The organism is Roseovarius spongiae, assembly GCF_003651245.1.
GTDB lineage: Bacteria > Pseudomonadota > Alphaproteobacteria > Rhodobacterales > Rhodobacteraceae > Roseovarius > Roseovarius spongiae.
Map to the genome: position 1 here is coordinate 55485 of NZ_RAPE01000005.1, position 54487 is coordinate 109971.

General features: G+C 66.3%; 61 protein-coding genes and 2 tRNA genes (2 of these 63 only partly in view). 31 read left to right on the plus strand and 32 right to left on the minus strand.

Annotation, left to right across the window (positions count from 1 at the left end; genetic code table 11):
* Positions 1 to 1131: the 3' portion of a bifunctional folylpolyglutamate synthase/dihydrofolate synthase gene (locus D6850_RS15390; protein WP_121168504.1), read on the plus strand. 144 nt of this gene lie to the left of the window's left edge; the window shows 1131 of its 1275 coding nt (coding positions 145-1275); its start codon lies beyond the left edge, outside the window; it ends in the stop codon at positions 1129 to 1131.
* A gap of 489 nt (positions 1132 to 1620) precedes the next feature.
* Here the strand turns inward: D6850_RS15390 and D6850_RS15395 are convergent, their stop codons facing one another.
* The 5 genes from D6850_RS15395 to D6850_RS15415 all read right to left on the minus strand — a co-directional run bounded on the left by D6850_RS15395 (position 1621) and on the right by D6850_RS15415 (position 4317).
* Positions 1621 to 2178 carry a F0F1 ATP synthase subunit B gene (locus tag D6850_RS15395; RefSeq protein WP_121168505.1) on the minus strand — a complete coding sequence of 186 codons (558 nt, stop codon included), beginning with the start codon at positions 2176 to 2178 and terminating at the stop codon, positions 1621 to 1623.
* A 4-nt stretch (positions 2179 to 2182) separates the two neighbouring features.
* On the minus strand, positions 2183 to 2764 hold the full coding sequence (locus D6850_RS15400) for a F0F1 ATP synthase subunit B' (protein WP_425452401.1): 582 nt from the start codon (positions 2762 to 2764) through the stop codon (positions 2183 to 2185).
* An 89-nt stretch (positions 2765 to 2853) separates the two neighbouring features.
* Positions 2854 to 3090 (minus strand): F0F1 ATP synthase subunit C, encoded by a 237-nt coding sequence (locus D6850_RS15405; RefSeq protein ID WP_121168506.1) that lies wholly within the window; start codon positions 3088 to 3090, stop codon positions 2854 to 2856.
* Positions 3091 to 3176: 86 nt separating this feature from the next.
* Complete coding sequence (locus tag D6850_RS15410; RefSeq protein ID WP_121168507.1) at positions 3177 to 3962, minus strand: F0F1 ATP synthase subunit A; 786 nt, start codon at positions 3960 to 3962, stop codon at positions 3177 to 3179.
* Complete coding sequence (locus D6850_RS15415) at positions 3952 to 4317, minus strand: AtpZ/AtpI family protein (RefSeq protein WP_121168508.1); 366 nt, start codon at positions 4315 to 4317, stop codon at positions 3952 to 3954. Before D6850_RS15415 ends, D6850_RS15410 begins: the two co-directional genes overlap by 11 nt.
* 493 nt (positions 4318 to 4810) lie before the next feature.
* On the opposite strand from D6850_RS15415, the gene D6850_RS15420 reads away from it, so the two are divergent.
* Complete coding sequence (locus D6850_RS15420) at positions 4811 to 5146, plus strand: ArsR/SmtB family transcription factor (RefSeq protein WP_121168509.1); 336 nt, start codon at positions 4811 to 4813, stop codon at positions 5144 to 5146.
* A gap of 139 nt (positions 5147 to 5285) precedes the next feature.
* On the opposite strand, the gene D6850_RS15425 is transcribed toward D6850_RS15420, so the two are convergent.
* Together D6850_RS15425 and D6850_RS15430 are read right to left on the minus strand one after the other, a co-directional pair.
* Complete coding sequence (locus D6850_RS15425) at positions 5286 to 6194, minus strand: DMT family transporter (protein WP_121168704.1); 909 nt, start codon at positions 6192 to 6194, stop codon at positions 5286 to 5288.
* Complete coding sequence (locus D6850_RS15430; RefSeq protein WP_121168510.1) at positions 6191 to 7072, minus strand: LysR family transcriptional regulator; 882 nt, start codon at positions 7070 to 7072, stop codon at positions 6191 to 6193. Before D6850_RS15430 ends, D6850_RS15425 begins: the two co-directional genes overlap by 4 nt.
* Before the next feature lie 296 nt (positions 7073 to 7368).
* Here D6850_RS15430 and ffh point away from each other — a divergent pair, with 296 nt between their 5' ends.
* From ffh to rpmE, 11 genes are all read left to right on the plus strand, one after another.
* A complete protein-coding gene (gene ffh / locus D6850_RS15435; protein ID WP_121168511.1) occupies positions 7369 to 8877 on the plus strand; it encodes a signal recognition particle protein in 1509 nt (502 codons plus the stop codon).
* Positions 8878 to 8995: 118 nt separating this feature from the next.
* Positions 8996 to 9529: a GNAT family N-acetyltransferase gene (locus D6850_RS15440; RefSeq protein ID WP_121168512.1), complete on the plus strand. Its 534-nt coding sequence runs from the start codon at positions 8996 to 8998 to the stop codon at positions 9527 to 9529.
* The gene (locus D6850_RS15445; protein WP_121168513.1) at positions 9526 to 10050 is read left to right on the plus strand and encodes a GNAT family N-acetyltransferase; all 525 of its coding nucleotides are present in this window, start codon (positions 9526 to 9528) and stop codon (positions 10048 to 10050) included. Before D6850_RS15440 ends, D6850_RS15445 begins: the two co-directional genes overlap by 4 nt.
* 1 nt (position 10051) lies before the next feature.
* On the plus strand, positions 10052 to 10657 hold the full coding sequence (locus D6850_RS15450) for a GNAT family N-acetyltransferase (RefSeq protein ID WP_121168514.1): 606 nt from the start codon (positions 10052 to 10054) through the stop codon (positions 10655 to 10657).
* Positions 10650 to 10946 (plus strand): chorismate mutase, encoded by a 297-nt coding sequence (locus tag D6850_RS15455; RefSeq protein ID WP_121168515.1) that lies wholly within the window; start codon positions 10650 to 10652, stop codon positions 10944 to 10946. Before D6850_RS15450 ends, D6850_RS15455 begins: the two co-directional genes overlap by 8 nt.
* 48 nt (positions 10947 to 10994) lie before the next feature.
* The gene (rpsP, locus tag D6850_RS15460; protein WP_121168516.1) at positions 10995 to 11393 is read left to right on the plus strand and encodes a 30S ribosomal protein S16; all 399 of its coding nucleotides are present in this window, start codon (positions 10995 to 10997) and stop codon (positions 11391 to 11393) included.
* A gap of 66 nt (positions 11394 to 11459) precedes the next feature.
* A complete protein-coding gene (gene rimM / locus D6850_RS15465; RefSeq protein ID WP_245964210.1) occupies positions 11460 to 11987 on the plus strand; it encodes a ribosome maturation factor RimM in 528 nt (175 codons plus the stop codon).
* An 81-nt stretch (positions 11988 to 12068) separates the two neighbouring features.
* The gene (locus D6850_RS15470; RefSeq protein WP_121168518.1) at positions 12069 to 12227 is read left to right on the plus strand and encodes a DUF1328 family protein; all 159 of its coding nucleotides are present in this window, start codon (positions 12069 to 12071) and stop codon (positions 12225 to 12227) included.
* Between the two features lie 45 nt (positions 12228 to 12272).
* Entirely contained in the window at positions 12273 to 13028 is a 756-nt protein-coding gene (trmD, locus tag D6850_RS15475) for a tRNA (guanosine(37)-N1)-methyltransferase TrmD (protein WP_121168519.1), read from the plus strand.
* Between the two features lie 286 nt (positions 13029 to 13314).
* Positions 13315 to 13698 carry a 50S ribosomal protein L19 gene (gene rplS, locus D6850_RS15480; RefSeq protein WP_121168520.1) on the plus strand — a complete coding sequence of 128 codons (384 nt, stop codon included), beginning with the start codon at positions 13315 to 13317 and terminating at the stop codon, positions 13696 to 13698.
* Positions 13699 to 13709: 11 nt separating this feature from the next.
* A complete protein-coding gene (rpmE, locus tag D6850_RS15485) occupies positions 13710 to 13931 on the plus strand; it encodes a 50S ribosomal protein L31 (protein WP_121168521.1) in 222 nt (73 codons plus the stop codon).
* A 160-nt stretch (positions 13932 to 14091) separates the two neighbouring features.
* Here rpmE and D6850_RS15490 read toward each other — a convergent pair whose 3' ends face one another.
* Positions 14092 to 14298, minus strand: a complete 207-nt coding sequence (locus D6850_RS15490; RefSeq protein ID WP_121168522.1) for a cold-shock protein — start codon at positions 14296 to 14298, stop codon at positions 14092 to 14094.
* A gap of 226 nt (positions 14299 to 14524) precedes the next feature.
* On the opposite strand from D6850_RS15490, the gene D6850_RS15495 reads away from it, so the two are divergent.
* The gene (locus tag D6850_RS15495) at positions 14525 to 15070 is read left to right on the plus strand and encodes an REP-associated tyrosine transposase (RefSeq protein ID WP_121168523.1); all 546 of its coding nucleotides are present in this window, start codon (positions 14525 to 14527) and stop codon (positions 15068 to 15070) included.
* 75 nt (positions 15071 to 15145) lie between these two features.
* On the opposite strand, the gene ettA is transcribed toward D6850_RS15495, so the two are convergent.
* On the minus strand, positions 15146 to 16801 hold the full coding sequence (gene ettA / locus D6850_RS15500; RefSeq protein WP_121168524.1) for an energy-dependent translational throttle protein EttA: 1656 nt from the start codon (positions 16799 to 16801) through the stop codon (positions 15146 to 15148).
* 91 nt (positions 16802 to 16892) lie between these two features.
* Positions 16893 to 18755, minus strand: coding sequence for a putative bifunctional diguanylate cyclase/phosphodiesterase (locus D6850_RS15505; RefSeq protein WP_121168525.1), 1863 nt, complete (start codon positions 18753 to 18755; stop codon positions 16893 to 16895).
* A gap of 91 nt (positions 18756 to 18846) precedes the next feature.
* Here D6850_RS15505 and D6850_RS15510 point away from each other — a divergent pair, with 91 nt between their 5' ends.
* The 3 genes from D6850_RS15510 (at position 18847) to D6850_RS15520 (ending at position 21248) form a co-directional block, all read left to right on the plus strand.
* A complete protein-coding gene (locus D6850_RS15510) occupies positions 18847 to 19476 on the plus strand; it encodes a nicotinate-nucleotide adenylyltransferase (protein WP_121168526.1) in 630 nt (209 codons plus the stop codon).
* A 56-nt stretch (positions 19477 to 19532) separates the two neighbouring features.
* Entirely contained in the window at positions 19533 to 21038 is a 1506-nt protein-coding gene (gene dacB, locus D6850_RS15515; protein ID WP_121168527.1) for a D-alanyl-D-alanine carboxypeptidase/D-alanyl-D-alanine endopeptidase, read from the plus strand.
* 136 nt (positions 21039 to 21174) lie between these two features.
* Positions 21175 to 21248 (plus strand) — tRNA-Cys (locus tag D6850_RS15520).
* 464 nt (positions 21249 to 21712) lie between these two features.
* On the opposite strand, the gene D6850_RS15525 is transcribed toward D6850_RS15520, so the two are convergent.
* Both D6850_RS15525 and D6850_RS15530 read right to left on the minus strand, forming a co-directional pair.
* Positions 21713 to 21788 (minus strand) — tRNA-Ala (locus tag D6850_RS15525).
* A gap of 85 nt (positions 21789 to 21873) precedes the next feature.
* Positions 21874 to 22197: a TIGR02300 family protein gene (locus D6850_RS15530; RefSeq protein ID WP_121168528.1), complete on the minus strand. Its 324-nt coding sequence runs from the start codon at positions 22195 to 22197 to the stop codon at positions 21874 to 21876.
* 117 nt (positions 22198 to 22314) lie between these two features.
* Here D6850_RS15530 and D6850_RS15535 point away from each other — a divergent pair, with 117 nt between their 5' ends.
* Positions 22315 to 23004: a M48 family metallopeptidase gene (locus D6850_RS15535; RefSeq protein WP_121168529.1), complete on the plus strand. Its 690-nt coding sequence runs from the start codon at positions 22315 to 22317 to the stop codon at positions 23002 to 23004.
* A gap of 51 nt (positions 23005 to 23055) precedes the next feature.
* Positions 23056 to 23703: a GntR family transcriptional regulator gene (locus D6850_RS15540; RefSeq protein WP_121168530.1), complete on the plus strand. Its 648-nt coding sequence runs from the start codon at positions 23056 to 23058 to the stop codon at positions 23701 to 23703.
* 21 nt (positions 23704 to 23724) lie between these two features.
* Here the strand turns inward: D6850_RS15540 and D6850_RS15545 are convergent, their stop codons facing one another.
* From D6850_RS15545 to D6850_RS15555, 3 genes are read right to left on the minus strand one after another with little or no spacing between them, the layout of a single operon-like run.
* Positions 23725 to 24687: an acetyl-CoA carboxylase carboxyltransferase subunit alpha gene (locus D6850_RS15545; protein ID WP_121168531.1), complete on the minus strand. Its 963-nt coding sequence runs from the start codon at positions 24685 to 24687 to the stop codon at positions 23725 to 23727.
* A 60-nt stretch (positions 24688 to 24747) separates the two neighbouring features.
* Entirely contained in the window at positions 24748 to 25362 is a 615-nt protein-coding gene (locus D6850_RS15550; RefSeq protein WP_121168532.1) for a hypothetical protein, read from the minus strand.
* A complete protein-coding gene (locus D6850_RS15555; protein ID WP_121168533.1) occupies positions 25359 to 25976 on the minus strand; it encodes a LysE family translocator in 618 nt (205 codons plus the stop codon). Before D6850_RS15555 ends, D6850_RS15550 begins: the two co-directional genes overlap by 4 nt.
* 144 nt (positions 25977 to 26120) lie before the next feature.
* On the opposite strand from D6850_RS15555, the gene zapE reads away from it, so the two are divergent.
* From zapE to hemF, 5 genes are all read left to right on the plus strand, one after another.
* Positions 26121 to 27179: a cell division protein ZapE gene (zapE, locus tag D6850_RS15560; protein ID WP_121168534.1), complete on the plus strand. Its 1059-nt coding sequence runs from the start codon at positions 26121 to 26123 to the stop codon at positions 27177 to 27179.
* 81 nt (positions 27180 to 27260) lie between these two features.
* Positions 27261 to 27596: an ATP-dependent Clp protease adapter ClpS gene (clpS, locus tag D6850_RS15565; protein WP_121168535.1), complete on the plus strand. Its 336-nt coding sequence runs from the start codon at positions 27261 to 27263 to the stop codon at positions 27594 to 27596.
* A 7-nt stretch (positions 27597 to 27603) separates the two neighbouring features.
* Complete coding sequence (locus D6850_RS15570; protein ID WP_121168536.1) at positions 27604 to 28590, plus strand: class I SAM-dependent methyltransferase; 987 nt, start codon at positions 27604 to 27606, stop codon at positions 28588 to 28590.
* 46 nt (positions 28591 to 28636) lie between these two features.
* Positions 28637 to 29437, plus strand: coding sequence for an SDR family NAD(P)-dependent oxidoreductase (locus tag D6850_RS15575; protein WP_121168537.1), 801 nt, complete (start codon positions 28637 to 28639; stop codon positions 29435 to 29437).
* A 50-nt stretch (positions 29438 to 29487) separates the two neighbouring features.
* Positions 29488 to 30372 carry an oxygen-dependent coproporphyrinogen oxidase gene (gene hemF / locus D6850_RS15580; protein ID WP_121168538.1) on the plus strand — a complete coding sequence of 295 codons (885 nt, stop codon included), beginning with the start codon at positions 29488 to 29490 and terminating at the stop codon, positions 30370 to 30372.
* A gap of 9 nt (positions 30373 to 30381) precedes the next feature.
* Here the strand turns inward: hemF and D6850_RS15585 are convergent, their stop codons facing one another.
* The 7 genes from D6850_RS15585 to D6850_RS15615 form a co-directional block, all read right to left on the minus strand.
* The gene (locus D6850_RS15585; protein ID WP_245964222.1) at positions 30382 to 31470 is read right to left on the minus strand and encodes an endonuclease/exonuclease/phosphatase family protein; all 1089 of its coding nucleotides are present in this window, start codon (positions 31468 to 31470) and stop codon (positions 30382 to 30384) included.
* Complete coding sequence (locus D6850_RS15590; protein ID WP_245964211.1) at positions 31455 to 32306, minus strand: hypothetical protein; 852 nt, start codon at positions 32304 to 32306, stop codon at positions 31455 to 31457. The genes D6850_RS15585 and D6850_RS15590 overlap by 16 nt, the downstream gene beginning before the upstream one ends.
* A 304-nt stretch (positions 32307 to 32610) precedes the next feature.
* Positions 32611 to 33216 (minus strand): 3-isopropylmalate dehydratase small subunit, encoded by a 606-nt coding sequence (gene leuD, locus D6850_RS15595; protein ID WP_121168539.1) that lies wholly within the window; start codon positions 33214 to 33216, stop codon positions 32611 to 32613.
* 46 nt (positions 33217 to 33262) lie between these two features.
* Positions 33263 to 33784 (minus strand): HdeD family acid-resistance protein, encoded by a 522-nt coding sequence (locus D6850_RS15600; RefSeq protein ID WP_121168540.1) that lies wholly within the window; start codon positions 33782 to 33784, stop codon positions 33263 to 33265.
* 41 nt (positions 33785 to 33825) lie between these two features.
* Entirely contained in the window at positions 33826 to 35241 is a 1416-nt protein-coding gene (gene leuC, locus D6850_RS15605; protein WP_121168541.1) for a 3-isopropylmalate dehydratase large subunit, read from the minus strand.
* 231 nt (positions 35242 to 35472) lie between these two features.
* Positions 35473 to 36174, minus strand: a complete 702-nt coding sequence (locus D6850_RS15610; protein ID WP_121168542.1) for a response regulator — start codon at positions 36172 to 36174, stop codon at positions 35473 to 35475.
* Positions 36171 to 36668 (minus strand): MarR family winged helix-turn-helix transcriptional regulator, encoded by a 498-nt coding sequence (locus D6850_RS15615; protein ID WP_121168543.1) that lies wholly within the window; start codon positions 36666 to 36668, stop codon positions 36171 to 36173. Before D6850_RS15615 ends, D6850_RS15610 begins: the two co-directional genes overlap by 4 nt.
* Positions 36669 to 36827: 159 nt before the next feature.
* On the opposite strand from D6850_RS15615, the gene D6850_RS15620 reads away from it, so the two are divergent.
* Positions 36828 to 37694: a branched-chain amino acid aminotransferase gene (locus tag D6850_RS15620; RefSeq protein ID WP_121168544.1), complete on the plus strand. Its 867-nt coding sequence runs from the start codon at positions 36828 to 36830 to the stop codon at positions 37692 to 37694.
* Positions 37695 to 37748: 54 nt separating this feature from the next.
* Here D6850_RS15620 and D6850_RS15625 read toward each other — a convergent pair whose 3' ends face one another.
* The 7 genes from D6850_RS15625 to D6850_RS15655 form a co-directional block, all read right to left on the minus strand.
* Positions 37749 to 38945, minus strand: coding sequence for an ABC transporter permease (locus D6850_RS15625; protein WP_121168545.1), 1197 nt, complete (start codon positions 38943 to 38945; stop codon positions 37749 to 37751).
* Positions 38946 to 38950: 5 nt separating this feature from the next.
* Complete coding sequence (locus D6850_RS15630) at positions 38951 to 40693, minus strand: ABC transporter permease (RefSeq protein WP_121168546.1); 1743 nt, start codon at positions 40691 to 40693, stop codon at positions 38951 to 38953.
* A gap of 2 nt (positions 40694 to 40695) precedes the next feature.
* A complete protein-coding gene (locus D6850_RS15635) occupies positions 40696 to 40983 on the minus strand; it encodes a DUF1330 domain-containing protein (protein ID WP_121168547.1) in 288 nt (95 codons plus the stop codon).
* Positions 40984 to 41079: 96 nt separating this feature from the next.
* A complete protein-coding gene (locus tag D6850_RS15640; protein WP_121168548.1) occupies positions 41080 to 42189 on the minus strand; it encodes an extracellular solute-binding protein in 1110 nt (369 codons plus the stop codon).
* Between the two features lie 111 nt (positions 42190 to 42300).
* On the minus strand, positions 42301 to 43401 hold the full coding sequence (locus D6850_RS15645; RefSeq protein ID WP_121168549.1) for an ABC transporter ATP-binding protein: 1101 nt from the start codon (positions 43399 to 43401) through the stop codon (positions 42301 to 42303).
* A 158-nt stretch (positions 43402 to 43559) separates the two neighbouring features.
* Entirely contained in the window at positions 43560 to 44930 is a 1371-nt protein-coding gene (locus D6850_RS15650) for an aspartate aminotransferase family protein (protein ID WP_121168550.1), read from the minus strand.
* 103 nt (positions 44931 to 45033) lie between these two features.
* Positions 45034 to 45513, minus strand: a complete 480-nt coding sequence (locus tag D6850_RS15655; protein ID WP_121168551.1) for an Lrp/AsnC family transcriptional regulator — start codon at positions 45511 to 45513, stop codon at positions 45034 to 45036.
* A 124-nt stretch (positions 45514 to 45637) separates the two neighbouring features.
* Between D6850_RS15655 and D6850_RS15660 the strand changes: the two genes are divergently transcribed.
* On the plus strand, positions 45638 to 46816 hold the full coding sequence (locus D6850_RS15660; protein WP_121168552.1) for a M24 family metallopeptidase: 1179 nt from the start codon (positions 45638 to 45640) through the stop codon (positions 46814 to 46816).
* Between the two features lie 63 nt (positions 46817 to 46879).
* Here D6850_RS15660 and D6850_RS15665 read toward each other — a convergent pair whose 3' ends face one another.
* The 3 genes from D6850_RS15665 to D6850_RS15675 all read right to left on the minus strand — a co-directional run bounded on the left by D6850_RS15665 (position 46880) and on the right by D6850_RS15675 (position 49755).
* Positions 46880 to 47479 (minus strand): hypothetical protein, encoded by a 600-nt coding sequence (locus tag D6850_RS15665; protein WP_121168553.1) that lies wholly within the window; start codon positions 47477 to 47479, stop codon positions 46880 to 46882.
* A 114-nt stretch (positions 47480 to 47593) separates the two neighbouring features.
* Positions 47594 to 48988, minus strand: coding sequence for an aspartate aminotransferase family protein (locus D6850_RS15670; protein WP_121168554.1), 1395 nt, complete (start codon positions 48986 to 48988; stop codon positions 47594 to 47596).
* Positions 48989 to 49080: 92 nt separating this feature from the next.
* On the minus strand, positions 49081 to 49755 hold the full coding sequence (locus D6850_RS15675) for a GntR family transcriptional regulator (RefSeq protein ID WP_245964212.1): 675 nt from the start codon (positions 49753 to 49755) through the stop codon (positions 49081 to 49083).
* A gap of 162 nt (positions 49756 to 49917) precedes the next feature.
* Between D6850_RS15675 and D6850_RS15680 the strand changes: the two genes are divergently transcribed.
* The 5 genes from D6850_RS15680 to D6850_RS15700 form a co-directional block, all read left to right on the plus strand.
* Positions 49918 to 51003 carry a polyamine ABC transporter substrate-binding protein gene (locus D6850_RS15680; RefSeq protein ID WP_121168556.1) on the plus strand — a complete coding sequence of 362 codons (1086 nt, stop codon included), beginning with the start codon at positions 49918 to 49920 and terminating at the stop codon, positions 51001 to 51003.
* Between the two features lie 69 nt (positions 51004 to 51072).
* On the plus strand, positions 51073 to 52203 hold the full coding sequence (locus D6850_RS15685; protein WP_121168557.1) for an ABC transporter ATP-binding protein: 1131 nt from the start codon (positions 51073 to 51075) through the stop codon (positions 52201 to 52203).
* 3 nt (positions 52204 to 52206) lie between these two features.
* Positions 52207 to 53097, plus strand: a complete 891-nt coding sequence (locus tag D6850_RS15690; protein ID WP_121168558.1) for an ABC transporter permease subunit — start codon at positions 52207 to 52209, stop codon at positions 53095 to 53097.
* Positions 53098 to 53172: 75 nt separating this feature from the next.
* Positions 53173 to 53988, plus strand: a complete 816-nt coding sequence (locus tag D6850_RS15695) for an ABC transporter permease (RefSeq protein WP_121168559.1) — start codon at positions 53173 to 53175, stop codon at positions 53986 to 53988.
* Positions 53985 to 54487, plus strand: partial view of an NAD(P)/FAD-dependent oxidoreductase gene (locus D6850_RS15700; protein WP_121168560.1) — the start only. 823 nt of this gene lie beyond the right edge of the window; only the first 503 of its 1326 coding nucleotides appear in the window; it begins with the start codon at positions 53985 to 53987; the stop codon falls past the right edge of the window. Before D6850_RS15695 ends, D6850_RS15700 begins: the two co-directional genes overlap by 4 nt.

Here is a 54487-nt window from a genome sequence, read left to right on the forward strand (position 1 = left end):
GCGGGAACCAACGGCAAGGGCAGCACGCTCGCGATGCTGCGCGCGGGGCTGGAGGGCGCGGGAAAGACCGTGCACGCCTATACCTCGCCGCATCTGGCGCGATTCCACGAGCGTATCCGCCTCGCCGGCGCGCTGATCTCCGAGGACGCGCTGGCGGAGGTGCTCGACGAATGCTACCGCGCCAACGGGCCAGAGCCGATCACCTATTTCGAGATCACCACCTGCGCCGCGCTGCTGGCCATGGCGCGCACGCCGGCGGATTACACGCTGCTCGAGGTCGGGCTTGGCGGGCGGCTCGACGCGACCAACGTGATCGCGCGGCCCGCGCTCACCGTCATCACGCCGGTTTCCGTCGACCATCAGCAATACCTGGGCGACACGCTGGCGCAGATCGCCGCCGAGAAGGCCGGAATCCTCAAGCGTGGCGTTCCCTGCGTCGTCGGGCCACAGCCCGAAGAGGCGCTCGAGGTGATCGAGGCCGCCGCCGCCCGGCTCGGCGCGCCGCTCATCGCGCAGGGACAGCACTGGCACGCCAGCGAGGAACACGGCCGCCTCGCCTTTCAGGACGAGACCGGGCTGTGCGACCTGCCGCTGCCCAACCTGCCCGGCGCGCACCAGATCGAGAACGCGGGCGCGGCGCTGGCGGCATTGCGTCACCTCGGCATGGGCGAGGCCGCGACGCTCGCCGCCGTGACCGAGGCGGTCTGGCCAGCGCGCATGCAGCGCCTTGCGCATGGCCCGCTGGCCGAGGCGGCGCCGCAGGCGGAGATCTGGCTCGACGGGGGGCACAACGCCGCCGCCGGGCAGGCGCTGGGGCGGCACCTCGCCAGTCTGCCGAACCGTCCGACGCATCTCATCTGCGGGATGCTCAACACCAAGGACATCGCGGGCTACCTGCGCCCGCTGGCCGCGCAGGCCGCGAGCCTCACGGCGGTCGCCATCCCGGGTGAGGCCAACACCCTGCCCGCCGAAGAGACCGCCGCGGCGGCGCAACAGCTCGGCCTGAACGCGTATTGCGCGCCCTCGGTATCCGAGGCGCTGGCGCGAATCATCGCGGAGGCGCCGCGCGCGCGGGTGCTGATCTGCGGCTCGCTCTATCTTGCGGGGCATGTCCTGCGCGAGAACCGCTGAGCGGGCGAAAGGCCCGGTCGCGGCGCCCTCGGACACGACCCGGGTTTCCGGCCGCAGATGCCCACCACAACTGGTGGGAGCACACTTCATGTTGACGTATCCGCGCGCGCCATCCAATATATGCGTAACATTCGCCGCTGACCCGCGCATGATTTCGCGATGAGCCGGAGCAAGCTCTTGCAGATCTGCCACGCAGGCGCCGGCAACGGGGAGAATCGAAGCGGAGCGGCCGCCGATCGCGCCGACGCTCCGGGAGGGGCCGCAGCGCCGCAGACGGAACACGATGGCAGGAGTGACTGAGGGGCCGGTTCAACGGCCCCCTTTCATTGGCGCCGCTTCGATGGGCGCTGACCGGGGCTCCGCTAATTCCAACGCCTTCGCCATGGCTGCGCACACGCGGGGCTCACGGCGCTGACCTGCCGGGGCGGGAGGACGCAAAAACCCGCGCCGTTTCGGGCGCGGGCCTTTGGCTGTGCGAATGGTCGGGCGTCAGTGCAGCTTGGCGTCCACCGTTTCGATCGCTTCGTCGATCAGCTTGTTGCCTTCGGCGGCGGTCATCTGCTTGGCGATCACCTCGCGCGCGGCGGCGACGGCGATGGTCACCGCGCGGTCGCGCACTTCCTTGATCGCGCCCGCCTCGGCCGAAGCGATCTGCTCGTCCGCAGCTTGCAGCCGGCGCTCGATCGATTTCTTCAGGTCTTCCTTGGCCTGCTCGGCCGCGTTTGCCGCCTCGGAGCGGGCCTGCGTGACGATACGATCGGCCTGCTCCTGCACTTCCTTCTGCTTGCGCTCGTAACTGGCCAGCAGGGTCTGGGCCTCTTCGCGCAGCGCGCGGGCTTCGTCGAGTTCGGACTTGATCCCGTCCGCGCGCTTGTCGAGCATCCGGCCCAACAGCCCCGGCACCTTGAGATAGACGAGGAAGCCGATGAAGATCAGGAACGCGATCGTCACGACGAAGTTCGTGTTGCCCAGCGAGAAGAACGGCCCGGTCGCGGCGAAGGCCGGGCTGGCGGAGGTCAGGGCCAGGAGAATGGCGAATTTGCGCATCGTGCTACCCTTTCATCCGTGACGCGACCGCGGCGTCGATGGTCTTGCCGTCGGCCTTGCCGCCCATTGCGGCGACGATGGCCTCGGCGGTGTCCTTGGCGACGTCCTTGACGCTTTCGAGCGCGTTGGCGCGGATCTCGGCGATCTTCTTTTCGCCCTCCGCGCTGCGCGCGGCGATCTCGGCGTCGGCCTTGGCCATCGCCTCGTCAAGCTCCGCCTTTATCTCGGCCTTGGTCTGGGCGACGATGTTCTGTGCGTCAGAACGCGCATCCGCCAGCGCCTTGTTATAGGCTTCCTCGGCCTCGACGGCCCTGGCCCTGAGATCCTCGGCGGCGGCGATGTCGTTGGTGATCGTCCCCTGGCGTTCGGCGAGGATCGCCGCGATGCGGGGCAATGCGACGCGCTTGAGCACGAAGAAGATCACGACGAGCGCGACCAGCAGCCAGAAGATCTGGTTGCCCATCCAGTCGACGCAAAGCTGCGGCATGCCGATCGCGCCGCCATGGGCGTCGATGCACTTGCCGGCCTCTTCGAGCTCCAGCGGGCTCATGCCCGATTCGGCGGCGGCTATGGTTTCGGTTGCCATCTCGACATCCTCCTAGGGAAACTTTCCAGTTGCGCCGGCGGGGGCGGCTGCGCCCCCGCGCGGCCCGTAAGGATCGGGTTTCCGCTGGATCAGACGGCGAACATCAGCAGGAGCGCGACGAGGAACGAGAAGATCCCCAGCGCTTCCGAGAACGCGATACCGATGAACATGGTCGCGGTCTGGCCGCTGGCCGCCGACGGGTTGCGCAGCGCGCCCGACAGGTAGTTGCCCACGACGTGACCGATGCCGACGGCCGCGCCGCCCATGCCCGTGCAGGCCAGACCAGCGCCGATATAGGCGCCCATTTGTACGACGTCACCTTCCATTTGATTTCTCCTTACGATGGAATTGGTTGTTCATTCATGCGGGATGTCCCGCGGTTGTCCGTATGGCGGGTCTTCGACCCGCCGCCCTAGTGATGCGGATGCAGCGCGTCCTTGAGATAGACGCAGGTGAGGATCGTGAAGACATAGGCCTGGATGAAGGCCACCAGAACCTCGAGCGCGTAGATCGCGGCGATCGTCAGGATGCTGAGCGGCGTCACCACGATGCCCACCCCGACCGAGATCAGGATCATCGGCGCGAAGGCCGCGAAGACCTTGATCACCGCGTGGCCGGCCATCATGTTCCCCGCAAGCCGGATCGAGTGGCTGACGGGGCGCACGAAGTAGGAAATCACCTCGATCAGCGCCAGCACCGGGCGCAGCGCGAGCGGCGCGGAACTGATCCAGAACACACCGAGAAAGCCCAGCCCGTGCTTGAAGAAGCCCATCAGCGTCACGGTCAGGAACACCAGCATCGCCAGCACCGCGGTCACCGCGATATGGCTGGTGGTGGTGAACGCGCCGGGAATGAGCCCGAAGAAGTTCGAGAAGACGATGAACACGAAGAGCGTCATGATGTAGGGGAAATACGGCAGCGCGTCCTTGCCCGCCACGTCCTCGGTCATCTTGTGCACGAAGCCGTAGCAGAGTTCGGCCACCGACTGGGTCCGCGTCGGCACGGTCGCGCGCTTGGAGGTGCCGAGCACCAGCAGCGCGATGGTCGCGAGAATCGTGATCGCCATCCACAGCGTCACGTTGGTCACGGTGAAGAGCCCCACCGGCCCATCCCCGAACAGCGGCTTCACGATGAACTGATCCATCGGATGAAAGACGAGCTCGTGTCCGGTTTCAGCGGCCCCAGCTTCAGTCGCCATGTCTTGCCCTCTCGTCCGGGCCCGCATCCGCGGCCCCATTGTCCCTGGCCGTGCCGGCCTGTTGATCCCGCTGGATTTCCCTCGCGCTGCGCATCATCGTCTTGATGCCCGCCGCGAGGCCCAGCAAAGTAAAGATCACGAGGAAGATCGGGATCGTCCCGAACAGGCGGTCAAGCCCATACCCCATGCCAAAGCCGATCAGCAGACCGGCCACCATTTCCGTCACCATCCGCCAGGCGAGATGCGCCTGGGAATAGCTTTCGTCCGTGTGCTTGCGAACCTCCTTCGGCCCTTTCAACGCGTTAATCTTCGCCTCGAGCCGTCGCAGCCGCTCTGCCTGGTCAGGGTCACTCACGCGCCTATCCCCCACGGAACGTCCGGCACAGTGCTATGCGGGCGCGAGCCCTGAGTCAAGCGCGCAGCGGCGGGCCGTCCGATCGGGACAAGATGTTGAATCCGTACATATTTACCGAGAGAACCCAAAGCGACGGAAAGCGCTCTCGGCGCGGCGTTCCGCCCGCAATGGCCGAAGGATGATATTCAACCATCAGGTTGAGCATAGGGCGCCGAGGGGCGGTTCAGCCCGTCGCCGGACGGGGATCGCGGAGCACCATGACCGAAACCGGCGCATGCGCGGCCCGCTTGCCCCCGTGCGTGAAAACGGAATAGTCCTCCCGGTCACGGCGCGGCCCGGTTTCTCATTTTCGGTTAAGCTGTCCAGAACCACGATGTGCCTTAACGCTGATGCGTCCCGCCGCGAGCCTTTCGGCGCGGCAGCGACGTCTTGCGGTGGGTGAAAGGCCTCCGGCCGTCTTGACCGGGAGCGGAACAAGGCGCTACCCCGGGCCATGGCTCAACCGCTCGACCTTGTGTTCTCCGCGCTGTCGGATCCCACGCGCCGCGCGATCCTCGCGATGTTGCTCGAGGATGACATGGCGGTCACGGACGTGGCCGACCCGTTCGAGATGAGCCTCGCGGCGATTTCCAAGCATCTCGGCATACTCGAGCGCGCCGGCCTGATTTCGCAGGAACGGCGCGGTCGCGTAAAATGGTGCAAGCTGGAGCCGGGCGCGCTGAAGCCCGCATCCGTCTGGATGCAGGGTTTCGGCCAGTTCGAGCCGGTCAACCTCGACGCGTTTGAGCGTTTCCTGCAGGCGGAACTGCCCGGCGACGACGCGGACTGAGCGTCAGAGAACGAACTGCACGATGACCAGAACGATTACGACCAGTCCGACAAGGTAGATAATGCTGCGCATGAGGCGTCCCTTCGTTTCATGTATGGCGGGACAACTCGTCACGGCGGTTCCGGTTCCGTGGCGCGTATTATCTCCGCTCAGCGGCGCGCCAGCCGGGGTGCTCGTCCTTCAGCAGCAGGAGCAGCGCGATCACGGTGAGCGCGACCCCCGCAAGGATCAGCGCCGGCGGCAGCGCATGGCCGAGCGCGGCCTGCCAGAGCAGCACCCAGCTTGGCGTGAGGTAGGTATACGCCATGACCTTGGCGCTTGGCAGGCGCAGGGAGGCGAACTGCACCAGCACGAAGGTGACCGCGCTGGCGAAGACGGCGATATAGACCAGCGTGATCCAGACGATCGCGGGCAGCGCGGCCCAGTCCGTCGCGATGATGTCGCCGGCGCCCGCCGCCGCCACGATCAGCCCCGCCGCCACCAATGTGCCGAAGGAGAAGACGATCGCCGGTTCGCCCCGGTTCAGCCGGCCCACCAGCGGGATATAGAGCGCATGCGCGACGCAGCCCCAGAAATAGATCACCTCGCCGCGCCCCACCTCGAGCGCGAGCAGCGCGGTAAGGTCGGCGCGGAAGATCACCCACAGCGCGCCCAGCGCGCCGATCCCGATGGCCAGCGCCATGCGTCGCGTCGGCGCCTGTCCCAGCAGGATGTAACCGAAGCCGCCCGCGAGGATCGGGGTAAGCGTGAACACCGCCGACGCCGAGACCGGCTGCGCGGTCTTCAGCCCCTCGAACATCAGCACGAAATAGAGACCCATCGCGCCGCCCAGCACGAGATAGCGCCAGGGCGCCGCGAAGGCCCGGCGCGGCAGGCCGGTGGTCACAAGCGCCGCCGCCCCGACCAGCGCGGCGGCGATCAGGAAACGCGCGGCGGTCAGCGCCGCCGGGGCGATGTGATTGGCCGCCATCGAGCCAAGCGCGAAGGACCCGGCGATCAACCCCGAAAAGCAGAGCATCGCCAGATGGCCGGCCAGGGCGCGGGTCATGCGCCGCTCCATACCGCCGCGCGCTCCTTTAGGAACGCGACGAAGGCCTGCACCTTGGCGGTGCGGTGCAGATCCACGTGGGTCACGATCCAGAGCGGCGCTGTCCATTCCTCCATCGGCGGATGGACCTCGGTCAGCGCGCCCATCTCGCGCGCCCGGCTTCGCGGCAGGAAGCCGATGCCCGCCCCCTCGGCGATGGCGCGGGCCTGCGCGTGGACGTCGCCGCTGCGAAAGACGATCGCCTCCGGCGGCACGTTGTCCCGCAGCCAGCGGGCGAAGGGGGCGCGCGCTTCGGGGTCGTCCGCGCTCACGAAGCGGTGGGCGGCGTAGTCCGCCACGCCCCCGGGGCGCCCGTGCCGCGCGATGTAGTCCGCGCTCGCGAACAGCGCGACGCGCTGGGTATGGAGCGGCTGGACCACGTTGTCGGGCTGATCGGGCGCGCTGCCGGCGCGGATCGCGACATGCGCCTCGCCGTATTCCAGCCGGAAGAGCCGCTCGTCCGTCAGGTAGCGCACGACGATGCCGGGATGCGCCCGGCGGAACGCGGTCAGCACGGGAACCAGCAGATAGCTCAGCGCGCCGAGCGAGGTGACAACCAGTTCGCCGCTCACCGCTTCGCCCCGCCCCCGGATGCGTCCGGCGAGCTGGGCGAATTGTTCGTCCGTGGCGGTCGCCACGCGTAACAGGTCCGCGCCCGCCTCGGTCGGGGTGTAGCCGCGCGCGTGCCGCTGGAAAAGCCGCACGCCCAGCCGCGCCTCAAGCGCGTCGACATGGCGGATGACGGTCGCGTGATGCACGCCCAGCGCCTCGGCCGCGCCGGAAACGGTGCCGACGCGCGCCACGTGGTAGGCTGTCCTGACTTCGTCCCAGCTGTCCATCGCTGACCTTGTGCAAATATCGACGACCCCGCCCCTTAAACCGCCAACCGGTGCGTGGATGCAAGGACGGAACGCGCCCGCGCGCTCGCGCGCGCAGGTGCTTGACTCGGCCGCGCGCGCCCCTTAGAAGCCGCCCAATTCCGGGAGTCCGTCATGCTTCCGGTCCCTTGGCCAATGGGCCGGGATCGCCCTCCGTCAGCGCGTTGCGCCCACGGGGGAGATTGGCATTTGAACCGGCCCTTCCTACGTTCGGATGGGTCAGACCCTGAACGCGGCGACAAGAGGAGCCCTTCGAGATGTTTGAAAACCTGTCCGAACGTCTCTCAGGCGTCTTCGACCGACTGACCAAGCAGGGCGCGCTGTCCGAGGACGACGTCAAGACCGCCCTGCGCGAGGTGCGCGTCGCGCTGCTCGAGGCGGACGTGTCGCTGCCCGTGGCGCGCGACTTCGTGAAGGCCGTGCAGGAGAAGGCGACCGGGCAGGCGGTGACCAAATCCATCACGCCGGGCCAGCAGGTCGTCAAGATCGTTCATGATGAACTGGTGCACGTGCTCACCGGCGAGGACGATCCCGGCAAGCTCAAGATCGACAACGCCCCCGCGCCGATCCTTATGGTCGGGCTGCAGGGGTCGGGCAAGACGACGACCACCGGCAAGCTCGCCAAGCGCCTGAAGGAGCGCGAGGGCAAGCGCGTGCTGATGGCCTCGCTCGACGTGAACCGCCCGGCGGCGATGGAGCAGCTCGCGATCCTCGGCACGCAGATCGGGGTGGATACGCTGCCCATCGTCAAGGGCGAGGATCCGGTGCAGATCGCCAAGCGCGCCCGGACGCAGGCGGGGCTGGGCGGCTATGACGTCTACATGCTCGACACCGCCGGACGGCTGCATATCGACGCGGAGCTGATCGCCCAGGCGGCGGCGGTGCGCGACGCCGTGAACCCGCGCGAGACGCTGCTGGTGGTCGATGGCCTGACCGGGCAGGTCGCCGTCGAGGTGGCCGAGGAATTCGACGACAAGATCGGCGTGACCGGCGTGGTGCTCACCCGGATGGATGGCGACGGGCGCGGCGGCGCGGCGCTTTCGATGCGCGCGGTGACCGGCAAGCCGATCCGCTTCGTCGGCCTGGGCGAGAAAATGGACGCCATCGAGACCTTCGAGCCCGAGCGCATCGCGGGCCGCATCCTCGGCATGGGCGACATCGTTTCCCTCGTGGAAAAGGCGCAGGAAACCATCGAGGCCGAACAGGCCGAACGCATGATGCGCCGTTTCCAGAAGGGTCAGTTCAACATGAACGACCTGCGCATGCAGCTTGAACAGATGCAGAAGATGGGCGGCATGGAGGGCATGATGGGAATGATGCCCGGCATGGGCAAGATGGCCAAGCAGGTGCAGGAGGCGGGGTTCGACGACCGAATCATCGTCCAGCAGATCGCGCTCATCCAGTCGATGACCAAGAAGGAACGCGCCAACCCCAAGCTGTTGCAGGCGTCCCGCAAGAAACGCATCGCGCGCGGCGCCGGGCAGGAAGTCAGCGAGCTCAACAAGCTTCTGAAGATGCACCGCCAGATGGGCGATATGATGAAGAAGATGGGCAAGATGGGGAAAGGCGGCATGTTGAAACAGGCCATGAAAGGCATGTTCGGCAAGGGCGGCCCCTCGCCCGAGGAAATGGCCGCCGGAATGGACCCCAAGGCGCTGGAACAGGCCGCCAAGCAGATGGGACAGGGGATGCCCGGCGGCGGCCTGCCGGGCCTCGACGGCGGCGGGCTGCCCCCCGGCCTCTCGGGCTTTGGCAAGAAGAAATGAGCGTGATGCGACGGGCCTCTTCCCTTCTCACCCAATGCGCCCTTGTCGGGCGCTTGCGGCCTGCGCGCGCATCCGGGGTGACGCGCCGCGTCTGTCGCGACCTGGGCAGGGTCACGCCATGAGCCTCTCGCTTCCCTCCCCGCGGCTGACGACCGAGCGGCTGATCCTGCGCGTGCCTGAGGCGCGCGACATCGACGCCTATGTCGCCTTCCTCACCGATCCGGTGCGCGCCGAGGGCTTCGGCGCAGAGCCCGACCGCCCGAAGGCGTGGCGCTGGTTTGCGATGAATCTCGGCCATTGGGCGCTGCACGGCTACGGCTATTTCACGATGGAGTGGAAGGAGACCGGGGACGCCTGCGGCATGACCGGCATCTGGAACCCCGAGGGCTGGCCCGAGCCGGAACTCGGTTGGGTGGTCTTCGAGGGCTACGAGGGGCGCGGCATCGCGCGCGAGGGCGCAGAGCGGGCGCGACGCTGGGCCTACGAGGATCTGGGTCTCGCCACGCTCACCTCGAACATCGTGCCGGATAACGCCCGTTCCATCGCGCTCGCCGAACGGCTGGGCGCGCGGTACGAGCGCACCTACCGGAACGTTCATATGGGCGAGGACATGCTCTATCGCCACCCGGGGCCGGAGGAGTGCGGCGCATGACCATGCCCCTCGTCGCCATCCCGGTCGTGGAGACACCCGATCTGCTGCTGCGCGGCTACCGCGAAAGCGATTTCGACGCCATCGCCGATTTCGGCTGCTCCGAGCGCGCGCGCTTTGTCGGCGGGCCGCATGACCGCTGGGCCTGCTGGCGCGCGTTCCTTGCCGGCATGGGCCATTGGGTGCTGCGCGGCTACGGCATGTGGGTGGTCGAACACCGCGAAACGGGCCGCGTCGCGGGCCGGGTGGGGATGATCCTCAACGACGGCTGGCACGAGCCCGAGCTTGGCTGGCACATCTTCGATGGGTTCGAGGGGCAGGGCTACGCCTACCAGGCCGCCTACGCCGCGCGCGCCTACGCCGCGCGTCACCAGGGGCTCGACGGGGTGATTTCCTATATCGACGCCGGGAACACGCGCTCGCTCAGGCTCGCCGAACGTCTGGGCGCCAGTTTCGAGCGCGAGGCGACGCTGCTGGGCGCGCCCTGCCGGATCTACCGGCATCCGACCGTGGGAGGGGCCTGACATGACGACGCCCGCCATCCCCGTCATCGAGACCCGCCGCCTGGTGCTGCGCGGGCCCGAACCGGACGACTACCCCGATTTCAAGGCGACCTTCAGCTCATACCGTTCGCGCTTCATGGGCGGGCCGCTCAACCGATACGAGGCGTGGATGCTCTACGCCGCCGAAATCGGGCATTGGGCGATCCGCGGCTACGGCATGTGGATGATCCACGCCCGCGCAGACGGGCGCACGCTCGGCATGGCCGGCGGCTGGTCGCCCGCCGGCTGGCCCGAGCGCGAGATCGCCTGGATCATCTGGCCGGGCGAGGCCGGGCGCGGTTACGCCCTCGAGGCGACGCATGCGGCGCGTGACTACCTTTACGAGCAAATGGGCTGGGACGGCGCGGTGAGCTATATCGACCCCCGCCACCTCGACAGCATCCGGCTGGCCGAACGGCTTGGCGCGATCAAGGATCACGACGCCGACACGATCGACGGCCACGACGCGGTCTATCGCCACCCGCCGCCGGAGCGGCTGCGCTCCGGGCAGTTGCGCGACGGGATTGAGCTCGAGATCGGTCATTATTGCGACCCGCTTTTCCAGGCCGGAGGGATGCCCGTTGACTGACAGTTTCAACATCGCCGCGGGCCTTCTCAGGGAGCACCGCGAGAGCATCGACCGCCTCGACGCGATCCTTGTCTACACGCTGGGCGAGCGGTTCAAGCACACCCAGGCCGTTGGCAAGCTCAAGGCCGAGCACGACCTTCCCCCGTCCGATCCCGCCCGCGAAGCGGCGCAGATCGCACGGCTCGAAGACCTGGCGGAGCGGGCCGATCTCGACCCGGAATTCGCCAAGAAGTTCCTGAACTTCATCATCGCCGAAGTCATCCGGCACCACCAGAAACACCAATCGTAGGGTGGGGTTTCACCCCGCCACACCCACGCCATAGACAGGAGAAATCACATGGCCATGAAAATTCGTCTCGCCCGCGGCGGCTCCAAGAAGCGCCCGTTCTACCGCATCGTCGCCGCTGATTCGCGCATGCCGCGCGACGGCCGCTTCATCGAGAAGCTGGGCACCTACAACCCGCTTCTGCCCAAGGACAGCGAAGAGCGCGTCAAGATGAACCTCGAGCGCATCCAGCACTGGCTTGACCACGGCGCGCAGCCGACCGACCGGATCGCGCGCATGCTGGAAAACGCCGGCGTCCGCGAAAAGACCGAGCGCAACAACCCCAAGAAGGGTGCGCCCGGCAAGAAGGCCACCGAACGCGCCGAGGAACGCGCCGCCAAGGCCGCCGCGGCCGAAGAGGCGAAGAACGCCCCGGCCGAGGCCCCCGAAGAGGCCGGCGCCGAGGAATAAGGCTGTGCCCCCGCCCCCGGCATGCTTCGGGGGCGAGTCATGCGGCCCAGGCGGAGGGCAAGGACCGTGAGCGACGAGTCGACGATCTGCATCGGGGCCATCGCCGGCGCCTTCGGCGTGCATGGCGAAGTGCGGCTCAAGAGCTTTGCCGCCACGCCCGAGGATATCGCCGCCTACGGCCCGCTCACCACCGAGGACGGCAGCCGGTCCTTCACCGTCACCCTCACCGGGCAGGCCAGCAACGGGTTTACTGCGCGCCTGAGCGGGGTCGCCACGAAAGAGGAGGCCGACGCGCTGCGCGGTCTGCGCCTTTATGCCGAGCGCGCCCGCCTGCCCACGCTGCCGGACGACGAATTCTACCACGCCGACCTGGTCGGGCTCGCGGTCTTCGACACCGGCGGCAGGCCGCTCGGGACCGTGCGCGCGGTGCTGAACCACGGCGCGTCCGACCTGCTCGAGATCGAGACGCCGGGCGCGGCGGAAACCGCGCTGCTGCCCTTTACCCGCGCCGCCGTGCCAACCGTCGACCTTCGCGCAGGGCGCATCGTGGCCGACCCGCCCGAGGGCGTCTTTCCCGAGGACGACACGCGCTGAGCCGGGAACCCTGGGCCCCTGAACCGCGTTCGCACTGCAATCCGCGCGCCGGCGCCGGCGCGCCCATTGAAAGGAATTGCTATGCTCGGCTGGATTATCACCCTTCTCGCGATCGCCGCGATCGCGGCGCTGCTCGGCCTCGGGCGGATTTCGGGGGTCGCGCTCTCGCTGGCGCAGTTGCTGATCGTCGTGGCGCTGGTGGTGCTGCTCCTGATGGCGCTGGGAGTATTCGCGCTGTAGCAAACCGCTTGGCAGGGGCGGCGGTGGGGGGTATTGCCCCCTCGCATGAGCAACGCGCCGCAATCCCACGCAGACCCGCCCGCCCCCGTCTGGCGGGCGCAGGTCGTGACACTCTTCCCCGAGGCGTTCCCCGGGGTACTGGGTGAGAGCCTGATGGGCCGCGCGCTGAAGGCCGGGCTCTGGAGCCTCGGCACGACCGATCTGCGCCGGTTCGGCATCGGCAAACACCGCAACGTCGACGACACGCCCGCGGGCGGCGGCGCGGGCATGGTGCTGCGCGCCGACGTGATGGGCGCGGCGATCGAGGCGGCGCAGGCGGAGATGCCCGAAGGCGCGCCGCTTATCTGTCTCAGCCCGCGGGGTCGCCGCTTCGATCAGCCCATGGCGCAGGACCTCGCCGACAAGCCGGGCGTCACACTGATTTGCGGGCGGTTCGAGGGGCTGGACCAGCGGGCCATCGACCATTTCGGCGCAACCGAAGTAAGCCTCGGCGATTTCGTCATGACCGGCGGCGAGATCGCGGCGCAGGCCATCATCGACGCCGTCGTGCGCCTGCGCCCCGGTGTGCTCGGCAATGAAGCGAGCGCGCAGGAGGAGAGCCACGCCGACGGGTTGCTCGAACATCCGCACTATACCCGGCCCGCCGAATGGCGGGGCCGCGCCATTCCTCCGGTGCTGCTCTCGGGCAATCACGCCGAAATCGCCCGTTGGCGGCAGACCGAGGCCGAGGCGCTTACCCGCGCGCGGCGCCCCGACCTGTGGCGGGCGTGGCGCCGGGCGACGGGGGGCGCCGAGGACTGAGCGCGACGGCGACGATGCCCCTTGATTTGCGCGTCCGGTTCTGGTTTACCGCGCGCAGTCCGGGCCGCGCCGGAGCCTGCCGATTCCCGCCATCTTCGAGCGGAGCGATCAAGGAGCCAGGGCGCGCGGCGGACGGACGCGCCGGAAGGCAGCGAAAAAGGCAACGACGATCCAACCTCTGGCGGGTCTGTCGCGGAAGCGGCGGGAACCCGGACGAAGGCCGAGAGCTCTGGGAACGCGACAACACTTTGCGGATCGAAACCGCAAGCATTCAAGGAGACTGGCGATGGACATTATCGCTGAGATCGAAGCGGAACAGATTGCCGAACTCGGCAAGACCGTTCCCGACTTCAAGGCCGGCGACACCCTGCGCGTCGGCTACAAGGTGACGGAAGGAACCCGCACCCGCGTTCAGAACTTCGAGGGCGTCTGCATCAGCCGCAAGAACGGCAGCGGAATCGCCGGAACGTTCACCGTGCGCAAGATTTCCTTCGGCGAGGGCGTCGAGCGCGTCTTCCCGCTCTATGCCACCAATATCGACAGCATCACCGTGGTCCGTCGCGGCCGCGTGCGCCGTGCGAAGCTCTACTATCTGCGCACGCGCCGGGGCAAATCTGCCCGGATCGCGGAAGTGGCCAACTACAAGCCCAAGGCGGGCGCGGAAGCATAAGGAGCGGCGAGATGAAAAAAGACATCCATCCCGATTACCACATGATCGACGTCAAGATGACCGACGGCACCGTGGTGCAGATGCGCTCGACCTATGGCAGCGAGGGCGACACGCTCTCGCTCGACGTCGACCCGAGCGTGCACCCGGCCTGGACCGGCGGCAGCAGCCGCCTGATGGACACCGGCGGTCGCGTGTCGAAGTTCAAGAAGAAATACGAAGGCCTCGGGTTCTGAACCCCGGCCACAGGACAGTGAAGCGACGCCGCCCCAATCGGGGCGGCGTTTTTCGTTCAGGGACGGCGTGATCCGGGGACGCGGCCCGTGGCGCATGAAAAAGGGGCCCCGGAAGGCCCCTGATCCGTGTCATGACTGGGCCGTGCGGCCCGGTGTTGGCTTATGCCAGCGCGAGGTTCGTCGCCGATTCGCGGCCGTCGCGGCCGGCTTCGACGTCGAACGTCACTTTCTGGTCGTCGGCAAGACCGGTGAGGCCTGCACGCTCGACAGCGGAGATGTGGACGAAAACGTCCTTGCCGCCCGTGTCGGGTGCGATAAAGCCGAAGCCTTTAGTTGCGTTGAACCATTTGACGGTGCCTTGGGCCATCCGTTTCTTCCTTCTTCAAATGCTGCCCGCGGTAGTGCGGCAGCCTGGCTCGTCATAGCAAGATCGATGGACTGAGCCGTAAGGAGCAGATGGTCGATAGCGGTAACGTCGCAACGCCCTATATGCGTGGAACGGCACGGTATTGCAAGGGGTTGCGCAAGGCATGGGCGGATGAACGCCGAGCGCGGGTAATCCTACGTTAACCATATTCGCGTCTGGTTGCGGCATGTCGGCCTATTTCCGCCCCCGCATGCCCGGCGCGTGCATCTTCTTTACCGTCTGCCTCGCGGCGCGGGGCGACCGGCTTCTGGTCGATGAGATCGACCGCCTCCGCAGCGCCGTCGGATTGACGCGCCGAGCGCGGCCGTTTCACGTCGATGCGTGGGTCGTGCTGCCGGATCATATGCACGCGGTATGGACGCTGCCGGAGGGGGATGCGGATTATTCCGTGCGCTGGGGCGCGATCAAGGCGCGGTTCACCCGCAGTCTGCGGGATGATTGCAGGGCCGGGTTTCATCCTGAAAACGCGAAACGGACGGGGCATGCGGTGGGGTGGAACCCCACCCTACGCAAGTCGGCCAGCAAGGCGCGGAAGGGAGACGCAGGTATCTGGCAGCGCAGGTTCTGGGAGCACCACGTGCGTTCCGCGGCGGAATACGAGGCGCTGGTGACGTATTGCTGGCAGAACCCGGTGAAGCACGGCTTCGTCGCGCAGCCCGAGGATTGGCCGTATTCTTCAATGCACCGCGAAATGCGCCTGCGCCGTGCGTAGGGTGGGGTTTCACCCCACCCTGCCGGACGCGGCGGATCGTCGTCGGATGGTGGGTTGAAAACCCACCCTACATTCTCACCGCGCGAACTTCTTGTGCTTCAACCGCTTCGGCTCGAGCGCGTCGGCCCCCAGCCGCCGTTTCTTGTCTTCCTCGTAATCCTCGAAATTGCCCTCGAACCACTCGACATGCGCGTCGCCCTCGAAGGCGAGGATATGCGTGCAGATCCGGTCGAGGAAGAACCGGTCGTGGGAGATGACCACGGCGCAGCCGGCGAAATCCACCAGCGCATCCTCGAGCGCGCGCAGCGTCTCGACGTCGAGGTCGTTGGTCGGTTCGTCAAGCAGCAGCACGTTGCCACCGGACCGCAGAAGCCGCGCCATGTGGACGCGGTTGCGTTCACCGCCCGAAAGCAGCGACACCTTCTTCTGCTGGTCGCCGCCCTTGAAGTTGAAGGCGCCGCAATAGGCGCGCGCGTTCACCTCGGCGTCGCCGAGCTTGATGACGTCCTGGCCGTCGGCGATCGCCTCCCACACCGTCTCGTCCGGTTTGAGGTCGTCGCGGGACTGGTCGACATAGGAAAGATCGACCGTGTCGCCATACTCGATCGTTCCGGCGTCGGGTTTTTCCTGCCCGGTCAGCATCCGGAAGAGCGTCGACTTGCCCGCGCCGTTGGGGCCGATCACGCCGACGATGCCGCCGGGCGGCAGAGAGAACGACAGATCCTCGATAAGGAGCTTGTCGCCCATCGCCTTCTTCAGCCCCTCGACCTCGATCACCTTGGAGCCGAGCCGCGGCCCTGAGGGGATGACGATCTGCGCGCGCGCCAGCTTTTCGCGCTCGGACTGGCTGGCCATCTCGTTATAGGCCTTGATGCGGGCCTTGGATTTCGCCTGCCGCGCCTTCTGGCCCTGGCGCATCCATTCAAGCTCGCGTTCGAGCGTCTTCTGCTTGGACTTGTCTTCGCGCGCCTCCTGCGCGAGCCGCTTGGCCTTCTGCTCGAGCCACGAAGAATAGTTGCCCTCGTAGGGGATGCCGCGGCCGCGGTCGAGCTCGAGGATCCAGCCGGTGATATCGTCGAGGAAATAGCGGTCGTGCGTCACGATCAGGATCGTGCCCTTGTAGTCGATCAGGTGCTGTTGCAGCCAGGCGATGGTTTCCGCGTCGAGGTGGTTCGTGGGTTCGTCCAGCAGCAGCATGTCGGGCGCCTCGAGCAAAAGCTTGCAGAGCGCGACGCGGCGTTTTTCACCGCCCGAGAGGGTGCTCACGTCCGCGTCGTCGGGCGGGCAGCGCAGCGCCTCCATGGAAACGTCGACCTGGCTGTCGAGATCCCAGAGGTTCTCGGAATCGATCTCATCCTGGAGCTGCGCCATCTCGTCGGCGGTTTCGTCCGAATAGTTCATCGCCAGTTCGTTGAACCGGTCGAGCTTGGCCTTCTTGGCGGCGACGCCCAGCATGACGTTGTCGCGCACGCTGAGCGCGGGGTCGAGCGTGGGCTCCTGCGGCAGATACCCCACCTCGGCCCCCTCGGCGGCCCAGGCCTCGCCGGTGAAATCGGTGTCGAGGCCGGCCATGATCTTCATCAGCGTGGACTTCCCCGCGCCATTGACGCCGACGACGCCGATCTTGACGCCGGGCAGGAAGCTCAGGTGAATGTTCTCAAAGCATTTCTTGCCGCCGGGATAGGTCTTGGAGACGCCCTGCATGTGATAGACGTACTGATTGGCTGCCATGACGGGATTCCTGACTGAAGCGAAGGGTTCCAGCCATGTAACCCCCGGCGCGGGCGAATTCAAACCCGGAGTTGGGGCGCGGCGCAGGGCGTCAGCGTTCGGCGCGCTCGCGAGCCGCGCCCGGCTGCGCGGGCGGCGGGAGGGACGAAAGCGGCGTGTTGGCGCGCAGCCAGCCGATCAGGTCCGAAACGGGCATCGGGCGGGCCAGGACATAGCCCTGGATGAGCGGACATTTGGCGCGCCGCAGGATATCGGCCTGCGCGCTTGTTTCGACGCCCTCCGCGATCACGTCCATGCCCAGCAGCGCGCAAAGCCGGATGACCGCGCGCGTGATGACGCGACAGCGGGGATCGTCTGCGAGCCGGTGGATCATCGACTGGTCGAGCTTGATCGCGTCGACCTCGATCGCGGACATGTGTGCAAGGCCCGCGTAGCCGGTTCCAAAATCGTCGAGCGCGACGCGCACGCCGAGCTGGCGCAGCCGCGCGACGGCCCGTTGTGCGTCCGCGTCGCGCCCGTCCACCATGATCGTTTCGAGGATTTCGACGCAGACCGCGTCATGCGGCAGCCCGCGCGATTGCAGCGCCCAGTCGAGCAGGGCGGGATAATTGACATCCGCGAGGATCGAGCTGGACACGTTGAGCGACAGCGTCATCTCCGCGAAACCCGCCGCGCGCAGCCGCGCCAGCGCGTCAAGCGCGCGGTTCATCGACAGGTAGTCGATCTCCGGAAGCAAATGCGCGGCGTCGGCGGCGGTCAGGAATTCGGATGGCGGTAGAAGACCGCGCTCGGGGTGGTCCCAGCGCAGCAGCGCCTCACAGCCCGTGACGCGGTGGTTGGCAAGATCGAGGATCGGTTGCAGATGCACGGTGAACTGGTCCGTCGCGACGGCTTTGCGCAGATCGCGGTTGAGTTGCAGGCGCGCCCTGTAGCGACGGCCAAGGCGTTCGCAGTAGAACACCACGCGCCCACGCCCTTCCTCCTTGGCGCTGTAGAGCGCTTGGTCAGCCTGCTGGATCAGGGTTTCGCCCGCGCCGTTCCGCGCGGCGGCGCCGCGGGGCGGCATGCTGGCGCCGATGGAAATGCCGACATCGATCGCCTGCCCCTTCCAGTTGAGCGGGCGGGCGATCGCGCGGATCAGCATCTCCGCCCGCGTCCCGAGCGCCTTGGCCGACCCAAGCCCGAGGGCGATCAGCAGGAATTCGTCGCCCCCCGTGCGGCAGACGAGGTCGCGGGCGCGCGCGACCTTTCGCAACCCCGCCGCGACATGGCGCAGCACCGCGTCGCCGGCTGCGTGGCCAAGCGTGTCGTTCACCTCCTTGAACTTGTCGAGGTCGAGTTGCAGCACGCCGATATCGCCCGCGCGGATATGCCGCGCGACCTCCGCGCTGGCGAGGAAGCGCGACAGCCTCTTGCGGTTGGCGAGCCCGGTCAGGGCGTCGTGATGGGCGGCATGGTCAAGGTCGTCCGTGACCCGTTGCAGCGCCGCCTGCGTCGTGACCTGGTCCGATATGTCGCGGCAGGTCACGACCACCAGCTTCTGCTCGGGCTCCGGCCCGAGGTCGATCAGCGCATGGTTCTGCTGGTTCCAGAACAGGCTGCCATCCTTGCGCATATGCTGCGTGACGCGATACCGGCCAAAGAGCGAGGCGCAGGGATCGTAGCGGAACGCGGCGATCTCCTCGGGCGAGGGGCGCTGGCCGGGCGGCAGGATCAACTCCTGCGGGTTGCGACCCCGCGCCTCTTTCAGCGACCAGCCGACATGCCGCTCGCAAGCGGGGTTCATCCACTGCACGCGCCCCCTGAAATCGAGCAGCGCCACGCCGTCGCGCATATGGTCGAGCACCAGCCGCGGCAGGCCGACACGCTCCATCCCGGCGCTGACCGCCGCGGCGTCCTGTCCGGGGGGATCGTGAACCTTGCCCAATGTCGCGTCCGCCATTGCATCCGTCATCACCGCAAGGCTGGACGGAACGCCTTAATATCGGGTGGCTTTCGACAGGGTATCCGGATAAAAATCCGTAGAATTTAAGGAGTTTCATCGCGTGCCGCACGCCCTCGACCTGCCGCCGGCGCGCCCCGGCCAGACTGTCGGCCTCCTGGGCGGGTCGTTCGATCCGCCGCATGCGGGGCACGTCCATATCACGCGCGAGGCGCTGCGTCGCTTCGGGCTCGGCGCGGTCTGGTGGCTGGCCAGCCCGGGCAACCCGCTCAAGGACCGCGGCCCCGCCCCGATGGCGCGCCGGTTGGCGGCGGCGCGCGCGATCACGCGCCGTCCGGACGTGCATGTAAGCGATGTCGAGGCGCAGATCGGGTCGCGCCACACCGCGCAGACGCTGCGCGCGCTGCGCGCCGCCTGCCCGCGGGTGCGCTTTGTCTGGCTCATGGGCGCGGACAACATGGCGCAGTTCGACCAATGGCAGGATTGGCGGCAGATCATGGAGATGGTCCCGATCGGCGTGCTGGCGCGACCGGGCGCGCGGGCGGCGGCGCGGTCCTCGCGCATGGCGCGGCTTTACGCGGCGCACCGGCTCCCGGCGGCGCAGAGCCGCCGCCTTGCGATGATGGAGCCCCCGGCCTGGTGTTTCATCAACGTGCCGATGCTGGCCATTTCGTCGACACAGCTGCGCGCCGGCGGAACTTGGCCGGGGCAGGACGACCGCCACAAATCGTGATCCTGAACGTTGGTTCGGCAGTTGTCTGTCGCGCCAAGCTGGGCTTTACTCCGGCCATGTCCAGGGAATTCTCACGCCGCGCCTTTCTGACCACCGCGCTTGCGGGATTCGCCGTCGCCGCAGAGGCCGGCGCGCCCGCGGTTTCGCTACGCCCGCAATTGCGCCCCGCCGGCCTGCGCAACGCCGCCGCGCGCCCCCCGAGCGCGCCCGATCCGCAGGACCTGATCGATGCGGCCCGGCTCGGCGGCCGGGTCGGCTATGCCGTCATCGACGAGAAGACCGGCGCGCTGCTCGAGACGCGCAACGCCACCGTGGGATTTCCGCCGGCGAGCGTCACCAAGATGGTGACCACGCTCTATGCGCTTGACGCACTGGGGCCGGACTACCGGTTCCGCACGCGGCTGATCGCCACCGGCCCGGTCAGGGACGGCGCCATCGACGGCGACCTGGTGCTCGCCGGGGGGGGCGATCCCGTGCTCGATACCGATGCGCTGGCGGACATGGCCGCGGACCTCAAGAAGGCCGGCGTTCACGGCGTCACCGGCGATTTTCGCGTCTACAGCGGCGCGCTGCCCTATGTGCGCGTCATCGACGAGGGCCAGCCCGACCATGTCGGTTACAACCCGTCGCTGTCCGGCATCAACCTGAACTTCAACCGCGTGCATTTCCAATGGGTGCGCGAGGACAACGGTTATACCGTCGACATGGACGCCCGCTCGGCCAAGTATCGCCCCGAGGTGCGGGTGGCGCGGATGAGCATCGCGAACCGCGCCGCGCCGGTCTATACCTATCGCAACGCGGGCGACCACGACGAATGGACCGTCGCCAGGTCGGCATTGGGCAAGAGCGGTTCCCGCTGGCTTCCGGTGCGGCATCCGGCCAGCTACGCCGGCGAGGTGTTCGCAACCTTCGCGCGCGCGCACGGGATCAGGCTCGACCCGCCCAAGGTGCAAAGCACACCGCCCGAAGGCAAGGCGCTGGTCACCCACGAAAGCATCGCCCTGCACGACATCCTGCGCGGCATGCTGAAATACTCCAACAACCTGACCGCCGAACTGGTCGGCATGACCGCAACGGTCGCGCGGCGCGGCAAGGTCGGCTCTCTCGCGGCGTCGGGGCGCGAGATGTCGGCCTGGGCGCAGAGCGAACTGGGCATGAGGGGCGCGAAGCTGGTCGATCACTCGGGCCTTGGCGCGGGCTCGCGGCTGAGCGCCGAGGCGCTGGCGCGGGCAATGGCGCGGGTGGACCGCGCGCGGGGGCTCGCTCCGCTGCTCAAACCGTTCAAGATGCGCGACGCGAACGGGCGCATCGACCGAAACCACCCGATCGAGGTGCTGGCCAAGACCGGAACGCTCTACTTCGTCAGCACGCTTTCGGGCTACGCGACCGGCCCCGGCGGGCGGCGGCTGGCTTTCGCGATCCTGACCGGCAACGAGGCGCAACGCGAGGCGCTGAATGGCGAGGTGTCGGACCGCCCGCCCGGCGCGGCGGCGTGGAACAGGCGATCAAAGCGGCTGCAACAACAGCTGATCGAACGCTGGGACGCGGTCTACGGAGGATAACACGCTTTCGTACTCGGCCCCGGGGACATCGACGAGCCCGCGGATCTCGCGCGGAGCGCACCAGCGCGCGCCGAGCGCCCGATCCCGCTTGCGCCGGCCAAGGCGATCCGCTAATCCAGCGTGACCACCACCCGGCGGCGAGTTGGCGGAGTGGTTACGCAGCGGATTGCAAATCCGTGTACACCGGTTCGATTCCGGTACTCGCCTCCAATCTTTTTAGTAGCTTAGTGGGCTGGTGGCTTGCCGCATCGGGCGCTGCTGCGCAGCCCGCCACTCTTTCACGACCCGTTTTGTTTTTTCCTCGTCGCAACCAGATCAGATCTTCGGAAGCAGGGTTTTGGAGCGCCATGCCGGACGACCCGGTCTGACCGGATCGGATTCGAATGCGTTATCGAGGCAAGATCGCCAGGTCCGAGCGCGCGAAGTTGCTCATGGCCGAAAAATCTACTCGAATCGTGTCACTGAAATGCAGGCTAGAGAAGTTTATCGGGACGACGCTTAGGTTTGGAAAGCCCCGGAGACCTCTCTATATAGAACAGTTCGGCTTTCGAGAGACAGCAATCAGGCTGTCCGTTGCAGAACCTCTGCGGCGCTCGTCGGATCCGGGCTATCGAACCGATGAACCCGCCTTTCTTTCAAGGCGTTTGCGAAAGCTTCAACGTCAAAAGGTGGGATGGTGGAGCCTAGGGGGATCGAACCCCTGACCTCTTGCATGCCATGCAAGCGCTCTCCCAGCTGAGCTAAGGCCCCTTTTGTCCGGGCGGCGTCGCCCGGTCGCCGCTAGTTAGGCAAAGGCGCCGGCGGGTTCAAGCGAAAAATCCCGCCGCGCGCCCGCTCAGCTGTCGTCGTCCTCCGACGCAACGTCGGCCAGTTCGTCGAGCGAGACATCCGCATCGTCGTCATCATCCTCGAGCACGTCGTCGCCGAGGTCGACATTGACGTCTTCATCGTCGTCGTCGATGACCTTGTCGGCGTCCTTTTCCTTCATCTTCTTGGTCTCGGCGTCCTCGGCGTCTGCCTTGATCGAGCGCGACTTGCCTTTCTCCAGCTCCACCACCTCGCCGGTGTAGGGGCTGACGATCGGGTCCTGGTTCAGGTCGTAAAAGCGTTTGCCGGTCGTTGGGCACAGGCGCTTGACGCCCCATTCTTCCTTGGGCATGGGTGATCCCCTCTGAGTCTGACATACCTTGCGGGCGATCCGCGTCCCCTGCCATAACGGGCAGGAGGTGTCAAAGGCTTTGCGTCCCTTGCGCGCGGTTCCGTTTCAGGAGGTCATATGGGCCAGCATATCCTTCCCGGCAACCCCCCGATCCCGCTTGTCCTGCGTCGCTCCGCACGGGCGCGGCGGATTTCGCTGCGCGTCTCGGCGCTGGACGGGCGGGTGACGCTGACGCTGCCGCGGGGTTTGCCCGAGCGCGAGGCGCTCGATTTCGCGCGCTCCAAGCAGGGCTGGCTCGAATCGCAGCTCGAGCGGCAGGAGCCCGAGGTTGTCGTATCCTTAGGCGCGCAGCTTCCGGTCGAGGGCCGGATGCTGACGCTGGCGCCGGGCAATGGGCGGCGCGTGCTGGCGGAGGGCAGCCGCCTGCTGGTGCCGGGCAACGCGGAGGCGGCGGGCGCGCGGGTGCGGGCGTGGCTCAGGACGCTGGCGCGCGAACGGCTGGCGGAGGCGTCGGACCGCCACGCCGACGCGCTGGGGCGCGACTATGACCGGATTACGCTGCGCGACACGCGTTCGCGCTGGGGGTCGTGCACGGCGGATGGCGGGCTGATGTATTCCTGGCGGCTGATCCTCGCCCCGCCCGAAGTGCTTGACTACGTCGCCGCGCACGAGGTTGCGCATCTGCGGCACATGGATCATTCGCCCGCCTTCTGGGGAGCGGTGGAACGCCTGATGCCCGGATATGCCGAGCCGAGGAAATGGCTGCGCGTCAATGGCGCAGGACTGCACAGGTATCGCTTTGACTGACGCCGGGCGGTTTCAGTTGACCGCCGCGCGATTTGTGATCACACACCCGTCATGCTGCTGAACCCGCGCCCCGACCCCAGTCCCGCCGCCCATGACCGCGTCTATCGCGGGCTGCGCACCCGCGTCATGCATGGCGAGATCGCGCCGGGACAGGCGCTGACCCTGCGCGGGATCGGGCGCGAATTCGGCGTCTCCATGACGCCCGCGCGCGAGGCGCTGCGCCGCCTGGTGGCCGAAGGGGCGCTCACGCTCAGCAGTTCCGGCCGGGTCTCCACGCCCGAGCTCAGTGACGACCGGATCGAGGAACTGGCCGCCCTGCGCGCGCTGCTCGAGGTCGAACTGGCGAGCCGCGCGCTGCCCCGCGCGCATATCGCGCTGATCGACCGGCTGACCGCCATCAACGCCGGCATCGCCGATGAAATCGCGCGGCAGGACGCCGTGGGGTATATCCGGCGCAACCTCGAATTTCACCGCACGCTCTACCTGCGCGCGCAGGCGCCGGCGATACTGGCGATGGCCGAAACCGTATGGCTGCAGCTGGGGCCGACGATGCGCGCGCTCTACGGCCGCCTGCGCCGGCAGGATCCGCCGCATTTCCATCGCCTGATCATCGCCGCACTGAAAGCGGGGGACGAACCGGGGCTGCGGCTCGCCGTGCGTTCGGATGTGACGCAGGGCTTGCGGATGCTGACGGGCTGATACGCCGCGCTCCGGCGCCGTTCAGGCCGCGAGTCCGGTCGTGCCGAGGTCGAGATATTTCTGCCGTCGCTCCTGGATCAGCGTCTTGCCGTCCTTGCCGGTCAGATCGTCGAGCATCGTCAGGATCGCTTTCCCGACAGAATCGATCGTCACGTCCGGGTCGCGGTGCGCGCCGCCCAGCGGCTCTTCGATGATGCGGTCGGCGACGCCGAGCTTGCGCAGGTCCTGCGCGGTCAGGCGCAGCGCCTCGGCGGCCTCGCGCATCTTCTCGGAATCTTTCCACAGGATCGACGCGCAGCCTTCGGGAGAGATGACGGAATAGACCGAATGTTCCAGCATCGCGACCCGGTTCGCGGTGGCGAAGGCCACCGCCCCGCCCGATCCGCCCTCGCCGATGATGACCGAAACCAGCGGCACGCCGATCGACAGGCAGGCCTCGGTCGAACGCGCGATCGCCTCGGACTGGCCGCGCTCCTCGGCGCCCTTGCCGGGATAGGCGCCGGGGGTGTCCACCAGCGTGATCACCGGCAGGCCGAACTTGCCGGCCATCTCCATCAGGCGGATCGCCTTGCGGTAGCCTTCGGGGCGGGCCATGCCGAAATTGCGCTCGATCCGGGACTTGGTGTCGTTGCCCTTCTCGTGGCCGATCACCATGACGGGGCGGTCGTCGATGCGCGCCAGCCCGCCCATCACCGCGTGATCGTCGGCAAAGTTCCGGTCCCCCGCCAGCGGCGTGTATTCGGTGAACAGCCCCTTGATGTAATCCTTGCAATGGGGCCGCTCGGGGTGGCGCGCGACCTGGCATTTGCGCCACGGCGTGAGATCCTTGTAGAGATCGCGCAGCATGTTGGCGGCCTTCTTGTCGAGCGCGCCGGCCTCGTCCTCGACATCCACGCCCTCGCCCGCGCGGGCCATCGCGCGCAACTCTTCGGCCTTGCCCTCGATCTCGGCGAGCGGCTTTTCGAAGTCGAGGTAGTTGGTCATCGCGAACTCCGTGGCAAACGTCCGCGATATATGCCTATCGCGCAGAGCAAATGCAATCGCTCAGCCACCGAGCGCCGCGCGCAATGCAAGTTCCGGCGAAGTCAGCACCGGCACGCCGATCCCGTCCAGAAACTTCGCCGCATCGGACATCGACGCCTGCGCCAGCACGATGCTGCCGAGATCACGAATGTTCGCGGCCTCCTGCGCGACCGCTTCGGCTATGCGGATATGGAACCCGCTGGTGTTTCCCGCCTCGAACAGCGGCCATGCTCCTTCGATCATCAGGGGGCGTGCGACTGCGCCGCTCCCGGCCGAGGATATCGCGGATCCTAGCAGCGCCAGGCTGGGCTCTCGTGTCGCGTGCAGGCAATAGGCCATGAGTATGGTTCCGCCGCCCTGCGCCGCCGCCTGCATCATCGGCGCGTCGACGCGCAGCGCGCCGGTCTTCGCCGCCGCCGGGCCGAGGGTGGTGCAACTGCACAAGACCCGCCCGGGCGCATCCGCGACAGCGCGCGCGATCTCGTCCTCCAGCGCGACGTCGACGCCGTTTCGCGCGCGGGCCAGCCAGTCGGGGCGAACCAGATGCGACATCTTCGCCCCCGGCGCGATCCTGTCACGCAGCGCGTTGAACGTGGCGCGGTGCGTTTCGGCAGTGTGCAAGAGCGTAAGCGTCATACCGGCCCGGGAGAGGACCACAGCACCGGGATCAGCGACGCCACCAACAGCGCGGCCATCGTCCAGTTGAACGCCCGCAGCCGGGCGCGGGTGGCCAGCCACCGGCGTATCTGCTGGCCCAGCGCGGTCCAGCTCGTGGTGCTGATCGTCGCCACCGCGCAATAGGCGGCCGCGATCCAGAGCAGCCCGGCAAAGTCCCGCCCGCCCGCGTAGAGCGTGATCGCCGAAAGCGCCATGAACCACGCCTTGGGGTTGACCCACTGGAACGCGACAGCCTGAAGGAAGGTCAGCGGCGTGCCCGCCTGCGCCTGCGCGCCCGCCTCGGGCGGCGGGGCGGCGTTGGCGATCTTCCAGGCGAGCCAAAAGAGGTAAAGCACGCTCACCACCGTGAGGATGTCCTGCACGACGGGCCACAGATCGAAAATGCGCATCACGCCAAGGCCCACCAGGATCACCAGCACCGGCATCCCGAGCCCCACGCCCAGCATGTGCGGTACGGTGCGGCGGAACCCGAAATTCGCCCCCGACGCCAGCAGCATCAGGTTGTTGGGGCCGGGCGTGATGACGCCCACGAAACAGAAGGCGACCAGCGCCGGGAGGATTTCCAGTGACATGCGGGCACATTCCTACAACCCGGAGCGCGATGGAAACACCTTTTGCGATCTCTCCGCGAATTTTCACGCCGGTCTCGCGCGGCGCCCAAGGCGCTTGCGCCTTGCCGCTTTCCCATCGGCGCGGTGCAGGATATGCGGGGGCGCATGGAAACGATGCCGCAACTCTATGACCGCCTCGTCGACGAGGGCAGGCTGACCCGCGATCCGGCGCAGGAGGCCGTGATGCCCGAATTCGAGCGCATCCGCGCCGCGCTCGCCGCCCCCGCGCGCAAGGGATGGTTTCGCAAGCCGCCCGAGCCGCCCAAGGGGCTTTACCTCTGGGGCGGCGTCGGGCGTGGCAAGTCCATGCTGATGGACCTTTTCGTCGACTCCATCGACGCGCCCCGCCGCCGGGTGCATTTCCACGCCTTCATGCAGGAAATCCACGCCGGCATGCACGCCGCGCGCCAGGCCGGACGAGAGGACGCGCTGGCCCCGGTGGCCGAAAAGGTCACGCAGGAGGTGCGCCTGCTCGCCTTCGACGAGATGCAGATCACCGACATCACCGACGCGATGATCGTGGGCCGTCTCTTCGAGGCGCTCTTCGCGGCAGGTGTCGTGGTGGTGTGCACGTCGAACCGCGTGCCGGAAGACCTCTACAAGGACGGCCTGAACCGGCAACTCTTCCTGCCCTTCATCGATCTCATCCGCGACCGCATGGTCGTGCATGAGCTGGCCTCGCCTACCGATTACCGGCAGGACCTGATCGCGGGCAGCCAGACCTATTTCACCCCCGTCAACGCCGAGAGCCGCGCGGCGATCAACGCGATCTGGCAGGACCTGACCGGCGGCGAGGCCGCGCCGCACACGCTCATCGTGCAAAAACGCGCGGTCGAGATCCCGGCCTTTCACAACGGGGTGGCGCGCGCCTCGTTCTACGATCTCTGCGGCAGGCCGCTCGGCCCTGCCGACTACCTCGCGCTCGCCGACGCCGCGCGGGTGCTGGTGCTCGACGACATCCCGCAGCTCGGGCGGTCCAACTTCAACGAGGCCAAACGCTTCGTGACCCTGATCGACGCGCTCTACGAGGCGCGCGTGCAACTGATCTGCTCGGCCGCGGCGCCGCCCGAGTATCTCTATGTCGAGGGCGAGGGCAGTTTCGAATTCGACCGCACCGCCAGTCGCCTGCGCGAGATGCAGTCCGAGGACTGGGCGACGGGGTGACGCGCGGCAGGACGCCGCCCCCCTTTTCACCCCGTCCCCCGAGGTTATATAGAGTCGTCAAACCATCGACCCCGAGACTTCATGCACCGACACCCGCATATCCAGTCCAGACCATCGGATGACGACGACACGTCCGTCGTCGTCGCGACGCGCCCGAAAACCAAGCGGCCGCCGCTTTACAAGGTGCTGTTGCTCAATGACGATTACACGCCGATGGAATTCGTGGTCGCCGTGCTCGAACGGTTCTTCGGGATGACCCATTCACAGGCCTTCGACATCATGCTCACCGTGCACAAGAAGGGCGTGGCGGTCGTCGGCGTCTTCAGCCACGAGATCGCCGAGACCAAGGTGGCGCAGGTGATGGATTTCGCCCGTCGGCACCAGCATCCGCTGCAATGCACGATGGAACGGGAATAGGTCCGGCGTGACGCATCCCCGGCTGTCCCTGGCGCTTTCGGGCGGGTTGGACCTGCCCGAAACGGGCCGAATCGCCGTGCTCGCGCCGCGCGCCGGCGCCGGGCTCGACCCGCTGCCGCGCGCGCGCTGCCATGTCATCACCGGATTCGCCCCGGACTACGCGCATTTCATCGCATTGGGTTACGACTGCGCGACCGCCCCCGAGGGCGATTACGCCGCGGCGATGGTCTTCCTCCCCCGCGCGCGAGCCGAAGCGCGCGCGTTGATCGCCGAGGCCGCCGCGCTGACGGACGGGCCGGTGATCGTCGACGGGGCCAAGACGGACGGCATCGAATCGGCCCTGAAGGAGTTGCGCCGGCACGTTGCGGTCAACGGCCCGATCAGCAAGGCGCATGGCAAGCTGTTCTGGTTCGCGGGCGGCGCCGACCTTGGGGGGTGGCTGCCCGACGCGCCCGTGCGGATCGAAGGGCGGTTCACCACCGCGCCGGGCGTCTTTTCCGCCGACGGGATCGACCTCGCCTCGCGCTACCTGGTCGAACATTTGCCATCGGAAATGGGCGGGCATGTCATCGATCTCGGGGCCGGCTGGGGGTATCTCTCGGCGCGCGCGCTCGAACGCGACCGGATCGCGCGGATCGACCTGGTCGAGGCGAGCCACGCCGCGCTCGAATGCGCGCGGATCAACGTGCGCGACGACCGCGCGCATTTCCACTGGGCCGACGCGCGCGAGTGGGAACCGGACGCCGCCGCCGACGCCGTCATCATGAACCCGCCCTTTCACACCGGGCGCAGCGCCGATCCCGATCTCGGGCGCGCCTTCATCAAGGCCGCCGCCGGAATGCTGAAACCCGCCGGGCAGCTCTGGATGGTGGCCAACCGGCACCTTCCATACGAGCGCACGCTGGCCGGGCTGTTCGGCGAGGTGGTCGAGGTCGCGGGCGACACGCGGTTCAAGGTTCTCAACGCCCGCCGGCCCGCTCGCCAACGGCGTTGAAACGCATTAGCCTGCTCCACGCGGAATCAGCCAGAGGATCTGTCCGATGTCATTCTCCATTTCCGGCAAGACGGCCATCGTCACCGGCGGCGCCAACGGAATCGGCCTCGCCATCGGGCGGCATTTTGCCGACAAGGGCGCGAACGTCATGTTCGCCGACATGGACGAGGAACGGCTGGTCGCCGAACTGGGCGAACGCAGCGACGACGATGCCGTGCGCTATTTCGCGGGGGATTTGCGGGAAAAGCTGACGCTCGCAAACCTGCTGTCGGCCACGATCGACGCCTTCGACCGGATCGACATCCTGGTCAACGCTTCGCGCCAGGTGCTTGTCTCTGACCCGCTCAACCCCGACGACGACGGGGTCGCGACCCTGATCGAGCAGAACCTGATGACGTCGCTGCGCCTCAGCAAGCTGGTGGCGCGGCGGATGATCAAGCAGGCCGAGGGCCAGGAAGAGGGCAGCGCTGGATCGATCGTCAACCTGTCGTCCATCGCCGGGCAGCGCACGCATCCCGACCTGCTGGCCTACTCGGTCTCGACCGCGGCGGTGGACCAGCTGACACGCTCCTTCGCCGTGACGCTGGCGCCGCACCGCATCCGCGTGAACGCGCTCGCCTTCGGGTCGGTGATGAGCGCGTCGCTCAAGAAGACGCTCAAGGAAAACAGCGAGTTCCGCGCCGATATCGAGGCGCACACGCCGCTGGGCCGCGTCGCCTCTCCGTGGGAGTTGGCCGAGGCGGCGCAATACCTCGCCAGCGATAGCGCGGCCTTCATGACCGGTCAAATCCTGACCGTGGACGGCGGACGCTCGTTGTTCGACCCGGTCGCGGCGCCCGCGCATTAGCGCCCGCTCATCCGCCCGGCCGGGTGTCTTCGCATCGAAAGGGAAACCCCGTGGATTTCACCGAGGAAAAGCAGCGCGCAGCCAACTGGTTCCGCGCGCTGCGTGACGAGATCGTTAGCGCCTTCGAGGGGCTGGAGGACAGCCATTCCGAGGGCCCCCTGTCGGACGCCGCGCCGGGGCGTTTCGAGGTGACCGAGACGCGCCGCGCCTCCGAGGACGGCAGCGACGCGGGCGGCGGGCTGATGAGCGTGATGCGCGGCGGGCGCGTCTTCGAGAAGGTCGGCGTCAACGTCTCCGAGGTTCACGGCGAGTTGGGCGAGTCCGCGCAGCGCGCGATGGCCGCGCGCGGCGTGCCGGGGATGGAGAGCGACCCGCGCTTCTGGGCCAGCGGCATCAGCCTTGTCGCGCACATGCAGAACCCGCATTGCCCCGCCGTTCACATGAACACGCGCATGTTCTGGACGCCGCACGCCTGGTGGTTCGGGGGTGGTTCCGACCTCAACCCCTGCATCGAGTACGCCGGGGACACGGCGCATTTCCACGCCGTCCAGCAACAGTATCTCGACCCGCACGGGACGGACATCTACCCCGCGCTCAAGACCTGGGCGGACGAATATTTCTACATCCCCCACCGCGGGCGGGCGCGCGGGGTGGGGGGCATCTTCATGGATGATCGCAACAGCGGCGATTGGGCGGCGGATTTCGCGCTGACACAGGATATCGGGCGCGCCTTCCTGCCCGCGTTTCGACCACTGGTCGAGAAACGGCGCGTGCAAGCCTGGTCCGACGCCGACAAGGACGCACAGTTGATCCATCGCGGGCTCTATGCGGAATATAACCTCGTCTACGACCGCGGGACGAAGTTCGGCCTCGCGACCGGGCATGACGCGAACGCGGTGCTGATGTCGCTGCCGCCGATGGCCAAGTGGGTCTGAGCCCCGCCGTCATTCCCCCATCTCGAGATCGACCCAGACCATGCGGTGCCGGCTGGCGGCGGCGGCAATCGCGCCTTCCGGCGTATCCCGAGGCGGCCAGTGGACGCCCGACGCGACGACGCGCCAGCCCCGCGAGGGCAGCACGTAACTGACCCGAAGCGCGCCCGGCCCCGGCGCGGGCCAGTCCACGGTATCGAGCCGGGCATCGGTCCGGTGATCGGGCTGCACGGGCGCGGCCCCCGCACGAATCGGACGCGGATCGCTCACGCGCGGATCGGCCAGCAGCGCGCGGATGCCGTCCTTCAGCCCCTCGCCATCCTGCGGGTCCTGGTTGGCGCTGCCCAGCAGCACGAACCGCCCCTCGGGCGGCGGGCCGAACGCCCCGTCGAGGTAGAGCCGCCAGAACCGCAGCTGGTCGCGGTTGCGCAGCCCGTTGCGGTCCTCGGGTCCGTCGAAGACCGGCGCAGTCGCGTGAAAGGCGAGCAGGTCGAACCGCCCCGCCGGATGCGCCACCGGCACCACCCATTGCGCGACGTTCGCCAGGCGCAGCGCCGCCTGCGCGCCCTCGGACGGGAACGGCGCGTCATCCTTTTGGGGCAGGGTCGCGCCGGGCAGGTCGCGCCAGAGCAGATCGCTGAAATCCCGCGCCGCGCCCGGGTCGAGCGGAACGCGCGACAGGATCGCCATTCCGCCCTGCCCGGCGAAGCGCCCGAAACCCTGCGCATCCTCGGGCTCGCCCAGCCGGCCGTCCCCGTCCATGTCGTGCCCGGTCTGCCAGCCGGTATTGGGCCGGCGCGCAAAGCGATGGGGATAGGCCCGCCCCGCCGCCGCCAGCACCCCGGCCAGCGCGTCGAGCGTACGCGACTCCATGTCGTAATCGACGCCTTGTAGCAGAAGGATGTCCGGGGCGACGGCGCCCACCACCTTGGCGAGCGCCGCGACCTGTTCATCCTTGCCGCGCAGGATGTCGCGCAGCAGGAGTCCCGGCCCGTCGCGTTCCAGGTCGGCATTGAACGTGGCGATCCGCAGGCTGTCCGCGCGCGCCAGGCCCGCCAGCAGCAGCGCCGCGAAAACGGTCGCGATCAGACGGTCTGCAATCCGTCCCTGGCGTCCGCGTCGGCGGCGCGCGCATAGGCGCGGCGCCGCTTCGCCGTGATCAGCTCGGCGATCCGGTTCACCGCGATGCCGCGCATGATCATGCTTGCGGGAACGAAGGCCCATGCGCAGGTCACCCAAATCAACGTCTGCGGCCCGATCATGCCGAACTGGTCGAACACCTTCGACGCGAACAGCACGACCGCCGGCAACAGGAATGGCATGAGGAAGCCTAACGAAATGTTAACGCTGGCCTCGCGGTTCAGCTTTTCCACCACGTCGCCCCCGCCGGTCGGGTCGAACAGCGGCAGGTTGAGCCAGACGTTGAACGCCCCGCGCCGCACCGGCCAGCCCCAGAGGCGCACCAGCGCCGCGAAACACACGATCATGAGCAGCGACATGCCATAGCACACACCGGCATAGATCCGCAGCAGCTCGGTCGTCTGCGGGTCGGCCTGCGCGGGCAGGAGATAGAGCACCAGCCGAACCGGCGAATACGGGAAATCGAGCGTCTGCCCGATGCTCTGCCCCACCCGCATGAGCAGCATGCTCCAGTTTCCCGGATCGTCGAGGTGGCGGGTGACGACCGACATCATCACGATCGTGACCGCCACAAAGCCGAACTTGAGCCGGTTGTAGGGCGGCGCGAAGCGGAATTCGATGATGCTCGGGCAGCGGCCCTGGTATTCGAAGAACACGAGAAGCGCGGCGAGAAGGGCGAAGATCACGACCATCTGGGAAGTGTCGGACGCAACCGATGGCAGCACCAGCGACGGAAACGCCAGCAGCATGGCCGCCATGAAAGCGCGCAGAATCGCGCCCGAGAACTGTGTAATCACTGCCCGATCCCTTCAACTTGGCCTGTCGCGATACGATGCCGCGACCTTGTCCCAACTTGATCCCGCGTTTGCCGCGGTTTGCCTCAATTCGGTCTCATTCTTGCCTTGATTGGTTTCAAGGCTCAAGGAGTTGATGGTGTGGCGGGCGTGTCAAAGCGGTTTTGCCTGCGCAACTGATGCGCGAATACATCAATGCGCGTGTGCGTCCGATGCAGGAAAATGGGCGAACACAACATGTTGGTAATCACATTTAAACCATCACAAGAGCCGCAAGCCCCCGTTCCGGGGAACTCGCGACGCAGGATCAGACCCAGGGCCGCGCGGCGCTGGCCGCCGCTTCGAACTTGTCGATCGCGGCGACCTTTTCGAAGGTCAGCGCGATGTCGTCCAGCCCTTCCAGCAGGCAGTGCTTCTTGAACGGGTCGATATCGAAACGGATCACCTCGCCCTCGGACGTGGTCACGGTCTGCGCCTCGAGGTCGATCTCGATACGCGCGTTCGCGCCCTTCTCGGCCTCGGCCATCAGGATATCGACCTGCTCCTGCGGCAGCGCGATGGGAAGGATGCCGTTCTTGAAACAGTTGTTGTAGAAGATGTCGGCATAGCTCGGCGCGATCACGCAGCGGATGCCGAAATCCTTGATCGCCCAGGGCGCATGTTCGCGCGAGGAGCCGCAGCCGAAATTCTCACCGGCGACGAGGATCTCGGCGTTGCGATAAGCCGGCTTGTTCAGCACGAAATCGGGAATCTCGTTCCCGTCGTCGTCATAGCGCATCTCGTCGAACAGGTTCACGCCAAGCCCCGAACGCTTGATCGTCTTGAGGAACTGCTTGGGGATGATCATGTCGGTATCGACGTTGATGAGCGGCAGGGGCGCGGCGACGCCGCTGAGTTTCTCGAATTTTTCCATTGTTTTCTCCATCGGGGCAGCCCGCCCCGTTATCCGCAACTCGCGCTCAGCCGCCCCGGCCGGTGCGCACGAAGAACGCCAGGGCCACCAGCCCGGCGCCGTTGAACAGCATCTCGATGCCCATCATGATCCCCAGCAGCGTGACCGAAGCCGCCGCGAAGTTGGCGCCGATATAAGCCGCCAGCAGGATCGACAGCGCGCCCGAGATCAGCATCGGCCAGAACAGCCGCGTGTCGCGCATCCGGCGGGCGACAACCAGGCGCACGACCCCGCTCGCGGCGAAAAGGACCAGCACCAGCAGCGTGAGTGAGATCATCCCCTCGAGCGGGTTGTAGAGGAACGACCCCCCGAGCAGCACCAGCAGCACGCCGAGTATCACCGAGAACGCCCGGCTCATCGCGCCGCCGCCGCTTAGCCCCGCGACGATCTGGAACCCGCCGCTGACCAGCATGAGGAAGCCCACGATCGTCGTCACGGCCAGCGTCGCCAGCGCGGCGTTGCCCAGCACGAACAGGCCGAAGACTATCGACAGCAGGCCAAGCAGCAGCCATTTCAACCAGTCCTTCACGTCAGTCTCCTTTCGAGGGAAATGCCTGGGCGCGCCCCGGCCTAGGCGTCCACCTTCATCAGGTCGCGCACATCCGTGAGCCGACCGGTCACCGCGGCGGCGGCCGCCATCGCGGGGCTCATCAGGTGGGTGCGCCCGCCCCGGCCCTGCCGGCCCTCGAAGTTGCGGTTGGACGTGGCCGCGCAACGCTCACCGGGCGAGAGCTGATCGGGGTTCATCGCGAGACACATGGAACAGCCCGCGAGCCGCCAGTCGAACCCGGCCTCCTGGAATATGTCAGCCAGCCCCTCTTCCTCGGCCTGGGCGCGCACGAGGCCCGAGCCGGGCACGATCATCGCGCGCAACCCCTCCTTGATCTTGCGTCCCTTGAGGATCGCAGCGGCGGCGCGCAGGTCCTCGATCCGCCCGTTGGTGCAGGATCCGATGAACACCGTGTCGATCTCGACCTCGTTGAGGGGCGTGCCGGGCGTGAGTCCCATGTATTCGAGCGACCGTTTCGCCGCGCCGACCTTGCCGCCCTCGAAATCCTCGGGGGCGGGCACCTTCGCGGTGATCGGCAGCACGTCCTCGGGCGAGGTGCCCCAGGTCACGACCGGCGCGATGTCCTCGCCCCGGATGGTGACGACCTTGTCCCAATGCGCGTCGGCGTCGGATTTCAGCGTCTCCCACCAGGCGAGCGCGGCCTCCCACGCCGCGCCCTTGGGCGCGTGCGGGCGGCCCTTGACGTAGTCAAAGGTCTTCTCGTCCGGCGCGATAAGGCCGGCGCGCGCGCCGCCCTCGATCGCCATGTTGCAGACGGTCATCCGGCCTTCCATCGAAAGGTCGCGGATCGCCTCGCCGCAATACTCGATCACGTAGCCGGTGCCGCCCGCCGTTCCGGTTTCGCCGATCACCGACAGCGTGATGTCCTTGGCCGTCACCCCCGGCGCCAGCTTGCCGGTGATCTCGACCTTCATGTTTTTCGACTTGGACTGGATCAGCGTCTGCGTCGCCAGCACATGCTCGACCTCGGAGGTGCCGATGCCGTGCGCCAGCGCGCCGAAGGCGCCGTGCGTGGCGGTGTGGCTGTCGCCGCACACGACCGTCATGCCCGGCAGCGTCCAGCCCTGTTCGGGGCCGACGATATGCACGATGCCCTGACGGATGTCCGAAACGGGGTAGTAATGGATGCCGAACTCGGCCGCGTTCCTGTCAAGCGCTTCAACCTGGATGCGGCTTTCCTCGTTCTCGATGCCCTTGGCCCGGTCGAGCGTGGTGGGCACGTTGTGATCGGGCACGCCGATCGTCTTGTCAGGCGCGCGCACCGTGCGCCCGGCCATGCGCAGCCCCTCGAAGGCCTGCGGGCTGGTCACCTCATGGACGAGGTGCCGGTCGATATAGAGCAGGGACGTGCCATCCTCGGCCTCATGCACGAGATGCGCATCCCAAATCTTGTCATAGAGCGTCTTGGGGGACATCGGTCCACTCCCGTTATGCAGATGGAATTCAGGTCGGACGAAACGGCGCGGCTCAGCCGCGCGCCCGGACGTCCCGGGTCGCACCGAAGAACCGCCACGGCAGGCGCGCGCGATCGTCCATGTCGATAATCCGTCTCATGCAGGATCAGATACTACGCCGGACCGTTCCCCGCAAGAGCGTGGACGCCGCGCGCCCCTTCGGCGTTCCGGGCTCGCCCGCAAGGACCGGCTTCAGTCCGGGGCGAGCATGTAGCCCTCGCCGCGCACCGTCTGGAGATAGCGCGGCTGTTTCGGGTCCGCCTCGATCTTGCGCCGCAGCCGGGTGATCTGCACGTCGACGGCGCGTTCCTGCGCCTGCCCCCGGTCTCGGCCCAATTCCTCGACCAGCCGCGCGCGGCTTACCGGCTCGCCCAGATGCTCGGTGAAGATCCGCATCAGTTGCGTCTCGGTCGCGGTCAAGCGGATGATCTCCTGCCCGTGAAGCAGTTCGGCGCGCTCCATGTCATAGCGCACCGGCCCCAGTTGCAGCATCTTGGGCAGCGCGCTGTCGGGGTCGGCCTCGGGCATGCGGCGCAGGATGGCGTTGATCCGCAGCAGCAGCTCCTTGGGCTCGAACGGCTTGGGCAGGTAATCGTCGGCGCCCGCCTCCAGCCCCTTGATGCGGTCCTCGGTCTCGCCCTTCGCGGTCAGCAGCAGGATCGGCGTCGCGAGGTCCGCGCGGATCGCGCGGGTCAGGCTCACGCCATCCTCGCCCGGCATCATCACGTCAAGCACCACGAGGTCGAACTGGAGCCCGGCCAGCAGGCGGCGCGCATGGCCCGCGTCGCGCGCGACCGACACCAGAAACCCGTGCCGCAGCAGGAACTTGCGCAACAGGCCGCGGATGCGTTCGTCATCGTCGACGATCAGGAGGTGGGGGACGGGTTCGCTCATGGCCGCGTCTCGCGCAGCGCGTGGTAGCGGCGGCGCATGTCCGGGTCCATCATCGCCTCGAGCACCTGGCGGAAGCCCGCGACCGCCTGGGGGCCGGCGGCGCGAAAGGCGGCGCGCATGCGCGCGCGCTGCGCATCGCTCAGCTCCCGCTCGAGCGCGGCGCCGCTTTCGGTCAGGTAGAGATGCCGCTCGCGCTTGTCCGAAGTTCCGATGCGGCTCTCGACCAGTCCGTCCGCCACCAGCGTGCGCAGGACGCGGTTCAGCGATTGCTTGGTCACGCCGAGGATGCTCAGCAGGTTGTTGACCGTGGTGCCGGGGCTGCGCGCGATGAAATGGACGGCGCGGTGATGCGCCCGCCCGTAGGCCATCGTCGCGAGGATGCGGTCTGGATCGGCGGTAAAGCCGCGATAGGCGAAGAACATCGCCTCGATCCCCTGCCGAAGCTGTTCGTCAGTCAGGAACAGGAGCGTTTCGCCGCCTTGGGTTTCGGACATCTTGGCTTTCCGTTCTGGTCTCGGAGTTGATTTTAAGTCAGCTTTATTGACATTCCAAGTCTTAACTGGTAGCGAATCCCAGTTTCCACGCAATTTAATGTCCGTTTCGGGCATAAATTCAGCAACAAACCGCAAATCGCGCCCCGAAGGAGATGGAACATGGCAGGCTATGACGACCGCGACGGCAAGATCTGGATGGATGGCAAGCTGATCGACTGGCGCGCGGCGAACGTGCATATCCTCTCGCATGCGCTGCATTACGCCAGTTCCGTCTTCGAGGGCGAACGCGCCTATAACGGCCGCATCTTCAAGAGCCGCGAACATTCCGAGCGGCTGCATTTCTCCGCCGGCGAGCTCGATTTCCAGATCCCCTGGACCGTGGACGAGATCGAGGCCGCCAAGCAGGAGGTTCTGACGGCGAACGGCCTGACGGACGGTTATGTCCGCGCGGTGGCGTGGCGGGGCGCAGGCGAGGACATGGGCGTCGCCTCCGCGCGCAACCCGGTTCACCTGGTGATCGCCGCGTGGGAATGGGGCGCCTATTACGGCGACGCCAAGACGCGCGGCGCCCGGCTCGACATCAGCAAGTGGAAACGCCCCAGCCCCGAGACGATCCCGGTGCACGCCAAGGCGGCGGGACTTTACATGATCTGCACCACTTCGAAACACGTGGCCGAGGCCAAGGGGTGCTCGGACGCGCTCTTCATGGATTACCGCGGCTACGTGGCCGAGGCGACCGGCGCCAACATATTCTTCGTCAAGGACGGAGAGGTGCACACCCCCCTGCCCGACTGTTTCCTGAACGGGCTGACGCGGCAGACGGTGATCGGCATGCTGAAGGATCGCCAGATCAAGGTGCACGAGCGCCACATCATGCCCGAGGAGATGGAAGGCTTTGAACAGTGCTGGCTGACCGGCACCGCCGCGGAAGTGACGCCAGTGGGCCAGATCGGCGACTACAATTTCGAGGTCGGCGCGCTCACCCGAGAGATCGCGGAAGGTTACGAGAAGCTGGTGCGAAGCTGAGCGCGCACCTTTGCCGATACGGGCGCGGACGTTCGCGCCGCGCCCGTTTCCCCATCACCCCGGCGACATCCCCCTGAGCCGCTCGGAGCGGCGGCGCAGCAGTTCCACCGTGGTCAGGAGCGCGATCGAGATGCCCACGAGGATCGTCGCCACCGCGAGGATCGTCGGGCTGATCTGTTCGCGCAAGCCCGTGAACATCTGCCACGGCAGCGTCTTCTGCCCGGCGGAGCCGACGAAGAGCACGACCACCACCTCATCGAAACTGGTGATGAAGGCGAACAGCCCGCCCGAGATCACGCCCGGCAGGATCAGCGGCATCTGCACGCGGAAGAAGGTCGTGACCGGGTTCGCCCCCATGTTCGCCGCCGCGCGCGTCAGCGAGCGGTCGAAACCGACCAGCGTGGCGGTGACCGTGATGATGACAAACGGAATCCCCAGCACCGCGTGGGCGAGGACCACGCCCCAGTAGGTGCCCTGCAGACCCAGCCGCGAGTAGAAGAAATACATCCCCGCCGCCGAGATGATGAGCGGCACGATCATCGGCGAGATCAGGATCGCCATGATCGCCCGGCGGAACGGGACGTGCGGTTGGCTGAGGCCGATTGCGGCGAGCGTGCCGAAGCTCACCGACAAGATCGTCGCCACCGGCGCGATGCGCACCGAGTTCCACAGCGCCTGCTGCCAGTCCGGGTTGTTGAAGAAATCGCGGTAATGCTTGAACGAATACCCTTCGGGATCGAAGCGCAGCATTTCCGGCGTGAAGGTAAAGAAATTCTCGGCGTTGAACGACAGCGGCATGACCACCACGATGGGTGCGATCAGAAAGAAGAAGATCACCCCGCAGATCACGCGGAACGTGTAATACCAGAGCACCTGCCCCGAGGTGAGATAGGGCACCAGTTTCGCCCGGTAGCGATTGAACCCGACCCAGTAGGCGAACCAGCCGAAGAACCATCCCGCCAGCCCCCCGACGACGAGGCCCGGCACGCCGCCCAGCAGCATACCCGCGACGGCGAATAACGCGATCGAGCCCCAGCGCCCCGCCTTCTCCTGCCCGGTTCCCAGGACATCGACCAGCACGAAGGCCAGGACCGCGAGGATGACCGCCCCGCCCAGAAGCCCCATGAGGGTCGATCCGTTGGCGGCGCCGACGAAGACCCCGAAGAACGCGCCGGCGGCGGCCACCACGGGCACATAGAACCCTGCCGGCTTCCTGCCCGTTTCGGTGATGACGATATCGCTTGCAACCATGAGTCCTATCCCAGCTTCACGTTGTCGATGCCCACGATCTTGTCATAGGCCCAGTAGAGGATCAGCACGACCGCCAGCAGGATCGTGCCCAGCGCCGCCGCGAGACCCCAGTTGAGCGAGGACGAGATGTGATAGGCGATCCGGTTCGAGATGAACGTGCCGGTGGTGCCGCCGACGATCTCGGGGGTGATATAGTAGCCGATCGACAGGATGAAGACGAGGATCGACCCCGCCCCGATGCCCGGCACCGATTGCGGGAAATAGACCCGCCAGAACGCCGTCCAGTTGGTCGCGCCAAGGCTTTTCGCCGCGCGCAGGTAGGAGGGCGGGATGGTCTGCATCACCGAATACATCGGCAGGATCATGAACGGCAGCAGGATATGCGTCATCGCGACGATGGTGCCGAACTGGTTGTTGATCATGATCAATCGGGCGGAATCGTCCACGAGGCCCAGCCAGACCAACACGTCGTTTATCACGCCCTGCTGTTGCAGCATCACCTTCCAGGCGCTGGTCCGCACCAGCAGCGATGTCCAGAACGGCAAGAGCACGAGGATCATCAGCAGGTTCGCCGTGCGCATCGGCAGATTGGCGAGAATCCAGGCCACCGGGTAGCCCAGCAGGATACAGCTTCCGGTGATGACCAGGCTCATGAACAGCGTGCGCTTGAGCAGAAGCCAGTAGATGCGTTCCTTCTCATCGCGGAACTGCGGGCCGTCGGGCGTCTTTTCCATGTCGACGGCGTTGAGGAAATAGCCGCTGGTATAGCTGGGGCTGTAGATCTGGATGGTCTGCCAGTTATCCGTGTCGCCCCAATCCTCGTCGATGTCGAGGAAAGCCTGCCGGAAATCGAGCGGCGGCATGTCCGCCATCACCGGCTGCGCCGCCCGCAACTCCGCCGCGCCCGGGCCAGAGTAATCTTCCAGCGCGGAGATCGAGTCGGGGTCCCGGAGGTCTTCGCTGAGCGCGATCTTGACCGCCTCCCAGGGCTCTTCCTCGGCGACGACATCGCCGTCATCGATGGCGGTAAAGATCGCGAAGGCGGTGTAGGCGCGCGTGGCGCGCGGGAGCAGCGCGGAGATTGCGGCGGCGGGCGCGAAACCGATATCGCCGGAATAGCTGTGGCCGCTGAGCTCCGCCATCCGCTCGCGCTGCGCGTCAAGCAGCGCGGCATCCTTCTCCCCGCCCTCCGGGCCGCTCATCAGCGCGAACCAGAACGCCGCGTCCTCCCAGGTCTCGTTCAAATCCTCGAGCGCGTCGATCCGGTCCTCGCCGATATCATCAAGCTTGCGCCCCGATGAACGGAACAGCGACGAAATGCCGGTTTCCTCGTAGTTGAGCCGGGTGCCGAGCTTGGTGTGCTCCTTGGCCTCGGCGGCAAGGAACATATCGTAATAGAGCGCCTCGAACACGGTCTCGTCGGGAACCGGATCCTGGCTCGCGTCCCAGTTCCCAAGCGCTGCGGTGGTGCGCGGCAGCGTGGTCGATACGATCTGGTTCTCGACCGAGCGGAACAGCATGTCCGCGATCGGCGCTATGAAGGTCAGCAGCACGAACAGCAGCAGCGGCGCGATCAGCAGCAGGGCGCGCATCTTCTGCATCCGCAGCGCCCGGTTCAGGCTGCGCTTGAGCGGGGTGCCATCGGCGGCAAGCACCTTTTCGGGTCTGGCCGCCTGGTCGGCGGCACGGAGCGCGTTATCCGGTGTCGGGCCCTCGATCTTGTCGGGGTCTGTCGCAGCGTCGCTCATGTTCAGGTGCCCTCGACCAGGATGATTGTGCTTGTCGCGGTGCGCCGCCTAATGTCGGCCACCTTCTGATATTCGGGGTCGTTATAGGCGGCGCGCGCCGCCTCATAGCTGGGGAATTCGATCACGACATGGCGCTCGTTCGTGCTTCCTTCGGCGACCTCGGCCTGCCCGCCGCGCACGACAAAGCGGCCCCCCAGCCCCTCGAGGATCGGCGTGTCCTTTTCGACGTATTCGCGATACGCCTCCGGATCGTTCACCGTGATATGGCCGATGAGATAGCCCTTGGGCATGTCGCTCCCTCCCCGTTTCGGGTGGCGCGGCCCGCCTTGGACGGGCCGCCCCCTGCCATCTGTGTGACCGCGCACGGGGCGCGGTCACCGCCCGTCTTACTTGGCGAGCCACGCCTGGAACTTGGCGTCGATGTCATCGCGGTAATCGGCCCAGAACTCGTAGTTGTAGAGGAACGTGTTCTTGGCGTTCGCCGGATCGGTCGGCATGTGCGGTCCCATCTCGATGCCGAGATCGGCATGCTTGCCCACCAACGGGGCCGAAGAGTGCCGCGCCGGACCGTAGCTGATGTATTTCGCCTGATCCGCCAGACGCTGGGTGTCCGTCGCGAACATGATGAAGTCAAGCGCGCGCGCCAGGCGATCCTCGGGCAGACCGCTCGGGATGATCCAGCCGTCAAGGTCGAACACCTGCGCGTCCCACATCATCGCGACGGGCTGTTTCTGCTCTTCGATCACGCTGAACAGACGTCCATTGTAGGTCGAGCCCATGAAGACCTCGCCATCGGCCAGAAGCTGCGGCGTGTCCGCGCCTGCCGACCACCAGATCACATCGTCCTTGATCGTGTCGAGCTTGGCGAGCGCCCGCTCCTGGCCCTCTTCGGTGCCGAGGACGTCATAGACCTCGTCCTTGGCGACGCCATCGCAGAGAAGCGCCCATTCCATGTTGTTGATCGGGCGCTTTTCGAGGCTGCGCTTGCCCGGGTAGGTCTCGGTATCGAACACGTCGCAGATATCGTCCGGCGCGCCTGCGCCCTCGGGGACCATGTCGGTGCGATAGCCAAAGGTCGTCGAGTAGACGATCTGCGGGATGAAGCAGTCACTGACCAGCAAGTCGCCGAAGTCGTCCTCGGCGGAAGAACCGTCATCGCCCTCGGCGAGCATCTCGTCGGGGTCGATCTCCATCGCGAGACCTTCGTCGCAGAGGCGGATCGCGTCGGATGCGACCACGTCGACGACGTCCCACGTGATGTTGCCCGCCTCGTTCATGGCGCGCAGCTTGGCCACCGCCTCGTTCGAGCTCTCGTCCCAGACGATCTCGACCTCGGGGTGCATCTCCTTGTAGGGGTCGGCATAGGCCTTGGTCTGGCTGGCCTGGTAGGCGCCGCCCCAGGACACCAGCGTCAGCGAATCCGCCATTTCGGCATGCGCCATGCCGGCGGCGACCGTGAGGGCCGTCGTGGTCATCAATGTCTTGGTAAGTTTCATTACATTCTCCCTAGTTATACCCGTTAATTGCGGCGGTGGGTCCAGCCACGGGCAAGACGCGCGGACCCTCGCATTCATCGGGTCCCGAAGGACCGCGACATTCGTATTCCGTCATGCGTCAAGCGCGCGGCAGTCTTCGGGCAGCCAGCCGATCTCGATCTGCTCGCCCGGCTGCATGCGTCGCTGGTCGGGCGCATTCCGGGTCTTGACGATGAAATCGTCGTTATCGCCCACCCGCAGCCGCGTGCGAAAGATGTCGCCCATGTAGATGAACTCGAGCACCTCGGCCTTGATCGTATGCGCGCCCGGTTGCAGACGGTTCTTGTCTACCTCCACCCGCTCGGGGCGGATCGACACGCGGGTGCGCGCCCCGACGTCGCTGACGTTGATCGGCTTGGCGTCGATGACGGCGCCGCCGTCCAGCTCGACCAGCGCGACGCTGTCCTTGATCTCCTTGATCGTGCCCAGCATCGTGTTGTTCTCGCCGATGAACTGGGCTACGAAACTGTTTTCGGGCTCTTCATAAAGCGCGTCGGGCGGCGCGATCTGCTGAATGCGGCCATCGTCGAACACCGCCACGCGATCGGACATGGTGAGCGCCTCGGTCTGGTCATGCGTGACATAGACCGTGGTGATCCCGAGGTTATGCGCAAGATCGGTGATCTCGAACTGCATCTTCTCGCGCAGTTGCTTGTCCAGCGCGCCGAGCGGTTCGTCCATCAGCACAAGCTCGGGCTCGAACACCAGCGCACGCGCCAGCGCGACCCGCTGCTGCTGCCCGCCGGACAGCTGCGCGGGACGGCGGCCGCCGAAATCGCCCATCTCGACCATCTCGAGCGCGCGCTTGACCTTCTTCTCGCGGTCCGCCTTGCCGATCTTGCGCACCTCGAGCGGGAAGCTCAGGTTTTCCGCGATCGTCATGTGCGGAAACAGCGCATAGTTCTGGAACACCATGCCAATGCCGCGCTTGTGGGGGGGGATGTTGTTGATCGACGTCCCGCCCAGGCGGATATCGCCATGCGTGGCCGTCTCGAACCCGGCGAGCATCATCAGGCAGGTCGTCTTGCCGGATCCCGAGGGGCCGAGCATCGTCAGGAATTCGCCGCGGGGAACAGACAGGTTCAGGTCTTTGACGACCAATGTTTCCCCGTCATAGCTTTTTTGCACACGTTCAAATTCGACGAACGCGTCATCCGTCTGTTTTTCAGCCAAAGGTGGCTCCCTGTCTTTTTTTGCTCGCAGTTATTCTGCGTGAGGGGGTTATAAGAACCGCTTAATGAAACCGATGCAAGCGTCCAGCGACATTTTTCGCAATATTTGCGACATTCAGGCGCGACTCGCCCGCATCGGTTTCGTATGAGACCCTCCGGTCAGCCGAGGATCTTGCCGACTGCGTCGGCCGTTTTCGCGACCACCTCGTCGGCCTCTTCGCGGGTGAGGCAGAAAGGCGGCGCGAACCCGAGAATGTCGCCCTGCGGCATCGCCCGCCCGATCACGCCCGAATCCGCCAGCGCCCCGGCTACCTGCGCGCCGATCTTTTCCGAAGCGTCGAACAGGATCCGCCCGTCGCGGTCGCGCACGAATTCGACGGCGCAGAGCATGCCTTCGCCCCGGATGTCCCCGACATGCGGGTGGTCACCCAACGCGTCCCGCATCGCCTTGTTGAGATAGGCGCCGGTCTCGCGGTTGTTCTCGATCAGGTTCAGTTCGTCCAGCAACTTGAGATTGGCCACCCCCGCCGCCGCGCCGATGGGATGCGCGGAGTAGGTCCAGCCGTGCCCGATCACTCCGTTCTCGTCCGTGCCGTCCTCGAGCACCTTCCACATGCGCTCCGACACGATGCTGCCGGACAGCGGCGCGTAGGCCGAGGTCAACCCCTTGGCGATGGTCATGATGTCCGGCTTCATGCCGTAGTAGTCCGAGCCCATCATGCTGCCCAGCCGGCCGAAACCCGTCACCACCTCGTCCGCGATCAAGAGGATGTCGTGCTTGTCCAGCACCTTCTGGATCTCGGTCCAGTAGCCGGCGGGCGGCGGCACGATTCCCCCGGTGCCGAGCACCGGCTCGCCGATGAAGGCGGCGATGGTGTCCGCGCCCTCGCGCGCGATCAGCTCCTCGAGGCTGGCCACGCATTGCGCGACGAACTGCTCCTCGCTCTGGTCCAGATCGTCGCGGCGGAAATAATAGGGCGCGTCCGTGTGCAACACCTGGGCCAGCGGCAGGTCGAACTTCTTGTGAAACAGCTCCAACCCGGTCAGCGACCCGGTCACCAGCCCCGAGCCGTGATAGCCGCGCCAGCGCGAGATGATCTTCTTCTTCTCCGGGCGGCCCAGGATGTTGTTGTAATACCAGACCAGCTTGACGTTGGTTTCGTTCGCGTCCGAACCGCCCAGCCCGAAATAGACCTTCGACATATGGGCCGGAGAGCGGTCGAGGATCATCTTGGACAGCGTGATGCTCGCCTCGGTCCCGTGGCCCACATAGGCGTGGTAATAGGCCAGTTCATGCGCCTGTTTCGCGATCGCCTCGGCGATCTCGGTGCGGCCATAGCCGACGTTCACGCAGTAAAGCCCGGCGAACGCGTCGAGATGCTTCTTGCCGTTGCGGTCCTCGATATGGCAGCCCTGCGCGCCGGTGATGATGCGGCTCTGCTGCTCGCCCCGCGCGAATTGCGCGAGATGCGTGGAGGGATGAAAGAAGTTCTCGCGATCCCATTCGGCGAGTTGATCGTTGCGCAGCATTGCGGTGGCTCCTGTGATGAGAGGGATGGATTTGCGCGGACCATGCCGCAGGACATGCAGCGTATGTATCTTAATTCCGCGCCGCTTCCAGAAGAATCTTCTGTCACCGTTCCCCGAGCAGCGCGGCGAAGGGCGGCGCGGCGCTGTGTTTCACTGTCTTGGTCACCACATAGGTGAAATACCGCGCCAGCCCGATCCGCGCCTCGAGCATCGCGTCGATCAGCGCCTGGTAGCTGTCGATGTCGCGGGTGACGACGTGCAGCAGGTAATCGAACCCGCCGCCCAGCGCCCAACAGCCCGTCACTTCGTCGTGGCGCGCCATCGCCGCCTCGAAGCCGCGAAAGGCGGCTGCGGTGTGATCGGCAAGCTCGACGGTGACGAAGACCTCGACATGCGCCCCCAGCTTGCGCAGCGCGATGCGCGCATGCACCCCTTCGATCACGCCCGCGTCGCGCAAACGGCGCACCCGTTCCCAGCACGGGCTGGCGCTCAGCCCGACCGCATCGGCCAGCGCGGCATTGGTCATCCGCCCGTCCCGGGCGAGCGCGGCAAGGATGGCGATATCGCGGGCGTCGAGCAGCATCCGCGCACTGTCGGGCAGCGCGCACGCGCCGTCAACAGCCCGCGCGCGGTCGCAAACGCACTAGGCAAGCGGCGCGCGGCGGGGCAAGGATGGCGTAACCAAGAAACGCCGGGACCGCCACGCCATGAAAGACCTGCCCTTTTCGCAATCCGAGTTCGACCGCCGGATCAAACGCACCCGCGCCGCGATGGAGGCGCGCGGGATCGAGTTGATGTTCATCACCGATCCGAGCAACCAGCACTGGCTGACCGCCTATGACGGCTGGTCCTTCTACGTCCACCAGGGGGTGCTCTTGTCTCTTGACGGCCCGCCTCTCTGGTGGGGGCGCTACATGGACATGCTGGGCGGGCGGCGCACCTGCTGGATGGAAGACGCGCAGATCCTCGGTTACGGCGACCACTACGTGCAAAGCACCGAACATCACCCGATGCAGGACCTGGCGGCGCATATCCGCGACATGGGGCTGGGGGCCGCACGGATCGGCGTCGAGATGGAGAATTACTATTACTCCGCCAAGGCGCACGCGGTGCTCATCGACGAACTGCCCGACGCGGACATCGTCGACGCGACCGCGCTGGTCAACTGGCAGCGATTGGTGAAATCGGACGAGGAAATCGCCTTTCTGCGTCGCGCCGCGCGGATCTCCGACAAGGTAGTCCAGACGGCCATCGACCGCGCCGAACCCGGTGTGCGCAAGAACGATCTGGTGGCCGATATCCTGCACGCGGGCATCACGGGGGTGGACGAGGATTGGGGCGACTACCCCGCGATCCTGCCGCTGACGCCTTCGGGCGAGGACGCGACCGCCGCGCACCTCACCTGGAACGGCAGGCTGATGCAGACCGGCGAGGCGACGTTCTTCGAACTCTCGGGCGTCTTTCGCCGCTATCACGCGCCGCTCTGCCGGACGGTGTTCCTCGGAACACCGCCCGACGACATGAAGCGCGCGGAGGCGGCGCAGATCGAGGGGATCGAGGCCGGATTGGAGGCCGCGCGCGCCGGCAACCGCACCTGCGACATCGCCAACGCCTTCATGGAGGTGCTGGGGCGCTACGGGATCGAACGGTCGGGCCGGATGGGCTATTCCATCGGCGTCAGCTACCCGCCCGACTGGGGCGAACGCACCGCATCGATCCGCAGCGAGGACGAAACCGTGCTCAAGCCGGGAATGGCGTTCCACTTCATGCCCGCGCTCTGGATGGAGTCCTGGGGACTGGAGACGACCGAGACGATCCTCATCAGGCCGGACGGGCCGGCCGAACCGCTCTGCACCGCGCCGCGCAAGCTCTTCGTGAAAGACTGACGCCGCAATCGCCAAGGCTTTTCCCTGAAAAGCCTTGGCGATTCTCTTCAAAGAGAATTGGCGCTATTCGATCGCCGCGTCATAGGCTTCGGGCGGCAGCAGCCCGCGCTTGCGCTCGAGCACGAGGCGGCGGTCCTCCCAGCCATAGCGCGTGTCGTCGCGCACCGGCATCCAGGTCAGCACCCCGCCCTTGCGCCACGGATCGAGCACGATCCCGTCGGTGAAATCGTCGCCCCTGGCCGATATGATCGCCGTGCTGTGCTCGAGCCGCCAGTTCTGCGAATTGGCGATGGCGCGGTGCAGGTCCAGCGTCTGGAACCGCTCCTGCTTCAGCCGCTTCTCCATGTCATGCGCCCAGTGCCAGCACAGGCCGCGCGGCTTGGTCCCCATGTTGACCTTGGTGTTGTGGATCAGCGGGCCGTCAGTGATCTGGTACTGCTTGGCCAGCGTGAAGGTGTGGCCATAGGCGATGCGCGCGGCGCGCTGCGCCTCTTCGGGGTCGACCTCGGGACCGAGCCCGCGGATCTCGGCCGCCAGCGCCGCGATCTCGCCCGGCGTCCCGGGTCCGAGGCCCGGCTTGACGCCGTTTTCCGTCGGGGCCGGGGCGCAGGCCGCCATCAGGGTGAGGATGAGCAAGGCCGAAAGGGTGCGAAGAAATGTCATGAAGCCTGTCCTGCACGGGTTTCATGCCGCATACCGCCCGCGCGGCGGCGTTGTCGAGCGGCCCGCGCTCACGCCCGCGTGAGTGTGGCAGGTTTCACGCAAGCCGCAGCCCCGTCAGGCGGATTTCATCAGACCGTCGGCCTTGAGCTTGGCATGCGTGAGATCAAGCGCGGTCCACGCACGTTCGACCAGCGTGTCGATCTCCGCGTCGGTGATGACCAGCGGCGGCGAGATGATCATCCGGTCGCCCACATGGCGCATCACCAGCCCGTTCTGGAAACAGTTCTCGCGGCAGATCAGCCCGACATCGCCGGCGTTCCCGGCGAATTTCGCGCGCGCCGAAGCGTCGGGCGTCAGCGCGATGGTCCCCATCATGCCGATGGTCCGCGCCTCGCCCACGAGCGGGTGATCGGCCAGCCCGGCCCACTTTTCGCCGAGGTAGGGCGCCGCATGCTCTGCCACGCGGTCAACGATGTTTTCTTCCTCGAGGATGCGCAGGTTTTCCAGCGCGACGGCGGCAGTCACCGGGTGGCCGGAATAGGTATAGCCGTGATTGAACTCGCAGGCGTCGATCACCGCGGCCACCTCCTCGCAGACGACGGAGGCGCCGATCGGCGCATAGCCCGAGCTCAGTCCCTTGGCCAGCGTCATGATATGCGGGCGGATACCGTAGGTCTGGCTGCCGAACCACTTGCCCGTGCGCCCGAAGCCGCAGATCACCTCGTCCGCGATCAGCAGGATCCCGTATTCGTCGCAGATGCGCTGGATTTCGGGCCAGTAGCTGTCGGGCGGGATGACCACGCCGCCGGCGCCCTGCACCGGCTCGCCGATGAAGGCGGCGACGCGGTCGGGCCCGAGTTCCTGGATCGCCTTCTCCAATTGCCGCGCGCGTTCAAGCCCGAACTCCTCGCGGCTCATCTCGCCGCCCTCGTCCCACCAGTGCGGCTGGTCGATGTGATGCACGTCCGGGATCGGCAGCCCGCCCTGTTCATGCATCGGGGTCATCCCGCCCAGGCTGGCGCTGCCCATGCTCGAGCCGTGATAGGCGTTCTTGCGCGAGATGATGATGTTCTTCTCGGGCTGACCCTTCTGCGCCCAATAGGTGCGCACCAGCCGGATGTTGGTATCGTTCGCTTCGGACCCCGACCCGGCAAAGAACACGTGGTTGAGATCGCCCGGCGCCAGCTCCGCCAGCTTCGCCGCCAGCGCGATGCCGGGGACGTGGCTCGTCTGGAAGAACGTGTTGTAATAAGGCAGCTCGCGCATTTGCCGCGCGGCGACCTCGGCGATTTCGTCCCGGCCATAGCCGATATTGACGCACCAGAGCCCGGCCATCGCGTCGAGATATTCGTTGCCGTCGCTGTCGGTCAGCGTGACGCCCCTTGCGCGGGTGATGACGCGCGCGCCCTTTTCGGCCAGTTCATCGTTATGCGTGAACGGGTGCATGTGATGCGCGGCGTCGAGCGCCTGCAACTCGGCTGTCGGCGGATGATTGGCGATGAGCGTCATGGAAATGCCTTTCAACGGGGTCAGGGGGCGCATGGCGGTGTACGGTCGATGCGCGCGAACAATATGATCAAATTATGCGGCGGTCAATCGAATCACTCCACTTCTCCGGCGTCCGCCAGCGACGCGCGCAATTGCTGCATTCCTTGCAGGACGTCGCCCGAAATCGCCGCCGCCGCCGCGTCGGCGTCACCGCGTCCGATCGCGTCCACCGCGGCCTTGTGCATGTCGGGCAGATTCTGCGTGCCGACCCGCCCGCAGACCACGCGCATCGCCGGCCCGAAGCGGAGCCATAGCCCGTCCGCCATCTCGGACAGGATCGCTGAGTCGGCCATGTCGTAGATTCGCCGGTGAAACCGGTGGTTCAATTCGAGGTAGCCGCGCAGATCGCCGGCCAGGATCGCATCGTCGAGCGCGCTGTCGATACCCGTCAGCGCAGTGATGTCCGCCGCCGTGGCGCGGACCGTGGCGCGACGCGTCAGATGCGGCTCAAACCATTTTCGCGCCTGTATAATCTCTTCTATGTGCTCGATCTTCAGCCGCGGCACGCTAACCCGCCGGTTGCCGCGAGTCTCAAGCGCGCCGCGGGAGATCAGCCGCCGGATCGCCTCGCGCACCGGGGTCATGCCCGCGCCGAGTTGCGAAGTCAGCCCCTGGATGGTCACCGCCTGCCCCGGCGCGAGATCGCCGTAAAGCACCATGTCGCGCAGACGTCGATAGATCAGTTCATGCGCCGGAAGGCGGCTCTGCGCCATGGGCGTCGGTGTCATCTGGCCGGTAGGGTGCTGCATTTTACTCTTTCCGATCGGTCGGTTGTCTGCGGTCTTGCGAGTTTATCGACCGCATGAAACCATTACCATATTGCGCTCAGCGAAAAACTTGATCAAATTCGCGGGCAAGGCAGCAATACTGCCGATCAACGGGAGAAAAACATGAAATCCACTATCCTGACCACCACCGCAGCACTGGCGCTGATCGCCACAGCCGCGGCAGCCGAAGAGGTGCGCGTCTATAACTGGTCCGACTACATAGACGAATCACTGCTCGAGAAGTTCGAGAATGAAACGGGTATCGAACTGACCTATGACGTGTTCGACAGCAACGAGGTGCTGGAAACGAAAATGCTGGCCGGCGGCTCGGGCTACGACGTCGTGGTGCCCACCGGCACCTTCCTGCAACGCCAGATTTCGGCTGGCGCGTTCCAGAAGCTCGACATGTCGAAGCTGCCCAACGAAGAGAACATGTGGGAGCTGATCAAGAAGCGGACCGCGCAATACGATCCCGGCAACGAATACTCGATCAACTACATGTGGGGCACCACCGGGCTCGGCATCAACGTGGACAAGGTCCGCGAGGCGCTGGGCGAGGACGCGCCGGTCAACTCGCTCGACCTGATCTTCAAGCCCGAGAACATGGAGAAGCTCGCCGATTGCGGCGTGCATGTGCTCGACGCGCCCGCCGAGACGATTCCGATGGCGCTGAAGTTCCTCGGCGAGGATCCCGACAGCCATGATCCCGACGTGATCGCCAAGGTCGAAGACGTCTACGCCGCCGTGCGTCCCTACATCCAGAAGTTCCACAACAGCGAATACATCAACGCGCTGGCCAACGGCGACATCTGCGTCGCGGTCGGCTGGTCGGGCGACGTTCTCCAGGCGCGCGACCGCGCCGTAGAGGCCGGCAACGGCGTCGAAATCGCCTATTACGCGCCCAAGGAAGGCGCGCAGATGTGGTTCGACCAGATGGCGATCCCGGTCGACGCGCCAAACCCGGACGCCGCGCACAAGTTCCTGAACTTCATCATGGACCCCGAGAACGCCGCGGCCGCGTCGAATTACGTCTATTACGCCAACGGCAACAAGGCGAGCCAGGAGTATCTGAACGAGGACGTGATCAACGATCCGGCGATCTACCCGGACGAGGAGACGCTGAACAATCTCTTCACCACCACACCCTACGAGCCGAAGGTTCAGCGCGTCGTGACCCGGCTCTGGACCAAGATCAAGTCGGGCACCTGACGACCCGATGAAACCATACCCGCGCAGCAAACGCTGCGCGGGTTTTTTGATCGCAGGAGGGGGACCAGCGTGGGTCAGACAACATTCGAGCCGTGGAACGACCCAGAGGTCGAGCCGCTCATTCAATTCAGGAACGTGACCAAGAATTTCGGCGATTTCACCGCCATCGACGATCAGTCCTTCGACATCTACGCCAAGGAATTCTTCGCCCTGCTGGGGCCCTCGGGCTGCGGCAAGACGACGATGATGCGCATGCTTGCCGGGTTCGAGAGCCCGAGCTCGGGCACCATCCTGCTGGGCGGGCAGGACATCGCGCCGATCCCGCCGAACAAGCGGGCGGTGAACATGATGTTCCAGTCCTACGCGCTTTTCCCGCATCTGTCCGTCTGGGACAATATCGCCTTTGGCCTGAAGCGCGACCGCAAACCGGCGGATGAGATCGCCGAACGGGTCGGACAGATGTTGAAGCTGACCCGGCTGGAGAAGTTCGCGAAGCGCAAGCCGCACCAGATCTCGGGTGGCCAGCGCCAGCGCGTCGCGCTTGCCCGCAGTCTCGCCAAGGCGCCCAAGCTGTTGCTGCTCGACGAACCGCTCGGCGCGCTCGACGCCAAGCTGCGCCAGGACACCCAGTTCGAGCTGATGGACATCCAGGAAAAGACCGGCACGACCTTCGTGATCGTCACCCACGACCAGGAAGAGGCGATGACCGTGGCCAGCCGCGTGGCGGTGATGGATCACGGCCGGATCATCCAGGCCGACACGCCCGCGAATATCTACGAGATGCCCAATTCCGTCTATGTCGCGGATTTCATCGGCGAGGTGACGATCATCGAGGGCCGCGCGACCCGCACCCGCAACGGCGACGCCTATGAGGTCGCCTTCGCCGAGGGCCAGCCGCCCCTGCGCGCGCAATCCGACCGCTCCTTCGGCATCGGTCAGGCGTGTCACCTTGCGATTCGCCCCGAGAAGGTGAGGATCACCGCCGAGAAGCCCGAGGACGCCGCCAACGCGGTGCAGGGCGCGATCCTCGACATCGCTTATCTGGGAAACCTGTCGACCTATATCGTCGAACTTCCCAGCGGGCATCTCATCAAGGCGCAGACCGCCAACACCCAACGCCTGTCACGGCGCAGCTTCACATGGGAGGACACCGTCTGGCTCAGCTGGACCGAAACGGCCGGCGTCCTGCTGGAGGGCTGAGCCATGCGTCGTTTCGCCCTCATCGCCGTTCCCTATCTCTGGCTGCTGGCGCTGTTCCTTGTGCCGTTCCTCATCGTGCTCAAGATCAGCCTGAGCGACATCGCGATGGCGATCCCGCCCTATACGCCCACGCTCGACCTGTCGGCCGGCTGGGAGGGGATCAAGAGCTTCTTCGCCGCCCTCGATCTCGAGAATTTCGAATTCCTGACCACCGACGACCTCTACTGGAAGGCCTATCTGTCCTCGCTTCAGATCGCCTTTATCGCGACCATCGCAACGCTGATCGTCGGCTATCCGATCGCCTACGGCATGGCCAACGCGCCCGATCACTGGCGCCCCACCCTCATGATGCTGGTGATCCTGCCGTTCTGGACCAGCTTCCTGATCCGGGTCTACGCTTGGGTCGGCATCCTCAGCAGCGAAGGTTATCTCAACCAGATCCTGCTCTGGTCCGGGGTGATCAATGAGCCGCTGACAATCCTCAACACCAATGTCGCGGTCTATATCGGCATCGTCTACACCTACCTGCCCTTCATGATCCTGCCGATCTATTCCGCGCTCGAGCGGATGGACGAATCGCTTCTCGAGGCCGCCGAGGACCTCGGGTGCAGCCGCATCAGCGCCTTCTGGCTGGTGACGATCCCGCTGTCGAAGAACGGCATTATCGCCGGGTGTTTCCTGGTCTTCATCCCCACCATCGGCGAATTCGTCATCCCGTCGCTTCTGGGCGGCTCTAAGACGCTGATGATCGGCAAGGTGCTCTGGGAGGAATTCTTCAACAACCGCGACTGGCCGGTGGCGAGCGCGGTGGCGGTGATCCTGCTGCTGATCCTGATCATTCCGATCATCCTGTTCCAGCGCAACGAGCAGAAACAGCGGGAGGCCGAAGGATGAGCAGCCTGAAAAATTCGCGAATTTTTTCTATCCTGAGAATTTTCGCGAGAATACCTGGCGACGGAGGGGTGTGACATGAGACGCATGACCTGGTTCAACGCCACTTCCCTCACGCTCGGCTTTGCGTTCCTTTACCTGCCGATGCTGATCCTCATCATCTACAGCTTCAACGATTCCAAGCTGGTGACGGTCTGGGCCGGGTTCTCGACCCGGTGGTACGGCGAATTGTTCCGCAACGAGGCCTTCCTCGACGCCGCATGGGTGACGCTTCGGGTCGCGGTGATCTCGTCCACCATCGCCACGGCGCTTGGTACGATGGCCGCGCTCGTGCTGGTGCGCGCGGGGCGCTTTGCCGGGAGGACGCTGTTTTCCGGCATGATCTACGCGCCGCTGGTGATGCCCGAGGTGATCACCGGGTTGTCGCTCCTGCTGCTCTTCATCGGGATCGGGCTGGATCGGGGGATCTTCACGATCATCCTCGCGCATACCACCTTTTCGATGTGCTACGTGTCTGTTGTGGTGTCCTCGCGGCTGGTGAGTTTCGACCGCTCGCTCGAGGAGGCCGCGCTCGACCTCGGCTGCTCGCCCGCGCAGGCGTTCCGCCTCGTCACGTTGCCGATCATCGCGCCGGCGGTGATCTCGGGCTGGCTGCTGGCCTTCACGCTCTCGCTCGACGATCTGGTGATCGCGTCCTTCACCGCCGGGCCGTCCTCGACCACGCTGCCGATCAAGATCTGGTCGTCGATCCGCCTTGGTCTCAGTCCCGAGATCAACGCGCTCTCGACGCTGCTCATCTCATTCGTGGCGGTCGGGGTGATCGCCGCGTCGCTGACCAGCAAGCGCGCCAGCCTCAGGCGGCAGGCGGAAGAACGGGCCGCCGTGGCCGCATGAAACGCGTCTATCCCGCCCACGCCTATTCCGAGGCGCCGCGCGAGAACTGCTACTGGCCCACCACCCACGACGCGCCGCCCAGCCCACCGGCGCGCGGCACGCTGACGGCGGACGTGGCGGTGATCGGCGGCGGGTTCACCGGCCTCAGCGCCGCGCTGCACCTCGCCCAGGCGGGGGCGGACGTGATCGTGCTCGAGGCGCAGGATATCGGCTGGGGCGCGTCGGGGCGCAACGGCGGGTTCTGCTGCCTCGGCGGATCGGCGGCGTCCGACGCGATGCTCACCCGCAGCTTTGGTGAGAACGCGCGGCGCGCTTTCCGCATGTGCGAACGCGCCGCGGTGGAACTGGCCGAGGGGCTGATCGATGCGCACGGGATGGAAGTCGACCGCCATTCCGACGGCGAAACGGTGATGGCCCATAGCAAGGCGGCGGCACAGGGGTTCGAGAAGCAGATCGAGGACATCGAACGCGACTACGGCGTCACCCCGACAATCCATAC

What these genes read in the sequence shown, in the direction of transcription:
- D6850_RS15395 (WP_121168505.1), bottom strand. Translation starts at nt 2,178, where the DNA reads ATGCGCAAATTCGCCATTCTCCTGGCCCTGACCTCCGCCAGCCCGGCC.
- D6850_RS15400 (WP_425452401.1), bottom strand. Translation starts at nt 2,764, where the DNA reads ATGGCAACCGAAACCATAGCCGCCGCCGAATCGGGCATGAGCCCGCTG.
- D6850_RS15405 (WP_121168506.1), bottom strand. Translation starts at nt 3,090, where the DNA reads ATGGAAGGTGACGTCGTACAAATGGGCGCCTATATCGGCGCTGGTCTG.
- D6850_RS15410 (WP_121168507.1), bottom strand. Translation starts at nt 3,962, where the DNA reads ATGGCGACTGAAGCTGGGGCCGCTGAAACCGGACACGAGCTCGTCTTT.
- D6850_RS15420 (WP_121168509.1), top strand. Translation starts at nt 4,811, where the DNA reads ATGGCTCAACCGCTCGACCTTGTGTTCTCCGCGCTGTCGGATCCCACG.
- D6850_RS15425 (WP_121168704.1), bottom strand. Translation starts at nt 6,194, where the DNA reads ATGACCCGCGCCCTGGCCGGCCATCTGGCGATGCTCTGCTTTTCGGGG.
- D6850_RS15430 (WP_121168510.1), bottom strand. Translation starts at nt 7,072, where the DNA reads ATGGACAGCTGGGACGAAGTCAGGACAGCCTACCACGTGGCGCGCGTC.
- ffh (WP_121168511.1), top strand. Translation starts at nt 7,369, where the DNA reads ATGTTTGAAAACCTGTCCGAACGTCTCTCAGGCGTCTTCGACCGACTG.
- D6850_RS15440 (WP_121168512.1), top strand. Translation starts at nt 8,996, where the DNA reads ATGAGCCTCTCGCTTCCCTCCCCGCGGCTGACGACCGAGCGGCTGATC.
- D6850_RS15445 (WP_121168513.1), top strand. Translation starts at nt 9,526, where the DNA reads ATGACCATGCCCCTCGTCGCCATCCCGGTCGTGGAGACACCCGATCTG.
- D6850_RS15450 (WP_121168514.1), top strand. Translation starts at nt 10,052, where the DNA reads ATGACGACGCCCGCCATCCCCGTCATCGAGACCCGCCGCCTGGTGCTG.
- rpsP (WP_121168516.1), top strand. Translation starts at nt 10,995, where the DNA reads ATGGCCATGAAAATTCGTCTCGCCCGCGGCGGCTCCAAGAAGCGCCCG.
- D6850_RS15470 (WP_121168518.1), top strand. Translation starts at nt 12,069, where the DNA reads ATGCTCGGCTGGATTATCACCCTTCTCGCGATCGCCGCGATCGCGGCG.
- trmD (WP_121168519.1), top strand. Translation starts at nt 12,273, where the DNA reads ATGAGCAACGCGCCGCAATCCCACGCAGACCCGCCCGCCCCCGTCTGG.
- rplS (WP_121168520.1), top strand. Translation starts at nt 13,315, where the DNA reads ATGGACATTATCGCTGAGATCGAAGCGGAACAGATTGCCGAACTCGGC.
- rpmE (WP_121168521.1), top strand. Translation starts at nt 13,710, where the DNA reads ATGAAAAAAGACATCCATCCCGATTACCACATGATCGACGTCAAGATG.
- D6850_RS15490 (WP_121168522.1), bottom strand. Translation starts at nt 14,298, where the DNA reads ATGGCCCAAGGCACCGTCAAATGGTTCAACGCAACTAAAGGCTTCGGC.
- D6850_RS15495 (WP_121168523.1), top strand. Translation starts at nt 14,525, where the DNA reads ATGTCGGCCTATTTCCGCCCCCGCATGCCCGGCGCGTGCATCTTCTTT.
- ettA (WP_121168524.1), bottom strand. Translation starts at nt 16,801, where the DNA reads ATGGCAGCCAATCAGTACGTCTATCACATGCAGGGCGTCTCCAAGACC.
- D6850_RS15505 (WP_121168525.1), bottom strand. Translation starts at nt 18,755, where the DNA reads ATGACGGATGCAATGGCGGACGCGACATTGGGCAAGGTTCACGATCCC.
- dacB (WP_121168527.1), top strand. Translation starts at nt 19,533, where the DNA reads ATGTCCAGGGAATTCTCACGCCGCGCCTTTCTGACCACCGCGCTTGCG.
- D6850_RS15530 (WP_121168528.1), bottom strand. Translation starts at nt 22,197, where the DNA reads ATGCCCAAGGAAGAATGGGGCGTCAAGCGCCTGTGCCCAACGACCGGC.
- D6850_RS15535 (WP_121168529.1), top strand. Translation starts at nt 22,315, where the DNA reads ATGGGCCAGCATATCCTTCCCGGCAACCCCCCGATCCCGCTTGTCCTG.
- D6850_RS15540 (WP_121168530.1), top strand. Translation starts at nt 23,056, where the DNA reads ATGCTGCTGAACCCGCGCCCCGACCCCAGTCCCGCCGCCCATGACCGC.
- D6850_RS15545 (WP_121168531.1), bottom strand. Translation starts at nt 24,687, where the DNA reads ATGACCAACTACCTCGACTTCGAAAAGCCGCTCGCCGAGATCGAGGGC.
- D6850_RS15550 (WP_121168532.1), bottom strand. Translation starts at nt 25,362, where the DNA reads ATGACGCTTACGCTCTTGCACACTGCCGAAACGCACCGCGCCACGTTC.
- D6850_RS15555 (WP_121168533.1), bottom strand. Translation starts at nt 25,976, where the DNA reads ATGTCACTGGAAATCCTCCCGGCGCTGGTCGCCTTCTGTTTCGTGGGC.
- zapE (WP_121168534.1), top strand. Translation starts at nt 26,121, where the DNA reads ATGGAAACGATGCCGCAACTCTATGACCGCCTCGTCGACGAGGGCAGG.
- clpS (WP_121168535.1), top strand. Translation starts at nt 27,261, where the DNA reads ATGCACCGACACCCGCATATCCAGTCCAGACCATCGGATGACGACGAC.
- D6850_RS15575 (WP_121168537.1), top strand. Translation starts at nt 28,637, where the DNA reads ATGTCATTCTCCATTTCCGGCAAGACGGCCATCGTCACCGGCGGCGCC.
- leuD (WP_121168539.1), bottom strand. Translation starts at nt 33,216, where the DNA reads ATGGAAAAATTCGAGAAACTCAGCGGCGTCGCCGCGCCCCTGCCGCTC.
- leuC (WP_121168541.1), bottom strand. Translation starts at nt 35,241, where the DNA reads ATGTCCCCCAAGACGCTCTATGACAAGATTTGGGATGCGCATCTCGTG.
- D6850_RS15610 (WP_121168542.1), bottom strand. Translation starts at nt 36,174, where the DNA reads ATGAGCGAACCCGTCCCCCACCTCCTGATCGTCGACGATGACGAACGC.
- D6850_RS15615 (WP_121168543.1), bottom strand. Translation starts at nt 36,668, where the DNA reads ATGTCCGAAACCCAAGGCGGCGAAACGCTCCTGTTCCTGACTGACGAA.
- D6850_RS15620 (WP_121168544.1), top strand. Translation starts at nt 36,828, where the DNA reads ATGGCAGGCTATGACGACCGCGACGGCAAGATCTGGATGGATGGCAAG.
- D6850_RS15625 (WP_121168545.1), bottom strand. Translation starts at nt 38,945, where the DNA reads ATGGTTGCAAGCGATATCGTCATCACCGAAACGGGCAGGAAGCCGGCA.
- D6850_RS15630 (WP_121168546.1), bottom strand. Translation starts at nt 40,693, where the DNA reads ATGAGCGACGCTGCGACAGACCCCGACAAGATCGAGGGCCCGACACCG.
- D6850_RS15635 (WP_121168547.1), bottom strand. Translation starts at nt 40,983, where the DNA reads ATGCCCAAGGGCTATCTCATCGGCCATATCACGGTGAACGATCCGGAG.
- D6850_RS15640 (WP_121168548.1), bottom strand. Translation starts at nt 42,189, where the DNA reads ATGAAACTTACCAAGACATTGATGACCACGACGGCCCTCACGGTCGCC.
- D6850_RS15650 (WP_121168550.1), bottom strand. Translation starts at nt 44,930, where the DNA reads ATGCTGCGCAACGATCAACTCGCCGAATGGGATCGCGAGAACTTCTTT.
- D6850_RS15655 (WP_121168551.1), bottom strand. Translation starts at nt 45,513, where the DNA reads ATGCTGCTCGACGCCCGCGATATCGCCATCCTTGCCGCGCTCGCCCGG.
- D6850_RS15660 (WP_121168552.1), top strand. Translation starts at nt 45,638, where the DNA reads ATGAAAGACCTGCCCTTTTCGCAATCCGAGTTCGACCGCCGGATCAAA.
- D6850_RS15665 (WP_121168553.1), bottom strand. Translation starts at nt 47,479, where the DNA reads ATGACATTTCTTCGCACCCTTTCGGCCTTGCTCATCCTCACCCTGATG.
- D6850_RS15670 (WP_121168554.1), bottom strand. Translation starts at nt 48,988, where the DNA reads ATGACGCTCATCGCCAATCATCCGCCGACAGCCGAGTTGCAGGCGCTC.
- D6850_RS15675 (WP_245964212.1), bottom strand. Translation starts at nt 49,755, where the DNA reads ATGACACCGACGCCCATGGCGCAGAGCCGCCTTCCGGCGCATGAACTG.
- D6850_RS15680 (WP_121168556.1), top strand. Translation starts at nt 49,918, where the DNA reads ATGAAATCCACTATCCTGACCACCACCGCAGCACTGGCGCTGATCGCC.
- D6850_RS15690 (WP_121168558.1), top strand. Translation starts at nt 52,207, where the DNA reads ATGCGTCGTTTCGCCCTCATCGCCGTTCCCTATCTCTGGCTGCTGGCG.
- D6850_RS15695 (WP_121168559.1), top strand. Translation starts at nt 53,173, where the DNA reads ATGAGACGCATGACCTGGTTCAACGCCACTTCCCTCACGCTCGGCTTT.